Raw genomic sequence first — 57671 nt, 5'->3', positions numbered from 1 at the left:
TCTTTCATTGCTTTTAGTTTCAGGTTTCTTTTGTTGCATGTTTCAAGTTCCTCCTAACGTGAAACTTGAAACATGAAACTTTTTTTACAGGTTGTGAACTGCTTGTTTGAATTGCTTTCCACGATCTTCATAATTTTCGAATAAATCGAAACTTGCACAGGCCGGAGACAATAAAACAGCGTCACCTTTTTCTGTTAATCTTTGTGCTGTTTTTACTGCATCGTTCATGTTGTTTACTTCGACCATGATGTCAACAACAGCTCCAAAAGCATTAATAATTTTATGATTATCAACTCCTAAACAAATAATTGCTTTTACTTTTTCACGAACTAATGACATCAATTCGTTGTAATCGTTTCCTTTATCAACACCACCCACAATCCAAACTGTTGGTACATTCATACTGTCTAAAGCAAAGAAAGTAGCGTTTACATTTGTTGCTTTTGAATCGTTGATGTATTGTACATTCTGAATTTTTAATACTTTTTCTAAACGGTGTTCAACACCTTGAAAATTTGATAAACTTTCGCGAATTGTTGCATTTCTAATTTGCATCAATTTTGCTACAGAGCTTGCTGCCATTGCATTTTTCATATTATGTTTTCCTTCTAACGCAATGTATTCTGTTTCCATTGTAAACTCTTCTTGGTTGATCTTTATTTCCATTTTGTTGTTATTTATAGAAGCTCCTTCGTCAAAACTTTTTATTAGTGAAAAAGGAATTAATTTTGCTTTTGTTTTGTTGTTTTTTAACCATTCTGTACTTGCTTCATCATCTGCATCGTAAATCAAATAATCGCTTTCTGTCTGGTTCATTGTTATTCGAAACTTCGAATCGATATAATTTTGATACTTATATTCATATCGGTCTAAATGATCCGGACTTATATTTGTAATTATCGCAATATCTGGTCTGTATTCTATTATTCCGTCAAGCTGAAAACTACTTAATTCAAGAACGTATGCATCATATTTATTTTCGGCTACCTGCCAGGCAAAACTTTTTCCGATGTTTCCTCCCAACCCTACATTCAAACCTGCCGATTTTAGCAAGTGATGCGTTAACATTGTTGTGGTAGTTTTACCGTTACTTCCTGTAATTCCAATTGTAAGAGCTTCTGTAAACGGTTTAGCAAATTCAATTTCCGAAATCACTTTAATCCCCGCTGCGACAAGCTTTTTTACTATGGGAGATTTCTCAGGAATTCCCGGACTTTTCATGACGACATCGGCATTCAAAATCAGGCCTTCTGTATGTTGCTCTTCTTCCCAGGCAATCCCATTAATTATAAGAACTTCTTTATAGCTTTCTTTTATCTTTCCAAAATCAGAAACAAAAACATCGTATCCTTTTTTCTTTCCGAGAATAGCCGTTCCAACGCCACTTTCTCCTCCGCCTAAAACAACTAGTCTCATCTATCTTAATTTTAGGGTAACAATTGATAATATGGCTAACATGATGGCAACAATCCAGAATCGGGTTACGATTTTACTTTCATGATAGCCCTTTTTTTGATAATGATGATGTAATGGCGACATCAGAAAAATTCTTCGGCCTTCGCCAAAACGTTTTTTCGTATATTTAAAATATGCCACCTGAATAATTACTGAAGCACTTTCCGCAAGGAAAATTCCGCAGAACAATACAATCAAAATTTCTTTACGAACCGCAATTGCCAAAACTGCAATGATTCCACCAATGGTTAAACTTCCGGTATCCCCCATAAAAACAGAGGCGGGATAGGAATTATACCAGAGAAATCCGATCAAAGCTCCCACAAAGGCAGATATAAAAACCGTCATTTCTCCTGAATTGGGTATGTACATTATATTGAGGTAATTCGAAAAAATTATATTTCCTGAAACAAACGTAAATATTCCGAGTGCGAGGACGGATATTGCCGAGGTTCCTGCGGCGAGTCCATCAATTCCATCTGTTAAGTTAGCCCCGTTAGAAACTGCTGTGATGATAAAAATCACTACGGGAATAAAAATCAACCATGCCCATTTTTCATATCCATCTCCTAAAAACGATAAAACTTCTGCATAATCAAATTCATTATTTTTTACGAATGGAATTGTTGTTGCAGTTGATTTTTCTTCAATAGGTGCCGGTACAACCAGAGTTGTAGTCGTATTTGCTCTCAATAAATCGGTTCTTCCAGTATCGGTTCTGACGGTAACAGCAGGATTGAAATACAAAACCGTACCTACAATAAGTCCTAACCCAACTTGCCCAATAACTTTAAAAATTCCTTTAAGCCCTTGTTTATCTTTTTTGAATATTTTGATATAATCATCCACAAAACCAATTGTTCCCATCCAAAGTGTAGTTACAATAAGCAATACGATGTAAATATTTTGCAAACGAGCAAACAATAAAACTGGTAAAATAGTAGCAAAAATGATAATCAAGCCACCCATTGTTGGTGTTCCAGCTTTTTCATTTTGACCAGCCAGACCAAGCTCACGAACTGTTTCACCAACTTGCTGCTTACGCAAAAAATTGATAACCCGTTTTCCGTAAATTGTTGATAGAAGCAACGAAAGCATAAATGCCAACGCTGATCTAAAAGTAATGTACTGAAAAACTCCCGCTCCCGGCATGTCTAATGTTTTTCTCAAATATTCAAATAAATAGTATAGCATATTTCTTTGTTTTAAACTCCAATTTTGAAACTCCAAATTCCAATCTATCTGTGGTATTTTCGGATTTAAAAACTGATTATTATTTATTTAGCTGATCTAATATTTCTTTTACTGTTTCCATATCATCAAAATGATGACGAACTCCATTTATTTCCTGATAAGTCTCGTGTCCTTTTCCGGCAATTAATATAATATCATTAGGCTGAGCCAATTGACAAGCCGTTTTAATAGCTTGCTTTCTGTCTGTAATTCTCAGCATTTTTTTATAATTCTGTGGTTCAACACCTTTTTCCATTTCATCCAAAATTACTTCAGGATCTTCATTTCTTGGATTATCAGATGTTAAAATGGCTTTATCGCTTAAATCTGCAGCAATTTTTGCCATAATTGGCCTTTTGGTTTTATCTCTGTTTCCACCGCAGCCTACAACCGTAATCAATTGTTCGTTTTTAGTTCGAATGTCCGCAATCGTTTTTAAAACATTGTCTAATGCATCCGGCGTATGCGCATAATCTACAATTGCTGTAATATTTCCTTCTGAAATGATATACTGAAAACGTCCTGAAACGCTTTCTAAATCAGACAAAAGACGCAAAGCTTCTAAACTGTCCATTCCTAATTCCACCGCAGTTCCGTAAATAGCCAGGACATTATAAGCATTAAAAGTTCCGATAAGTTTTACCCAAACTTCGTTATCATTTACTTTCAATAATAAACCTGACAATTGGCTCTCTAAAATTTGAGCTTTAAAATCAGCATAAGTTTTTAGAGCGTAAGTTCTTTTTCTTGCAAACGTATTTTGAAGCATTACGGGTCCGTTTTTATCATCTATATTGGATAAAGCGAAAGCCGTTTTTGGCAATGAATCAAAAAATGATTTTTTTACATCTCTGTATTCTGCAAAAGTTGGATGATAATCTAAATGATCGTGCGAAAGATTCGTAAAAATCCCTCCAACAAAATGTAAAGCTTCTGTACGTTTTTGGTGAATTCCATGCGAACTCACCTCCATAAAACAATGTGTTACACCAGCTTCAATCATCTCATTTAAATAATGATTAATGGTTATAGAATCCGGAGTTGTATGTGTTGCATTATATTCTGTTTCATCAACCATGATTTTTACGGTTGATAATAAACCTACTTTAAAACCTGCTTTTTGAAACAACTGAAACAATAATGACGCAATTGTTGTTTTTCCGTTTGTACCGGTTACGCCAACTAATTTTAACTTTTCAGAAGGATTTCCAAAATAATTAGCCGCCATAAAAGCCAATGCCGTATTGGTATCTTTTACTTTTATATACGTGATTCCTTTTGCAGGATTGTCTGGTAAAGTATCGCAAATAATAGCAATTGCACCTAATTGAATTGCTTTTTCGATATAATCGTGACCATCAGAAAGTGATCCGCGAATGGCTATAAAAACATCATTGTCTTCAATTTTTCTTGAATCGAAATCAATTTTGTTTACAGCGATTTCTGTCGAACCTGTTACAGACTCAATAGCTACTTTATATAATATGTCTTTCAGTATTTTCACGATAATTCTAATACTATAGTTGTGTTTTTACTAATATTTTGTCCAGCTTGTAACGACTGTTTTTTTACTTTTCCTACTCCGTTTACTTTTACTTTCAAGCCTAAGTTTTCAAGTAAAGCAATAGCATCCATTCCTGGCATTCCTTTTAAATCCGGAATTCGATTTGATTTTTTATTGGCTTCAACGACATAATATTTATCATAACTAGAATCTTGTTTTGGAACTCTTGAATCCAGTTTTTTAATTTTATTGGTTGATGGAGCATCTGTAAATATCTTTTGGGCAATTCTTTTAAAAACCGGACCTGCAACATCGGCACCATAATAATTATTCTTAGATGTATTTGGTTTGTGAACCACTACAATACAAGAATATTTAGGATGATCAGCAGGGAAATATCCTACAAAAGAAGAAGCGTAATACAACGCTGATTTCCCTTCTTTCCCTCCATAATTCATCTGAGCTGTTCCTGTTTTTCCTGCCATCGAAAAATCTTTCGAATACAATTTTGATCCTGTTCCTTTTTTAACAACATTCTCTAATACTGCTTTCAGTTTTTTAATAGTTTCCTGTGAACAAACTCTTGGGTTCATTACTTCAACATCAAACTTTTTAATGGTCTTATTCCACTCTTTAATTTCTGACACAAATTGCGGCCTCACCATTACACCATTATTGGCAACTGAATTGTAAAATGCCAATGTCTGCATTGGTGTAACTGAAACTTCATATCCAAAAGCCATCCATGGAAGTGAAATTCCCGACCAATGTTTGTCTCCAGGTTTTGGTATATAAGGCCTTCCTTCTCCTTTAAAATGCAATCCTAATGGTTTATCTAATCCGTAACTTTTAATGTGATTTACAAATTTGGATGGATTACTTTTATAGTTGTCATAAACTGCCTGAACCATTACGGTATTTGACGAAAGTTCGAAACCACGTGCTAATGAAACTTTTCCGTAACCTCCATGGTGTGAATCATTGACGGAACGCCCGTAATATTTTACTTGTCCGCCGTGACTATCGTAAACCGTACTTGTATCTGCTACTTTATCTTCTAAAATTGCCATTAAATCGACCAATTTAAAAGTAGATCCAGGCTCATGAGATTCTGCAACAGCATAATTTGTGGTTTCATAATACGATCCGTCTTCTGCTCTTCCTAAATTCGAAATTGCTTTTACATGACCGGTTTCTGTTTCCATAACTACCACACAACCGTGATCGGCTTCGTAATCTTCCAATTGTTTCAACAAAGCGTGGTGTGCAATATCCTGAATAAAAACATCAATTGTAGAGATTACATCGTAACCATCGATAGGATCAACTTCGTTTAAATCACGAATTGGTTTCCACTGCCCTTTTGCAATTTTTTGTTTTAAAATTTTACCGTCTTTTCCGTTCAGGTAACTTTTAAAAGCCCATTCGATTCCTTTTCCAACCTCTACTCCTGTCGCGGGATCAATTCGGTCATAACCAATGGTTCTTTCAGCAATTTTTCCTATTGGATGTTTTCTAACTGTTTCCTGCTCAATGATAATTCCGCCTTTAAACGGACCTAAATTAAACAATGGAAATCCTTTTATTTTCACATATTCGGTATAACTCAAATTGCGTCCTATTAAATAGTAGCGATTTTTATTTTCTCTCGCTTTTCTTAATTCTTTTTCATAATAACCTCCCGGTCTATCCAAAACCGTTGCTAATGAATCTGATAACGCTTTTACATGCTTTTCAAAAGTTTCTGTTTTTGGCGCTTTTGCATCAAATCTAATTTCATAATTAGGAATTGATGTTGCCAGCAAACTTCCATCGGCAGAATAAATATTTCCTTTATTGGCCGGAATTACAAAATTCTTAATGGTACGCTGTTTTGCCAGTTTTCTATAGTAATCTCCTTCAACCCATTGAATATTAGTTAATTTAACAACAATAGCAATTGCCATCAAAAAGATGAAAACTGCTACGAGGTAAATTCTGTAGGATATATGTTTATCGTCTACTGCCATATTCTTTTAAAGAAATTTTTTTCTTCTTCTTTTTTAACTTCTATTTTTACAGGAGGAACCGTTGACGGAAAAATTTGCTTTTCCTGCATTTTATCCGATATCGTCGACTCCATTTTTAACTTCATTAATTCTGATCTTCTGTCTACAAATTCTGATCGTAATTCTTTTACTTCATTATTCAGTTTTGCAATTTCAAAAACCTTTTGCTCGTATCGTTGCGTATTGGCAATCATTATTATGGCAAGCAAAATGAGAAAAACAATAAACCGCCAGTTTTTTACCGCGTCATCGTTTAATAGAAATCTTGCTTTTAATATGCTAAATACTCCGCCTTTCATTTTTATACCTTAATTATATCTTTTCAGCAATTCTTAATTTTGCGCTTCTTGCTCTGTTATTAATTTTAATTTCAGCATCATCCGGAACAATCAATTTTCCAATGGTTTTAAAAGGAACTGAGAAGTTTCCAAAAAAATCACGCTCAGGCTCACCTTCAAACATTCCGTTTTTAATAAATCTTTTTACCAGTCTGTCTTCTAAGGAATGATAAGAGATTACTGAAAATCTTCCGCCCGGTTTTAAAATTTCTAACGATTGCTCGATAAATTCTTTTAAAACATCCATTTCCTGATTTACCTCAATTCTAATCGCCTGATAAATCTGCGCTAATATTTTATTTTTAACTCGTTCCGGTAAATATTTTGCCAGAACTTCTTTTAATTCATCTGTTGTTTTAATTGGTCTATGCTCTCTGGCTTCTACAATTGTTCTTGCCAAAACGGGTGCATTTTTCAACTCCCCATAATCAAAAAAAACACGACGTAAATCCTGTTCTTCATATTCGTTAACCACCCGATAAGCATTTAAATCACTTTTCTGATTCATCCGCATATCCAGATCGGCATCAAATCTGGTTGAGAAACCTCGCTCCGGAACATCAAACTGATGGGATGAAACTCCTAAATCTGCCAAAATTCCATCTACACTTTTTACTCCGTGAAAACGTAAAAATCTTTTTATAAATCTAAAGTTCTCATTAATTAAGGTAAACCTTTCATCCGGTAATGCATTTGCAAGCGCATCTTCATCCTGATCAAAAGCAAACAATTTTCCGTTTGGCCCCAATCGCTTCAAAATTTCTTTTGAATGACCTCCGCCACCAAATGTTACATCTACATATATTCCGTCTGGCTTAATATCTAAACCATCAACTGTAGGATGAAGTAAAACCGGATTATGATATTCCATTGTCGTCGTCATTAATATTTCCCATTACTTCTTCGGCTAAATCTGCAAAATCCATATCTTCGCCGCTTATTGATTTTTCATATAAATCCTTATCCCAAATCTCCACAATATTAACCGCAGATGAAAAAACCACATCTTTTGAAATACTTGAAAAAGCAACCAAATCCTTTGGGACCAATAATCTTCCTAATGCATCAATTTCTACCACTTTAACTCCTGCAGTAAATCTTCGAATAAAATCATTGTTTTTTTTTACAAAACGATTAAGCTTGTTGATTTTTTGCATCATCAAATTCCACTCGTCCATTGGATATAATTCTAAACACGGTTGAAAAACAGAGCGCTTCAAAACGAAACCGTCCTGAAGAGATGAAGCCAATTGCTTTTTTAAAGGTGCAGGCATCATTAGCCTTCCTTTAGCATCGACTTTACACTCGTATGTTCCTACAATTGTGTTCAAGAAAAATTCATTAACATGTTATACAGCAAAAATATAAAAAAAAATACCACATTTTACCACAATCTACCACTTTGTTAATAAGTTTAACCACTTTTACCACAACTCACTTAATTAATAGATAATCAATACGATAGATTATAATTATTGAATTGATAATTCTGTTTAACAATTGCAAAAAATACATAGACTTTCTCTTAAAAATTAGCCATAATATTAATTTTTTAACATTTGGCAATTATTCATTTTTAAACAATAAAACCTGATTTTTAACCACTTATAAATCCTACTGAAATTATCTAGTTAAAAAATGTCACCAAAAATTTATTTTTATTTATTAAACCCTATATTTGTCCAAATTGAAATTGGCATTAGATTAAATGGACAAAAACTACAAAAAAGAAGGCAAATACAGCTATTATGAAGCTGGAGAAGGAACTCCTATCGTAATTTTACACGGCTTAATGGGAGGTCTAAGTAACTTTGATGCTGTAGCAGAATATTTCCCAACAAAAGGATACAAAGTTGTTATCCCTGATTTGCCAATATATACCCAAAGTATTCTAAAAACGAACGTAAAAAGTTTTGCGAAATATGTAAAAGACTTTATCACTTTTAAAGGTTTTGATAAAGTAATTTTATTAGGTAATTCACTTGGAGGACATATTGCTCTTTACCATACAAAATTATATCCCGAAAAAGTTGCCGGCCTTGTAATTACTGGAAGTTCTGGTCTTTACGAAAGCGCAATGGGAGACAGTTATCCAAAAAGAGGTGATTATGAATACATCAGAAAGAAAGCTGAAGATGTTTTTTATGATCCAAAAATTGCTACTCCGGAATTGATAGATGAAGTTTATGCAACCGTAAATGACCGCATTAAATTAATCAAAACCTTAACGATTGCAAAGAGTGCTATTCGCCACAATATGGCCAAAGATTTACCAAAAATGACAGTGGAAACCTGTATTATTTGGGGTAAAAATGATGCCGTAACTCCACCAAATGTGGCCGAAGAATTTGATAAATTATTGCCTAATTCATCTTTATACTGGATAGACAAATGTGGACACGCTGCTATGATGGAACATCCTCAGGAATTTAATACGATTCTGGAAGAATGGCTCGTTAAAAAGAATTTATAGCACTTAACTTTCGATTTTAAGGAGGTTTTAAAAACAAAACACATGAAAATTACAACCGCCGAATTTATTATCAGTAATTCTGAAGTTGCAAAATGTCCACAGGATTTTTTGCCGGAATATGCTTTTATCGGAAGATCAAATGTTGGTAAATCATCGTTGATTAACATGATTACCAATCATAAAAATTTAGCAAAAACATCCGGAAGACCTGGAAAAACACAACTTATAAATCACTTTAAAATCAATAACAATTGGTTTTTGGTCGATTTACCAGGTTATGGTTATGCTAAAGTATCTAAGAAAACAAAATCTGTTTTTCAACAATTTATTACCGATTATTTTGAAACGAGAGAACAGCTTGTATGCGCTTTTGTTTTGATTGATATTCGCCACGAAGCTCAAAATATTGACATTGAATTTATGTCATATATGGGCGAAAGCGAAATTCCGTTTTGCATTATTTTTACTAAAGCAGACAAAATCAGTAAAGTAAAAATAGATTCGCATGTTGCAGCTTACAAAAAACAAATGTTTACTAATAACTGGGAAGAAATGCCTCGATATTTTGTAACCTCATCTACAGAATCCACTGGAAAAGAAGAACTTTTATCTTATATCGACGAAGTAAATCAGGAAGTTTTTAAGAACAATAGTCAGTTTTAAAATTCCAAATTTAGAAATTCCAAATTTAGAAATTCCAAATTCCAATAAAAAGTAAATAATACTCAATAAAAAAATCCCAAATTCCAATTGTAAACTTGGAATTTGGGATTTTTTTATTTGGAATTTCAATTCCTTGGGTTATTTTGTCAAACTTTGTGTAAAAAAACCTTTGTCAAAGTTTTAAACTTTGACAAAGGTCTCTCGCATGGTTTGGAATTTGGAATTTAAAATATTGGGATTTATTTAGTAAGTTCCAGTTTCTCTGCAAAATAATCACAGAAATCTTTCATTGTATCTGCCATCTTTTCGTCGTCTGTGGCACGTTTAAACGTATCTGACATTGCTACTAATGTTTGGTGAAAGAAAATTTTCATTTCATCAACCGGCATATCTTTTGTCCACAAATCAATACGCATTGTTTCTTTGGCTTTGCTATCCCAAATAGACAACATTATTGCTTTTGCTTCTTCAGCTTGTACGCCACCGTCTTGCGCGCTCCATGTTAATTTTTCAGGAACACGGTTTTCGTCTAATTCTATATTGAATTTAATTTCTGAGTTTATTGTATCTGACATTATTTCTTAGGTTTATATTTGGACTTTTCGAAAATTTCTTTAGCATTTGTTTTTAATAATTCCGGCAGCGTTACATTATTATTTTTCATGAACGAACGTACTACTTGCCAGCCAATCCAGGCACCAACTCTTCCGGGAGAATCATTATCTATTTCAAGATAAAATTTAGAAAATGGTGCAGGAGCAATAAATCGGGTATTTAATTTAGGATCTTCACTATACAGCATTTCATTTTCAATAAAATGACGCCACATGTATTCTTCATTTTCTTCACACCATTTTATTTGTTCTGGCGTATAACCCATTTTTTCTGCATCTGTATAGTCTGGTAAAAGTAAATCTTTGGCATACAATTGTTTTCCTTCAAAAATCATTTGAGAAAGCAAAGTTCTATCCGCAGAAGCCGGAATTTTTCTAAAAGAAAAACTAGAAACTACATCAGGCATAATTTGCCTTTCCTCAAAATTCTCTTTCAGGTAATTGGGAAATTCATAAAACTTATGGTTTTTTCCCAAATACAATTCTAAGGCTACAATAACCAGACTATCTGCGTAAATTGCTTTTGCATTATAATCCATTTCCCCAATTACCGTAATTACTTTTGGTATTTTAGTTTCAGGAAAATAATATTTTACGTGTTGGAAAAGCACATTGAATTCTTCACGAACATGTTCAAAATTGGAATATTTTTTTTCAACTTCTGTATAAACTTCTCTCCAGATTGGATCCTGCATTTTATTCAGCCACACATTATCATCATTCCCGGGAGGAAAAAAGAAAGGATATTGTTTTTTTACTTTGGCTAAATCCTGAGGTTTTGTTTCAAAAAATACTTTATCGAAACGTTCTACTTTTACATCAACCGGGATTTCCTCAACAGCTTTTTCTACTTTACTTTTTTGATCACAAGACAAAAAAAACAAGCACAGAACCACTACAAAGCGATATAATTTCATTTTATTTTAATTAGATTTGTGTTGCATGAATTTAAGCACAACATGCACTTAAAAATATTTGTGCAAATATACATTCCAGTATCTTAAACTTGACCTATTATGACTAAAAAAAGTACAATTCAAGCAGAAAAAGTAAATACGCATATTGTTGAGTGGTTAAAAAATTACGCTAGCAATGCAAAAGTAAATGGTTTTGTAATCGGAATTTCCGGTGGAGTTGACTCTGCTGTAACTTCTACTCTATGTGCCCAGACGGGTTTAAAAGTTCTATGTGTTGAAATGCCTATTCATCAGGCAGAAAGTCAGGTTTCGAGAGGAAGAGAACATATTGACCAATTGAAAAAGCGTTTTCCTAACGTTTCGGATGTAAAAACTGACTTAACATCAACTTTTGAAGCTTTTAAGGCTTCTGTGCCTTCTACAGAAGATTCAACAAAAGTTAATTTATCACTAGCCAACACACGTGCCCGTATCCGTATGACGTCATTATATTATTTAGCCGGAATTCACGGCTTATTGGTTGCAGGAACTGGGAACAAGGTAGAAGACTTTGGTGTTGGTTTTTATACTAAATATGGAGACGGTGGAGTCGATTTAAGTCCAATTGCTGACTTAATGAAATCGGATGTTTATGCTCTTGGAGAATTTTTAACAATTCCAAGCTCAATTTTAACAGCAGCGCCTACAGATGGTTTATTTGGTGATAACAGAACCGATGAGGATCAATTGGGAGCAAGTTATGACGAACTTGAATGGGCAATGGAAGCCTCGGAGTCAGGAAAGACGCCAGCTGACTTCACAGGGAGAGAAAAATCTGTCTTTGAAATTTATAAACGTTTAAACACCAGCAACAAGCATAAAATGGATGCCATACCTGTCTGTTTAATACCAAAAACGTTAAAATAAAACTTTTTAACATTTGTCTGCGATTAATTACAGAATTTATTTATTAATTTTACAGCTCCAAAAAACATGATAATAATTCTAAAAAGGTAAAATTATGATTAAAGTATGTCTTGCAGACAATCATCCTGTGACTCACTTTGGCGTGAAATCTTATTTCAAAGACCACGATCAAATTTCAATTGTTGCTAACGTAGGCAATTTTTCAATGGTTAGAGATATTCTTCAGACGAAGGAGATCGATATTCTAATTCTGGATTTAGAATTAGAAGGTCTTTCGAGCATCTTCGAAGTGAAATCTATCCTAAAAAATTTCCCGAAAACAAAAATTGTAATCTTCAGTGATCTCGCTGAACAAATGTATGCTCCAAACGCGATTAAAGCGGGAGTTTCCGGTTACGTGCACAAAACAGAAAAACTTGAAACTTTAGGTCTTTCTATTATTAAAGTACACGAAGGGAAAATTATTATCAACGAAACTGTACGTAAAAACATGGCGCTTATTGCTAAACAAAGCAAAAGCGAACGCTTGTACAGAAAACTTTCGAACCGCGAAATTGAGGTTTTGCGTTACTTAAGCGATGGTAAAAAGAATAATGAAATCTCTAAAATTTTAAACCTGAACGAAAAAACGATCAGTACTTACAAATTGAGATTATTAACTAAATTAAACGTGACTAATTTAGTTGACTTAGTAAATAAAGCTAAGACATTAGAAATTATTTAATGGTGTAAAATTACTCTTGCTGATATCTTCCAAATATCAGTTGAATAATCCAGAAACCGTAAACAAAAGCTCTGTACTATTAAGTACAGAGCTTTTTAAGTTTTTAGTGATAAGGAACTACAACCCTGCCTAATTTTCTTGAAAAATTATTCAGCAATTTAGAATAATCAACTACCATAGATAAAAGTTCTGAATTATCTTCTTGCGGATCTGACAATAAAGATTGTTTTAATTCCTGTATAATTTTTGAAACCAAATACCAGCGCATCGAGAAAATGGTGTCAGAAACATTTTGTTCTATTGTTACATTTTTATGTTTTGGAAAAATGTTTTGCCCTTCCCAATTGTGAATAGCCACTTTTTCATCTTCCATTAATATATTGGTCACTTCCTGAGCAAATTCCGGTGGTAAATGCATTAAATATTTATCTAAACTAAAACTTTCGTTTTGATTGTAAAAATCAATCAAACCGTTAAAAATACTTTGGAATAAAGAATTGGAAAGCTCAACCTCATCTTCCTGAAGGCTTAAATATACTTTTTCGTAAACCTTATATTTTCTTTTTTCGCTTACTTCCTTAATAACGCCTTCTTCATCGGCTTTTAAATAAACATCTTCAAAATCTTCTAGAACACTTCCGTAAAGCAATAATATTTCGATTATTTTGCGTTCAAAACCATATAGAATATCTACTTTTTCTGCCTGTTGCGGATATCCCGGTTCTCCCGGATAATCGTCCGGCGGGCCTGTTCTTGGATCATCCGGATCGCCGCCAGAATAACCGGTATTTGGATTTTGATTTCTAACTACTTCAAAGGGCTTTTGTTGCTGCTTTTGCTTTTTATCAGCATCAGCAATATCTTTTTGGATCAACTGTGCCAGCGTGCTTACTAAAACCTGCTCCGAAATATCCATAATTCGGGCACATTCCTGAAGATATACTTCTCGCTGAATACGGTCTGGTATTTTCGAAATACTCGTTACCATATCCCGAATCAAATCTGCTTTTTTGATTGGGTCGTTTTTGGCTTCGTTCATTAAAATCGAAGCTTTAAACTGTATAAAATCTTTGCTGTTTGCTTCTAAATAGGCTACTAAATCATCATGAGAATTTTTTCGTGCAAAACTATCCGGATCTTCCCCATCAGGAAAACCACAAACTCTTACGTTCATTCCTTCTTCCAGAATCAAATCGATTCCTCGAATAGACGCGCGCAAACCTGCAGCATCTCCATCAAAAAGCACAGTAATGTTTTTTGTTAAACGATTGACCAAACGAATCTGATCTGGCGTTAAAGCCGTTCCTGAAGAAGCCACAACATTCTCGATTCCAGCCTGATGAAACTGGATTACATCTGTATAACCTTCAACCAAATAGCAATTGTTGAGTTTTGCGATCGATTGTTTGGCCTGAAAAATTCCGTAAAGCACTCTACTTTTATGGTAAATATCACTTTCGGGAGAATTTAAATATTTAGCTGCTTTTTTATCATTGGTTAAAATACGTCCTCCAAATCCCAAAACCCGTCCGGACATACTTTCTATAGGAAACATTACACGACCCTTAAAACGGTCAAAAGGGCGATCTTCTCTGGCAATTGTCAAACCCGTGCTTTCCAGAAATTCCAGTTTGTATCCTTTACCCAAAGCTTCTTTGGTCAATGCATCCCAGGTTTCCGGTGAATATCCTAAACTAAATTTCTTGATGGTTTCGTTGGTGAAACCTCTTTCTTTAAAGTATGAAAGTCCAATTGCTTTTCCTTCTTCTGAATGTAAAAGTGTATTATGAAAATATTCTTTTGCAAATTCTGAAACCAAATACATACTTTCGCGAACATCCGTAATGGCTTTTTCAGCATCTGTCTGTTCAGTTTCTTCAATTTCAATATTGTATTTTCTGGCTAGGTATCGAATAGCTTCCGGATAGGTAAATTGTGAGTGTTCCATTAAAAATTTAACAGAGTTTCCGCCTTTTCCGGTACTAAAATCTTTCCAGATTCCTTTTGCAGGCGACACCATAAACGACGGAGAGCGCTCATCTGAGAACGGACTCAGACCTTTAAAATTACTTCCGGCGCGTTTTAAATTTACGAAATCACCAATAACCTCCTCTACACGAGCAGTTTCAAAAACAGTATCAATTGTATTTTGTGAGATCAAAACGTAAAATATTTTTAGAATTTAGAGCCTGTAAAAGTACACAAATCAATCTTGAAATTTTATCATTTTTTCATAAAAAAAGCACTTCTTTCAAAGTGCTTTTTTACTAACTAAACTCAACTCAATTTTTAATTTAAATCGAAACGCAATCCTAATGAAATATTTTTTTCGTCAACCAGATTATCCTGAAACAAAGGATTTAAATCATATTTTGCATACAAACTCAACGATTTGTAACCAATGTAAGAACTTAATCCATAAATAAAATTATTTACATTATAATCGCCTTTTATGGTCGTTTTATATTTTAAATCTTCTTCTTCAAATTTTAAAATTTGTTTCGATTTTACGTTAATTCCGGCATAACCTCCAATTCCGAAACGGAAACTTTTATGTGTTTTAAAATACGTTTTTCCATTACTTACTGTGGGTTTTGTAAAATCAAATTCTAAATGTACAGGCAATACTAAATACACATTTCTAAAGCGGGATTCATTGAGATGTATCGTATTGACCTCCAAATTAGTCTGATCTTGATTTACTACAAAACTGCGATTGTCTGTTGGACGAATATTATTATACATTAATGACAGTCCGTATTTTGCATGCAATAAATTATTGTTTTTCATTAATCTTGAATTATAAGTAAAACCCCATTCATAAAAATGCGAACCTATAAAACTGTAATTCGAATCCTGAAGTTTGCCGTCGACCATCATATTATTTAACCCCATTGCAAACACAAATTGCGAAGTGGTTCTTTTTTCGCCATGAATAGAATCTTTTACTTTTTTTCTTTCTTCCCAATTTCGGTCATTCCAGTGAATAACCAGCATGTGTTTTTTTGTTGAATCCTGCTCTTGGATTTTCCCATCTACTTTTTGCTGTACCAGGTCATTAAGTTCATTTTGAGCCAAAGTCACTTTTTCTTCGATTATTACGGCTCGGGCTTCGGCCAGTTCTTTCTTGCGTTTATCGGCTTGTTCCTGAGTTATTTTCCCTTCAGACAACTGAACATTTACAGCTTCAACTTCTTCTTTTAAAGCAGCTTTTTCTTCTTTTGTTATCTTTTCTATTTTATCGGCAATTTGCTTTGCTCTTGATTCAAAAGTTTCCTGTCCCAGCACTTTGCTGACAAATAAGAAAACTAAAATTACGAGGTAAACGGTAAAATTTTTCATGATTGATTTTTTAATTTGATTGTTGATTGATGATGATTAATTGTGAATTGTAAATACTTTTATTCCATCTCCATCGGGTTAAAACCCGACGTTACAATATGGATCGTTCCTCCGGAACTAAAAATCTATATTCTATTCTCTTTATTCTTTATTCTTTACTCCTCCTGATTTCTATTCGCCAATACCACTTTTACGGTTTGATAATTTTTATTGACTTTTGTAATTACTTTTTCTCTAAACGAAGTTTCTAATTCTCCATCGACCTGATTAAGTAAATCATTGGCGTTGATTTTTATTTTCGATTTTGGCTTAGCCGAATGTTCTGCAACCACAGTTTTTTCGGCTGTGTTTAGCAATTGATCGACATTTTCATTTTTAGAAGTTTCGACAACTGATGTTTGATTATTGATTGATTGTTTTTCCTGATTGTTTTTGATGATGACTGAACACTCCGCTATTTGATTTTTTTCATTTTTTATAAGTTGATATGATTTTTGTTCTGAAACGTTATGATTAATTTTCTTTTCTCTTTTATTTGAAGTTTGAATTGACATTTTCTCTGAAACCGCAATTTCTGTTTTATTAGAATCTATTACATTCAAAGTTGGTTGTACAGCCGAATCTTTCTTAGCATTATCTTCTGTAACTACATTTACTTTTGGAGTTTCAACAACATTTTTCTTCTGATTGAAAAAGAAAGTTCCAACTAATAAAAAACCAACAATACTTGCCGCGATATACAACCATTTATAGTTCTTTTTAGGCTGCTTTTCTTCTGCAATACTCAACATAGCGTCTAATCGATCCCAGGTTTTGTTACTTGGTTCAATCGTACGTTGGTTTAGTTTTTCACGGAAATCCTTTTCAAAATTATTCGGTTCCATTATCTAGTTTTTTTAATGTATTAATTTGTGTCTGCAGCATTTTTCTGGCGTGCGATAATTGCGATTTTGATGTTCCTTCATTTACACCTAACATCTTGGCAATCTCATTGTGTTTATAACCTTCAATTGCATATAAATTGAAAACCATTTTATAGCCGTCTGGCAAAGCATCAATTAAAAACTGAATTTGCTCTATCGAAAACTGACTGTCAATGGCGTTGAAACTTTCTTCGACATAAATTTCATCTTCGGTAAATTTTACCTTTTTCTGAACTCTTAAATACGATATGCATTCGTTAACCATAATTCGGCGAATCCAGCCTTCAAAACTTCCTTTATGTTCAAATTTATTCAGGTTGGTAAATACTTTCATGAAAGCGGTTATCATTACATCTTCTGCCAATTGAATGTCTTTTATATATTGCCGACAAACACTTAACATTTTTGGAGAAAACCGACCGTAAATTTGCTGTTGTGCTTGTCGATTATTCTCGACAGCCAACTTTATAATTTCAGTTTCTTCCTGATGTAAATGAATAATTTTCATTAATAAGCGTTCCGGTTTTGTTTTACTAACAGACTTCTATTAGCATAGACGAGTTTGGTTTTGAAATGGTTGCATGGGAAATAAAAAAAATCAAAAAATAAATTCCAAATTCCAAAATAAAAAACAAAAACAACTGATTTACAACAAAGTAAAACAATTATCTAATTTTCTAATTGACAAATTATCTAATTACTTCTTTCTCTCAATAACGTAATTCACCATCAGAATAAGGGCATCTTTAAACTCAGAATCGGGGTAATTCTCTAATAGTGAAAGTGCTTCCTGCTGGAATTCGATCATTTTATTTTCGGCGTAAGCCAAACCATTATTGTTTTTTACAAAAGCAATAACTTCTTTTACGCGTTTTTTGTCTTTATTGTGGTTTTTGATGGAGTTTATCAGCCACTTTTTTTCTTGCGGAGTACAAGTATTTAAAACATGAATTAAAGGCAAAGTCATTTTTTGCTCCTTAATATCGATTCCGGTTGGTTTACCTATGGCTTCTTCGCTGTAATCGAATAAGTCGTCTTTGATTTGAAATGCCATTCCGATAAGTTCACCGAATTTGCGCATATTCTCGACCTGAATATCATCTTCAATTACCGATTTTGCACCAAGAGCGCAACAAGCCGCAATAAGTGTAGCGGTTTTTTTTCGGATAATTTCATAATAAACCTCTTCGGTAATATCGAGTCTTCTGGCTTTTTCTATCTGAAGCAATTCTCCTTCGCTCATTTCGCGAACGGCGACAGAAATAATTCGGAGTAAATCGAAATCACCATTATCTATCGAAAGCAATAATCCTTTCGACAATAAATAATCACCAACCAAAACAGCAATTTTATTTTTCCAAAGTGCATTGATAGAGAAAAATCCGCGGCGGCGATTACTGTCATCAACCACATCATCGTGCACTAAAGTTGCGGTATGAATAAGCTCAATAACAGAAGCTCCTCGATACGTTCTTTCATTTACAATACCCCCGGAAACCATTTTTGATGTCAGAAAAACAAACATCGGACGCATTTGTTTTCCTTTTCGATTTACAATATAATACGTAATTCTATTCAGCAACGCAACCTTTGAGGTCATCGATTCATGGAACTTTTTTTCGAAAAGTTCCATTTCGTTAAAAATGGGCTGTTTTATTTGAGAAGTAATGTTCATTTCGACTCCAAATATACTATTTTAAATAAAAAAACGTTGACTATTTTATGTTAGTATATGAACAATTTATGTACTAATTAAAAAATTAACCAAAAAAACATCTAATTCCAATTCCCAATTTGAATTCATTAATTAAAAGTAAAACCTAAACTATTTATTATGAAAACAAAATTTTTATTAATTGGAACTTGTATCACTTTATCATTTTTTATTAGTTGTAATTCTGATGAAAGTGCAAACGACGGAACGAATGCTAAAATTTCAAATGATGAAATTGTTACCAATTCTAAAATTGATGCATCGATAGAGGATGTAACTAATATTGCTGAAGATCAATTTGATGCTCAGCAAAACAGCACTAATAAACCTAGCGGCACAATCAAAAACTTTTTACCAAGCTGCGCCACAATTACTACTGTTTTAACCAATAATACCTGGACAAGAACAGTTGATTTTGGTGTAGAAGGCTGTACGCTGAACAATGAAAATACTGTAAAAGGAAAAATGGTTGTTTCGTTCTCTAATGACTTTTCTGCTTCGACACAAACCATTAGTTATACTTTTGAAGGTTTTTACCACAATGGCAAAAAAATTCAGGGAAGCAAGAGCATTGTCCGAACTAAAAAAGCTACCGATTTGCTTGCAGAAGTGCATCCGGTTTTAACAGCAACAATTGATATGACTGTTACTTTTGATGATGGAGGCGTTTATACACGAAAAGGAACTTTGACAAAAGAAACTATTTCCGGTTATGATACCTGGTTTAATTGGGATGATAATAAATCTGTTGTAACAGGAAACGGAACCACGACTTTCCCGAATGGCGATACTTATTCGGCAGAAATTACAACTCCACTGGAATTTAATGCTGCGTGTAAAAAACCATTTGCCGTAAAAGGTGTTTTATCGTTAACTAAAAACGGCGCTAATGCGATTATTGATTATGGAAATGGAGATTGCAACACTTTGGTAACAGTTACTAAAGATGGTGTAACCGAAGAAATAGATTTGAAAAAATAATGCCTTTTTTGCCCAAACAAAAAGCATTAAGAACAAGAAACAATCCTGTTTTTAATGCTTTTTATTTAAAATTATCCGTTTACGGGATATTATCTTTTTTCCTGGATCATTATAATTCTGCTTCTTTGTTTGCCAATTGCCCACAAGCGGCATCAATATCTTTTCCGCGGCTGCGACGAACTTTTACTACTACTCCAATATTTTCTAAAGCTTTTATGTAAGCCATAATAGATTCTTCCGAAGCTTGTTGAAACTCTCCGTCGTCAATTGGATTGTATTCGATTAAATTAACTTTACAAGGCACATATTTGCAGAATTTAACCAAAGCATCAATCGAAGCTTTATCGTCGTTAATTCCTTTCCAAACTACGTATTCGTATGAAATTTTACTTTTTGTTTTTCTGTACCAATATTCAAGTGCTTCTCGCAAATCTTTTAAAGGAAAATTTTTGCTGAAAGGCATAATCTTCGCACGAATTTCATCAATTGCCGAATGCAGGGAAACTGCCAATTTGAACTTCACATCATCATCGGCCATCTTCTTAATCATTTTCGGAATTCCTGATGTCGAAAGCATAATACGCTTTGGCGACATTCCCAGACCTTCCGGCGACGTGATCATATCAATTGCTTTAATGACATTATTATAGTTCATTAAAGGCTCACCCATTCCCATAAAAACAATATTCGAAAGCGGATGATTGTGATACAAACGGCTTTCTTTATCAATCGCCATAATCTGATCGTAGATTTCTCCCGGTTCCAGATTTCGCATACGCTTTAATCTTGCCGTCGCACAAAAATTGCAGTCTAAACTACAGCCAACCTGACTTGAAACGCAAGCTGTTGTTCTGGTATCTGTTGGAATCAAAACAGATTCTACAACTAAACCATCATGCAGACGAACGGCATTTTTTACAGTTCCGTCACTGCTGCGCTGCATTGTATCAACCTTAATATGGTTAATTACGAAATTATCTTCGAGCATAGAACGTGTTGTTTTGGCAACATTCGTCATATCCTCAAAACTGTGTGCTCCTTTGCTCCACAACCATTCATAGACTTGATTTCCGCGAAAAGCTTTGTCATTATTTGCGACAAAAAAATCTCGTAATTGATCTTTTGATAAGGCTCTTATGTCTTTTTTCTCCAATTGCATGGTGCAAAGTTACTGTTTTTTTCTTAAAAAATTCTGACGCTATATTGTCGCTTATTACCTGCAAATACTTGTTTTTGTTTTTGGAATTACACTATTTTCTATTTTACAAATTATAATTATTTAATAAATTTCTAACTATGATTTTTATCATTCTCTGCTTTATGTATTCCCAATAATTTTGGTCTAAGAAATAATAGGAATTTTTAATCTTTAAAAATTCCATTGAAGTTTCCTTTATTCCAAAAACAAACTAATACCATATCAAAATGAAAGTAATTAAATCAATTTTATTGACAGTGATTTTTACAACAATGTCATTACAGGTAAATGCGCAAAAAAACTATACTATAGCAAGATCAACTTTTGAGGTTGCAGGAACTTCAAATGTACACGATTGGTCAATGAAATCTTCAGAAGGAAATGGAATTGCCAATTTAACAGTTATAGATTCTAAATTGGTTGATATAAACAACTTAACTATTACACTATTAGCAGAGAGTATAAAAAGCACTAAAACAAGCATGGATGATGTGGCTTACGAAACACTGGACACAAAAACATACAAAAACATTAAGTATGTTTTAAAATCTGCCACTAAAATAAACGAAACAACCTGGAATTTAACCGGAACATATACAATTTCAGGAATCAGTAAAGAGTTTAAAACTGTTGTAAACGTAACGTCTATAAATGGCAGCTTTATTTTGAAGGGATCAAACCAGATCACTTTTGCAGATTTTGGAATGTCAGCCCCAACAGCAGCACTTGGTGTGGTTAGAGCCGGAAAAGACCTAACTTTAATTTTCAATCTTACTTTTAGCGAACTAAGCATGAAAGGATCTTTAACACAAAATTGATTGCTATAATATAAAATAACAAAAACTCAAAAAGAGCTATTTGACAAAAATCAAATAGCTCTTTTTTTATACATCAATTTTAATAAAAATGAAAACGTTGTAGTTCTTAAATATGAATTTAATAAAATTTTAACAATGATTATTGTCATAAAAATCCCGGAATAACAGGAATAAATTTGAACAAGAAAATAAAACACGTGATTAAAATTGAATTCAAAAAATTATCTCACTTCACTAAATAATAGTAAAAATGAAATCAAACAAAATTAAATTATTCGCCTTTATCATTTCTTTTTTAGGAATGACAACATTTGCAATTGCTCAAAAAAATTATGCATTAGACGGTAAATCTGCATTTTCAGTTTCAGGCACTTCAACATTACATGACTGGGAGATGAAATCAAATTCAGGAACAGGAACAGGGAACTTTACAATAGCTAATTCAAAAGTTACTGATATCGAATCTTTATCAATAAATCTTTTAGCAGAAAGCGTTAAAAGCGAGAAAAAAAGCATGGATAAAGTGGCTTATAAAACACTGAAAACTGATACACAAAAAACTATAAAATATGTTCTTAAATCTGCCCAAAAAGTAAATGAAACAACTTGGGAACTAACAGGAACGTATACTATTGCAGGCGTGAGCAAAATCCTGAAAACTACTGTAAAAACAGCTATCACAAAAGATGTATTAAACATGCAGGGATCTAACAAAATTACTTTTACAGAATTTGGAATGAAATCTCCAACCGCAATGTTGGGAACCATCACAACCGGTGAAGATTTGACTGTAAAATTCAACTTAAACTTTAATTTATAACTGCCATGAAAAAGATTTATGTATTCATTATTGCATTAGTCAGTACGTTTGCCGTCAATGCACAAGTTAGTTTTGGACATATTCAGAATCAGATTCCACGAAACCAAAAAGGAATTAATCAATTTGATGTTAAAAAAGATACTGTTGCCTTTAATGGTTTAAGTGTAGATATGGGAGCTGCATTCGCGCTTCAGTTTCAGGCTTTGAATTCGTTTAATGATCAAAGAGGTTTGACTACAGCACCGGGTTACAGATTGAATAATCTGGAGAATAATTTTAATTTACCGAATGCTAATTTCACCATTGGAGCTCAGTTATATGATGGTGTTCGTGTGAATTTAGATGTTTATCTGGCTTCAAGACACCACAACGAAACCTGGGTAAAAGGAGGTTATTTGCAAATTGACAAACTGGACTTCATTAAAAAAGATTTCCTGGCTGATTTTATGCAATATACAACGATCAAAATTGGTCAAATGGAGAATAACTATGGTGATGCACATTTTAGAAGATCAGATAACGGAAATGCCTTCATGAATCCGTTTGTTGGAAACAACATTATGGATGCGTTCATCACAGAAATGGGAGCAGAAGTTTATTATAACAGATCTGGTTTTGTAAGCATGATTGGAGTCACCAATTCTAAACTAAATCAAAATGTTGCAGAGATTGTACCAACAACTCCAACGACTGCAAAACCAGATTCTAATACTACTATAAGCCCATCTATACTTGCGAAATTAGGCTGGGATAAACAAATCAACGAAGATTTGAGAATTAGACTTACAGGATCTTATTACCATACTGCAAATTCTAGTGGAAATTTATACGCTTCAGACAGAGCAGGAAGCCGTTTTTATGGTGTAATGAGTCATGCTGATTATAATATTATTGATCCCGCAACCGGAAATGTTGTTACAGCTGTAGCAAACAATTTTGATCCGACTGTCAATAAAGATACAGGAAGATTTAATCCCGGATACGGAAACTGGGCAACATCATACATGGTAAACCCGTTTATAAAATATAAAGGACTTGAATTTTTTGGAACTTTAGAATTTACTTCAGGAGGTGATTTTAAAGGTACCGACGATACTCGTAAAGTAAACCAATATGTTGGGGATTTAGTCTATCGTTTTGGTGAAGGAGAAAGATTTTATATAGGTGGAAAATATAATTTAGTTGATGGAAAATTGGCCAACGCAAATACTCAGAGTATTCAAATAAATAGATTTGAAGCGGCAGCGGGCTGGTTTATGACTAAAAATGTTTTGGCAAAATTAGAATATGTTGACCAAAACTATAAAAACTTCTCTCAATTTAACGGAGCAACTCCTAACGATCTTTTTGGCGGCAGTTTTAAAGGATTAATGTTCGAAGCAGTAATTTTATTCTAATGAAATGAAACGCCTGTTTTTAAATTTAATCTTGGGTTTAGTATTTTTTTCATTCTTAGGAAGTACTAAACCCACTTTTTTAGGTGATCCTCTTTTAATGATTAATAAAATCAAAATAGAAATTACAGGAGTCTCCACCGTTGGCAAATACAATTGTTCAAATACATTTTCTAAAACAGATACTGTTTATTTGAATTCTAAAAACAACAACTTCAATACCGAAATCAAAATGACAGATTTTGATTGTGGCAACAAAATAATGACTAAAGATTTACAGGGAACTGTAAAAGCAAAAAAATTCCCTAACAGTACCGTTTTTCTTTCCGACATTAAACCTTGCGGAAAAAATTACAAATGCAATCTCACTTTTTTAATCACTAATAAAACACTTAAATACAAAGATTTTATTCTCTATAATGCTGAAGATAAAATTCACGGATCTTTAAACTTAAATTTTTCTGATATAGAACTTGTACCGCCTGTAAAAATGGCCGGTTTAATAAAAGTGAAAGATGAAATTGTGATTAATTTTAGTTTATACAAAACACCTTAAACAATAAAGCAAAATTATTGATCACATTGAATTGTACTTTTTACTTCCTACTATTCTTTAAAACCGATTTCAAAGGAATTTTTAAAATCTAAGTTTCAAAAACAAAAAATTTGGCACGAGAATTGTCTTGCTCTTAGCAGAAAAATAATCTTACGAAGAGCGCTTAATTTTAAAATTTGTATTTTTATTTTTTCAGCTTTATAACCTTTATATTTTATCAACTTTTAAAAATGAATTAATCATGAAAAAACAAATTTTAAGCTTAGCTGTTATTGCTCTATTGGCATTTTCCGTACAATCTTGCGGAGATAAAGAATTAAAACCTAAGGAAGACAATCTGACTCTTGGAAACAAAGTTGATTCTTTAACTACAGATATTGAAGAAGTAAAAGACAGTGCCGTTATTAAAGCCGAAGATGCTGCTGCAAAAGCAAAAGCAGCTTCAGAAAACGCTGTTCAGGATGTGAAAGATGCAACTAAAAAAACAGCTAATGAAGTTGAAACTGCTGCAAAGAAAACTGCTGCAGACGTAAAGGAAGCATCTAAAAAAGCTGCAGATAAAGCAGAAGCTGCTGCAAAAGCTGCCAAAGACGGAACAGTAAAAACCGCTAAAGACGTTAATGAAGCATTGAAAAAATAATTTCCTTTGAAATCAAAATTAGAACCATTCGTTACGGCGAATGGTTTTTTTTATGAAAAAAAGTGAGCCGATATTTTTTGTATTTTTGTGTTTAAATAAGAACTACAACAAAAATGCATTTTATATCACAAGAACTAGAAGATTATATTGAACAACATTCTGAAAACGAACCGGAATTGTTAGCAAAACTAAATAAAGAAACCTACCAGAAAATACTTTTACCAAGAATGCTAAGCGGGCATTTTCAGGGTCGCGTTTTAAGTATGTTGTCTAAATTGATTCGTCCGGTAAATATTCTCGAAATAGGAACTTATACCGGCTATGCAGCTTTGTGTTTGTGCGAAGGAATGCAGGAAAACGGACAATTACATACTATCGATATTAAAGAAGAATTAGTCGATTTTCAGCGTAAATATTTTGATGCTTCGCCTTGGGGAAAACAAATTTTTCAGCATTTGGGTGAAGCTGTAGATATTATACCAACGCTTGATGTAAAATTTGATTTGGTTTTTATTGATGCCGATAAAGAAAATTACCTGAATTATTGGGAAATGATTGTTCCGAAAATGAATAAAGGCGGCATTATTTTATCTGATAATGTTTTATGGAGCGGAAAAATCCTCGAACCTGTTCACCCAAATGATGTGAGCACAAAAGTACTTTTAGAATACAATTTACTTTTAAAAAACGATCCAAGAGTGGAGACCGTTTTACTTCCAATTCGCGATGGGTTGACGGTGAGCCGTGTACTATAGTGGTATTTTTGTCATTTCGACGAAGGAGAAATCGCATTTGCTGCGTACATACAGTTCGTCGCTCTCTGGATGTGATTTCTCCTTCGTCGAAATGACAAATCTTTGTTGAATTTCTTCTTTTATCCCGGAAAATATTGCGGTTTCAACTTTCTATAAACCAAATAAAGCAACGATCCAAAAACTGCTCCAAAGAAATACCCCGTAAGAATGTCTCCCGGATAATGCAATCCTAAATAGATTCGGCTATAAGCGAAGATTAAAGGCCATAAAAACAATAATCCAAAATACTTGAAATGGCGTTTTAAAATCCAGAACAAAAAGGTAGCAACAGCCATTGTATTTGCAGCATGTCCTGAGAAAAAACTGTATGAATTACGAATCTGAACGGCACGAATAACACCTTTAAGATCAGGATTGTTACACGGACGCAAGCGCGCAAAAGTATGTTTAAAAAGATTTGTAGCCTGATCTGTAAAAGCGATCAAAACTGCAATAAAAAGCAATATATATAAAGTTTGCTTTACTCCTATTTTTTTGTAGATCAGAAAGAAAAGAAATAAAAAGAATGGTGTCCAATACAATTGATTGGTAATAATAAGCCAGAAGCCGTCAAATTTTTCAGAACCTAAACTATTAAGATATACCAATAAATTGATATCTAATTCTTTTATTTTTTCAAGCATTATTTTTGGCGTTTTACTGGTCCTGAGATTGTTTCTATGTCTTCTTTTACTTTGTCGATTTCTGTAGCAGTATCCCCCAATAAATTAGTAGATACACTTGTAGTATCGCCCAATAAATTAGTTTTTGCCTCGTTAATCTGCGCATTGATATTACCGGTGATATTCGTCAAAGTTTGAGAATCAAAACCATTGGCTTCTGCTCCTTTATGAATTTCACTTTTAATATCGTTGGTTGCGTTTTTTAACTGCGCCATTGCTTTACCCATAGTACGGGCAATTTCCGGCACTTTATCAGAACCAAAAAGCATTAGAACTATAAATAGTATGAAAACTAATTCTCCTCCTCCTATACCAAACATAACTTTTATTTTTGTGTGTCACAAAGATATTAAATTTTGTAGCTCGTGAACTTTAAAATTTCCTTAAAAAAAAGACTCTATTTTAGTTATCGTCTAGACATAGACAAAAAAACACGAATTTCACTAATTGTCACTAATTCGTTCGTGAAATTAATTTTACAAATTAAGTCAAACTTTGAATTTGTGAAAATCCGTGCAATTCGTGTTTAAAATTTCTTATAAAAAAAAGACTCTTTTCAGAGTCTTTAATTGTATGCTTAATCAAATTTTGATTTCTCTTCTACTTTTGGCCAGGAGTTGTTGGTTACATCAATATCTGCAGTCATCAATTTTGGATCTATCTGAATGCTTTTTATAGCTTTTTCTGTAGCGTAAACTTTTCTGGCAGTATCATTACTTTTTCTCCAGATTTGAGCCGGATACTGGAAGTTTTGTTTAGAACCGTCTTCATAAGTAATCTCAACAAGAATTGGCATAATCATTCCGCCTGGTTTGTTAAACTCAACTTCGTAGAAATATTTAGGCGATTTTAAACTTGCTTTTTCTTCTGCTGTAAAAGATTGGTCAACGTAATCAGATAATAATTTTACATCATCCACTTTCAATGCTTTTTTCTTCGAAGCATTTACCTCAGTGTTATCACCAGCTACTAAATATACAAACGGTCCTTTATCAAAACCAAAACGCCCTTTTCTAACTTTTACATCTTTAAGATCAGCTGTTGGAGTATCAGAAACATAATATTGTTTCACTTCTTTAATTCCGATATCTACAAAATCAGTAGAGTAAAACCATCCTCTAAAAAACCAGTCTAAATCTACTGCAGAAGCATCTTCCATCGTTCTAAAGAAGTCTTCCGGAGTTGGATGCTTGAATTTCCATCTGTTTGCGTATGTTTTAAAAGCATAATCAAACAATTCTTTACCCATAACTACTTCTCTTAAAATATTAAGACCTGTAGCTGGTTTTCCGTATGCGTTATTTCCAAATTGGTGAATAGTTTCTGAGTTAGACATAATTGGCTCTAAAAACTTTTGGTCTCCACTCATATAAGGAACAATATTTTTTGCAGGTCCGCGTCTTGAAGGGAAATTTGGATCTAATTCCTGTTCAGCCAAATATTCTAAAAATGAATTCAAACCTTCATCCATCCAAGTCCATTGACGCTCATCTGAATTTACAATCATTGGGAAGAAAGTGTGTCCAACTTCGTGAATTACAACACCAATCATTCCGTTTTTAACTTCTTTGCTGGTCACTCCGTTTTCGTCAGGACGACCAAAATTCCAGCAAATCATTGGGTATTCCATACCCTGATCCTCTGCAGAAACTGAAACTGCTTTTGGATAAGGATAATCAAAAGTATGAGAGGAATAGCTTTTTAAAGTATGCGCCACTGTCATTGTTGAAGTTTCTCCCCAAAGCGGATTTGCTTCTTTAGGATAAACAGACTCTGCCATAACGATTTTACCCCCCAATTGTACAGCCATTGCATCGTAAATAAACTTTCTTGACGAAGCAATACCAAAATCACGTACATTTTTAGCGCTAAATTTCCATGTTTTTTTCTTTTCAGAAAAACCTTTTTCAGCTGCTTCAGCTTCAGCTTGCGTAACAATTACAACTGGTTTATCAAATGATTTTTGAGCTTGTTCGTAACGTTTTACCTGTTCTGCAGTAAAAACTTCAGCTCTGTTTGTCAATTCTCCTGTTGCGTCAATAACGTGATCAGCAGGAACTGTAATGTTTACATCAAAATTTCCGAAAGGAAGAGCAAACTCCCCGCTTCCCCAAAACTGCATGTTTTGCCATCCTTCAACGTCGTTATAAACGGCCATCCTTGGATAAAACTGTGCAATTACATACAATTTGTTTCCATCTTTTTCAAACAATTCATAACCAGAACGCCCGCCTTCTTTTCTATAATTATTGATGTTGTACCACCATTTTATGGCTAATGAAATTTTTTCACCCGGTTTTAAAGGAGTTGCCAGATTAATACGCATCATCGTTTCGTTGATCGTATATGACATTGGATTTCCCTTAGCATCTTTTACCTGTTCGATGTTAAAACCGCGTTCCAAATCTTTTTTCAAGTATTTGCTTGAAAAACCATCAAGTGGCAAAACCTGATTTATTTTTTCGCTTTCAGCCAAAGTCGACTGCGTATTGGCTTTTGCCTGATTTTGATCTAACTGAATCCATAAATATTCTAAACTATCCGGAGAATTATTAGAATAGGTAATAACTTCAGATCCAGTTATTTTTGATTTCTTATCATCTAATTCGATATCAATTTTATAATCTGCCTGTTGCTGGTAGTATGCAGGACCCGGCGCTCCGGAAGCCGTACGAAACATATTAGGCGTTGCTAATAAGTCATACATCTGGCTGAACTTATTCGTATCGTATTTTCCTTGTTGTTTTGGAGCAACGACCGAAGTTGATTTTTCCTGAGCCATTAATAAAGCAGGAAAAATTAATAATAATGAAAGTTTTTTCATAAAAATGTAATAGGTAGTTTTGTCAGGGTGTGAAAATAATAATTATAATGGTAATTTTACCTATCCATTAATACTTTAACACTTCTTTCCTTGAAGATTCCGTAAAGAGAACACTCTTTTTAGTGCCAAAAGCTAAAATATGTGTAATATTCTGCTGTTCAGCATTCCAATCAACTAAAATTGTATTCGAAATCTCAATTGTTTTAAACTTGTCAATATCTTTTATTCTGGAGTAACAAACCAAAACATCGCCGGCTTCGACTTCTTTAGACAAAAAAGTAATTGCTTTTGACTGTCCGTTTATTTTTATTGTGAAATTTTCTGAAAGATATTTTTTCAAAAGATCTAAATCCTCCTGTGTTTCTTTCTCTGTTCCTACAAATGTTTTTTTATGGTATTTTTTTTCCATACCATTATTCAAATCATCAATAAAAATACGCGATGTAATTTGAACCATTTTTTTTTCGGCTACATAATTGACCTGATAAACGCCCATGTAAAACTTATGAAACGCAAAAGATGATAACGATATAAACAAGATTCCAATTAAGAAATAAACTAACTTTTTTTTCATTTCTGTTTCATTTCCGCTTTTTTGAACTCTTTATTTTTATTAATCATAAAGTCCATTAATTCAAACTTTTCTTCTGGTTTTAAATATTTCTTAGATTCTGCATCATTAGAACAATACATTAAAAACAAGTCAATTTCATCTTCTTTTAACCCCAGTGTTTTGGTAAAAAAGTCGGGAGTAAAATTACCTTTAGAATATTCAACAAATGCAATATCACTTATCACTTCTTCTTTTACATCTTCATCTTTACGAAACAGCTTTTTTACGTCTTTAAATATCCTAACAAAATCAGTTCCGTATTTAATAGTCTGATCAGAGTACATTGCCTTATTTTCAGGACTTGATAATTTATCATCTTCAAACTGCATATCAACAATTCCTTGCGACCCGCCTTGTAAAGATTTAACTTTTAATTCTTTATGAACCAAAACTTCTTTCAGCTCTATATTTACCAAATCCAGAGGCACCGTAAAAAGTACTTCTGCACAATCTTTCTCTGTCAACACCACTTTTTTAGATTGAAATGCAATTCCGGTAAAGAGCAAAGTGTCTTTAGGCCTTGCCATAATATCAAACAATCCGTTTAAACCAATAAAAGTTCTAACATTGGCATTTATATTCATTACATACCCACTTTCTATGGTAAGTGACTTATTGGTAACTTGTCCATGTAATGGTTTCCTTGAGTTTTGTCCAAGCGCAATTTGACAAAATAAGCACACAACGAGTATTCTTAGGCTATTTTTCATTTTCGAGAATTTTTAGATATTTTCCGGCTAATTCAGTTATTAAAAACATACTCATTGTTTTGTTTTTACTATTCAAAGATACGGCAAATTCAGAATCTTCTATGCAATATAATTGAAATCCTTTGATATCTTCTGCCGAAATTTTCAATCTTTCTGTATAATATTTCTCATCAAAAAGGTATTCTATTTTTCTAAAAAGCGCTTCTTTTTTCTCGACTTGCACTTCTTTTTTCAACATTGAAGTTCTCCCCGAAATTGCATTTAACAAAGCATCACCCGGAGTCGATGTTGCTGTGTACACTTTTCTTTCTGCAGGCGTATATTTTTTTTGTCCTGCCGGAATAATGCCCAGATTTTCGGCATTAATATTTGCATTTTCGTTTACAACGACTTCTTTCAATTCAATTTCTTTAGCAACCATTTTTATCTGAAGCAGATTAGATTTTAAATCTTCAATTGTAATCCTTCGTTTAAAGGGCTCCAAATTAACTGATGAAAAAACCAGCACATCACCTTCTTTAGCAACAATCGAAAACATTCCGCTTGCATCAGAAACCGCTGTAACCTGCGTTTCATTATTGATAATATTAACTCCTTCAACAGAAGTTGATTGTTCGAATATTTGTCCAAGAATTTCTTTGGCACCTGTAGTTTGTCCAAACGAAATTTGAGTTATCCAGAGAAAAAATATGAGTAAGGTTTTATTTGTTTTCAACAGCAAGTATTTCTTTATATTTTACAGCTAATTCTCCTAAAAGAAATTCTGTCGAAGTTTTATTTTTAGAATTTAAAATGGTCGTAAACTTATCGTTTTCAACAGCATAATATTCAAATCCTTTTACATATTCATTTGGAATTTTTAGTCGGTTTACAAAATGATCCAGACTAAACATCTTCTCTAAAAGTTTCATGAAAAATTCTTTTTTCTCAACCGCAACTTCTTTCTTTAGCATCGCTGTACGTCCTGATAAAAAATTTAATAACGGATCTGCAGAAATTGAACCTCCGGCAAGCGAACTTGTACTTGCAGTTGCATTTAATGCTGTAACAGTGTGTAATTTTCTTTCCGCCTCAGTATATGTTTTTTGTCCCGCAGGAATAATTCCTAATGCCACAGCATTTATATTATCATATCTTCTTATAATAACTTCCTGCAATTGATGCATTACAATATTAAGTTTTACTATAAAATTAAGTTCCGAAAAATTTTCAGGAGTAACTAAAACTCTCTTTTCTTTAAATTGAATAGAGGAAAAAACAAGTTCATCTCCTGCTTTCGCCAAAATCGAAAAAGCTCCTTCAGCATTTGTAGTTGTCATGACTTCTGTTTGCGCATTCACTACATAAACACCTTCCAAATCATTTGTATTAGAAACAATTTTTCCGCTTATTATAATGCGCTCTTCATTTTGAGTCCACGCAGTCTGACTCAAAACAACACATAAAACACATAAAACTTTGTTGATCAAAATGAAAAAATTAGAATTATTCTTAAAAGTGTAAAAATATCTTAATGTATTCCAAATTTAGTATTAACGGCTTGGTAAAAATATGTTAATTAAACTTTGAATTTTAAGCCTAAAAAAGTAGTTTTTAATATCTTTAACAGCATAATCTGAGATTAAAATTTTATGAAAAATATTATTATTGCCAGTACTTCTACTTTGCACGAAGGCAGTTATTTAGAGTATTTATTACCTACTTTGCAAATTCATTTTAAAAACTGCAAAAGCATTTTATTTATTCCATATGCGCGCCCTGGCGGAATTTCACATGACGAATATACAGCAAAAGCTGCTCAGGCATTTTCAAAAATTAACATAACTGTAAAGGGAATTCATGAATTTGAAAACGCAGAAGACGCCATAAAAAACGCAGAAGGAATATTTACCGGAGGCGGAAATACATTTTTACTCGTAACAAAATTATACTACCATAATGTGATGCAGATTCTCTCTGAAACTGTAAAAAACGGAACTCCATATTTAGGAACAAGCGCCGGAAGTAATATTTGCGGTTTATCTATGCAGACTACGAACGATATGCCAATTATTTACCCTCCAAGTTTCCAGACTTTAGGATTAATTCCCTTCAACTTAAACCCGCATTACTTAGATGCCGATTTACAATCGAAACATATGGGCGAAACGCGTGAAACCAGAATCAAAGAATTTCACGCCTTTAATTCAATTCCCGTTTTAGGATTAAGAGAAGGAAGCTGGCTTGAAGTAAATGGAGACAAAATTACTTTAAAAGGAAATTTAAAAGCGCGTTTGTTTCTGCAAAACCAAACTCCTCAGGAATTAGAAACAGAAAGCGATTTGAGCAATTTAAAATAAAGTTTTTTTTTACCATTAAGATATTAAGTTTATTAAGTTTTGAGCTTAATTTATCTTAATGGTAAAAAACAAAAAAGCCTTAAACTATATAGTTTAAGGCTTTTTGAAGAGCGAAAGACGAGGCTCGAACTCGCGACAACCAGCTTGGAAGGCTGGAGCTCTACCAACTGAGCTACTTTCGCATTAACAGGGTGCAAATATAAACAATTAAATCATTTTAAAAAATAAAAATCAAAAATTATTCAATTTTGATAAAAAAACCGAAATAGTGAAATTTCGGTTTTTTAGAGCGAAAGACGAGGCTCGAACTCGCGACAACCAGCTTGGAAGGCTGGAGCTCTACCAACTGAGCTACTTTCGCATTACTGGTGCAAATATAAAAAATAAGTTCAGTTCAAAACAAGCTTTTTTGCAAAAAAATTAATTAAAAAACAACGATTCCTTATAACCTATTTAAAACTAAAAAGTTATACTTTTATTATTTTTTACACATTATGACTATTATCAAAGAAATTCCATCAAAAGACACTTATATCGTTCGTCAACCAGTACTCAGAAAAGGAAAACCTATCGAAAGCTGCATCTTTGAAGGAGACGATTTAAATACTACACATCATTTTGGGTTATTCGAAAACGACGACTTAATAGGTATTATTTCATTATTCTCCCAAACCAACACTATATTTGCCAACAAAAATCAAGCTCAGATTCGAGGTATGGCTATTTTGGAAAATCATCAAAAAAAAGGATTTGGTGAAGCTCTCGTAAAACATTGCGAAGATTATTGCAAGACTCAAAACGTTGATTTAATTTGGTTTAATGCCAGAACAGCAGCAGTTGGGTTTTACAAAAAAATGAATTATCAAATAATTGGCGAGCCTTTTGATATAAAAGATGTCGGCGAACACTATTTAATGTTTAAAAAATTATAAAATGAATAAACTCTACTTTCTGATTGTAATATGTTTTTTTATTAGCTGCAAAAAAGATGAACCAAAAGTTATTCGTGTAAAAAAGACTCCCCCACCTGCAATTATACTTACTGACGAAAGAAAAGTCGTTGTCGATACTGCATTAATAAATGTTTTTAAAAGTGAAACACTGAAACAATTTTACATCGCTTCAGAAAATAAAAGCGTTTGGGGAAACCTTAAAAAAAGAACTTACGTTTTATCCCAATTAAAAAAAGCAGAAGAATTAGGTTTAAATCCCGAAGATTACAAAGCCACAACACTCGAAAAATATGAGAAAAGAATCAGTTCTTTAAATGATAAAGAATTGGCTACTTATGACATATTACTAACTTATAATTTTGAATTATACTTAACTCATTTATATAAAGGAAAACTCGATCCTAAAAAATTATATACTGATTGGGATTTGGAAGAAAAAACGTTTGATCCAAATAATACTCTTATTAAAGCTTTCAATAAAAACAAATTAGACAGCATTGTAGATAATATCCAACCAAAACATCAAACCTATAAAGAGCTTTTAAAAGCACTTGAAATCATCAATACTTATCCGGAAGAAGAAGCTACAGACACTATAAGATCTGCGGATAAAATAACACTGAATGACACTAACAATGCTTTAATAGACATTAAAAAGAAACTTTTATTCTGGAAAGATCTGACCGGAAAAGACAGTCTGACTAATAAATACGATAAAAAAACATTTGAAGCTGTAAAAAGATTTCAGGAAAGGCACGGTTTAGCCGCCGACGGCGTTATTGGAGCAGGAACCCTGAGCGCTTTAAACTTTACTAAAGAAGGAAGAAAACAACAAATAATTGCCAATCTCGAAAGATGGAGATGGTATAATAATGATTTTGCAGAAAATTATTTCATTATTAATATTCCTAATTACAGTTTGAATGTTATTGAAAATCAAGACACCACTTTGATTCGAAATGTTGTTGTGGGAACAAGTAAAAGAAAAACACCTATTATTACATCAAAGCTAAAAACGGTTGTTTTTAACCCGACATGGACAGTTCCTCCCACTATCCTAAAAGAAGACATTATCCCTGAGATGAAAAAGAACAGGAACTATTTAGCCAAAAAAAGAATCACCATATTTGATTCAGCCGGGCGCGAAGTTGATCCTAAGGCATGGAATGAGGACAAACCTAATAGTTACCGTTATGTACAAAGTCCAGGCTATAACAACTCTTTGGGATTAATGAAAATTTTATTTCCAAATCACCATAGCGTTTATTTACATGATACCAATCATCGTAATTATTTTGGAAGAAACAATCGTTCTTTAAGTTCAGGATGTGTGCGTATTGAAAATCCATTAGAATTGGCAGAACATATTTTGAATGATACAATTGCGACAAACTGGCCAAAAGAAAAAATCGATTCTATTATTGAAACCAAGAAGACAATAAACATCAGAATCACAAAAAAATACGCTTTATACCAATGGTATTGGACAGCATGGAGCAAAAAAAATCAGCTCATTTTCAGAGCTGATATTTATAATCTTGATTCGGATTTGTATAGTAAACTAAGAAATTAGTTTTTCTTCCATTGTAAAACTTCTTGAAGGATGGTAGATATACAAACACGATTTATCTTTTATTGTTTGGATGATTTCATTTGTTAATTCAAATGGAATCGCCGGACAACCCTGACTTCTGCCTAATCTTTTGTTATTTCTGATAAAAGATTCAGAAACATAATCGGCTCCGTGCATAACAACCGCTCTTTCACGGGCATTATCGTTTACACCTTTTTCTAACCCGTCTAATTTTAATGAAGCACCATGTTTTCCCTGGTAAATTTCGCCAGTTGCATAAAACCCTAAACTGCTTTTAAAAGATGAGTTTGAGTTTGAAAATGCCGAAGCAAATTCTTCTCCTGTATTTCTTCCGTGTGCAACCAAAGAATGAAATAAGATTTTATTTGAATCTAAATCAATTACCCAAAGGCGTTTGATGTTTGATGACAAACTAAAATCAATCAGCGTTAAAATATCTTTTTTGATAATTCCTTTTTCTTTCAATAAGTAAAAGCCTTTTAATGCTTCAGAAAAAGTTTTAAGTTCTGGTAACTCAAAATGGTTAGAATTTAATGTATTATAAACATTTTCAATTTTAGCATCTACAGACAGTTTTTCAACTTTTGCAATGCTTCTGGCAGTTACTTCTTTTAATTCTGGAGTGTTTTTTGTGTCTTTTCCAAAAGACAATAGCAAAAACACCAACAAGGGATAAATTTTGTAAATCATTGAAATTCTTTAGGTTAATAATAAATTTGGGTTCAGCAAAAGTATAAAAAAAATATAGCGCACAAAATAAATCACTGTAAATCAGGCCTGTTTTGTTTAAAATTTAACAGATAGAAAAGAAAATTTTAGCATATCGACGGAAAAAACCCACTTTTACTGATTATTTTTATGTTTAAATATGTAGCCATAAACCTACTTTAATTAAAAAGATATAATTATTGAATATTAAAGTGTAACATTTAACATAAACAACTGTCTATTTATAAGGGCAATCATTATTCGTTATTTTATTCAAAAATGAAAGAAATATTTTTTTTAAGTTTTTTACTATCAACATCCTTTGTTTTTAGCCAAAAGAAAACTTTACAGGCACAGCCAATTTCTCAATCTATTGTGGTTGATGGAAAATTAGATGAAGCCGCATGGGAAAATACTCCTTTAGCTACAGATTTTGTTATGTTTGAACCCGATAATGGTAAACCTATTCCTAACACTAAAAGATCTGAAATCAAAGTTTTATATAATAATGACGCCCTTTATATTGGTGCAATGCTATATGATGACGAGCCAGATAAGATTTTAAAAGAAATCTCTCAACGTGATAATTTTGGAACTGCAGATATTTTTGGTGTTTTCATCAATGGTTTTAACGACGGTCAGCAAAATTTTGAGTTTTTTGTTTCTGCCTCTGATGTCCAAGGCGATTGTATTATGACAGATGCAAATGGCGAAGATTTTACCTGGGATGCGGTCTGGATTAGCAAAGCCAGATTAAGCGATAAAGGCTGGATTGTTGAAATTAAAATTCCGTATGCAGCTTTGCGTTTTTCTGCAGAAAATAAACAAACGTGGGGAATTAATTTTTTCAGGGAAATAAAAAGAGAACGTAAAAAATATACGTGGAATTTAATTGATACCAAAATTGGCACTTTTACACAGCAAAACGGTAACCTGGAAGGAATTGAAAACATCAAACCTCCTACCCGATTGTTTTTTATGCCTTACGCTTCTTATTATTTAAATGCCGGAGAGGGACAAAAAACCTACGGAACAATGAAAGGCGGAATGGATATTAAATATGGTATAAACGATGCTTTTACACTCGATGCCATTTTAATTCCCGATTTTGGTCAAACAAAATACGATGATCAGATTTTGAATTTAGGTCCGTTTGAGCAGCAATTTAACGAAAACAGGGCTTTTTTTACCGAAGGAACTGATTTGTTCAACAAAGGAAATATGTTTTATTCGAGAAGAATTGGAGGAGCACCGTCAATTGATCCGGATTTAAATGATGATGAAAAAATCATCGAAAATGTTCAGAACGTAAATCTTATTAATGCGCTAAAAGTTTCGGGAAGAACTAAAAATGGTTTGGGAATCGGGATTTTAAACGCAGTTACCGAAAAAACATTTGCTGTCATACAAGATACAATTTCCGGCGCAACCAGACGTGAAGTTGTGGAACCTTTGACAAATTATAATGTTTTGGTTTTAGATCAGCGCTTTCGCAAAAATTCATCAGTAACCTTAATCAATACAAATGTTTCCAGAAATACACATTACAGAGACGCCAACGTAACCGGTCTGGCGTGGGATTTAAATACAAAAGCGAATACCTATAATTTATCCGGAAATGTAAAATACAGTTTAATTAATGCCGAAGAAGATAAAAAAGGAATTTATTCAACTATTGGCTTTGCCGAAACAAGCGGAAATTATCGTTACAGTTTTGGTTCTGATTTTGTTTCTAAAGATTTCGATCCGAATGATTTGGGAATTAATTTCTATACTAATTATTACAACTTTTACGGAAATGCAAATTACAGAATTCTAAACCCGACAAAGCTTTTTAATAGTTTCAAGATTAACCTGAATTTGTATTCAGAATTTAATAAAGAATCTGGAAAAGTACAAGATAACAGCATCAATGCAAATGTGAACCTTACAACAGTAAAAAATAATTATTACGGAACAGGAATTACGTTTTACCCATTAGAATCATACGATTATTATGAGCCAAGGGCAGACAATAGATATGTCGCGCTTCCACAGAGAATAGAATGGTGGGGCAGTATTTCGACCAATTACAATTATAAGTTTGCTTTAGATTTAAATCCTACTTTATTACTTTTTAATCAATCAGGGCGACTCAATTATGGCATTGACATTGGCCCAAGATATCGTTTTAACGATAAACTATTGTTGACATACACTTTTAGCTATTTAAGAAAAGACAATAACAAAGGGTATATCGACAGTGTTGATGAAGATGATAATGAAAGCACACCCGAAACTATTGTTTTTGCAAATAGAAATGTAATTACTTACGCTAACACTTTAGGCGGAAAATATGCAATAAACAGTGCAATGACGCTTAATTTAGCCGTTCGCCAATATTGGTCGTATGCCGAAAACAAAGATATTCTTGAACTGGAACAAGACGGGACTTTATCTCCACATCCGCAATATACCGAAAACAAAAATTCGAGTTTTTATTCCTGGAATGCTGATCTTTCTTATTCCTGGTGGTTTGCTCCAGGTAGTCAGGTTTCGGTTTTATACCGAAACAGCGCAGCAAATTTTGAACGTACAATTGACAAAGAATTCAAATCGAATGTTGCCGACTTATTAACCAATACGGCATTAAAACATGTTTTTTCTGTAAGCGTAAAATACTTTATTGACTATAATGCAATCAAAAATAAAATTAGAAAGCGAGCGTAGTCTGAATTAATTTTAAAAAATAAAGACTTATATAATTAATTTAATATTTTTCACAACAATTCATTTTATTAAACATAAATTATGACATTGCTTTCTTGCTCATTTTATAAATGGTTTATCTTTGTAAAAAACTAAAAATGATGAACAAAAAAGTAATACTTATGATTTTAGACGGTTGGGGAAAATCTCCTGACCCTAAAGTATCTGCAATAGACAATGCAAACGTTCCTTTTATAAACAGTCTTTACCGAAATTACCCAAGTGCACAACTTAGAACTGATGGTTTAAACGTAGGTTTACCAGAAGGCCAAATGGGAAACAGTGAAGTAGGTCACATGAATCTTGGTGCCGGAAGAATCGTATATCAGGATTTAGCCAAAATAAATCTGGCAGTAGCACACAAAACGCTTGCAAAAGAGCAAGTATTGGTTGATGCTTTTAAATATGCCAAAGAAAACAATAAAAAAGTTCACTTTTTAGGATTAGTTTCTGATGGAGGTGTTCACTCTCATACTTCACATTTACGCGGATTAATTGACGCTTCTCAGGAATATGGTTTAGATAATGTTTTTATCCATGCTTTTACAGATGGTCGTGATGTTGACCCAAAATCGGGAGCTAAATACATTCATGATTTAGAAGAATATATTAAAGAAACTCCTGTAAAAATTGCTTCAATCATTGGTCGCTATTATGCAATGGATCGTGATAAACGCTGGGAAAGAGTTAAACTTGCTTACGATTTATTGGTAAATGCAAAAGGAACTCATTCTCAAAATGCAGTTGCCAGCGTTCTTGACAGTTATGCAAATCACGTTACCGATGAGTTTATCGAACCAATTGTTATGGTTGATGAGAAAGAAAATCCATTGGCTACAATTATCGAAGGCGATGTTGTTATTTTCTTCAATTTTAGAACAGACAGAGGTCGTGAGCTTACAGAAGCGCTTTCTCAACAAGATTTTCACGAGCAAAACATGCACAAAATAAACTTGTACTATGTTACGCTTACCAACTACGACGAAACATACCAAAATGTAAAAGTTGTTTACAATAAAGATAATATTACTGAAACTCTTGGTGAGGTTTTAGAAAAAGCTGGTAAAAAGCAAATTCGTATTGCCGAAACCGAGAAATATCCACACGTAACTTTCTTCTTTTCGGGCGGAAGAGAAACTCCGTTTGAAGGAGAAAGCAGAATTTTAAGAAACTCTCCAAAAGTAGCAACTTACGATTTACAGCCAGAAATGAGTGCTTTTGAATTGAAAGATGCGCTTATTCCTGAATTAAATAAAGGCGAAGTTGATTTTGTTTGTTTAAATTTTGCAAACGGTGATATGGTAGGCCATACCGGAATCATGAGTGCTGCAATTCTTGCTTGTGAAGCTGTTGATGCCTGCGTAAAAGGTGTTATCGAAGCAGCTCTTGCAAACGATTATACTACAATTGTAATTGCAGATCATGGAAATTGCGAAACTATGATTAATCCTGACGGAAGCCCAAATACGGCGCACACAACAAACCCGGTGCCGATTATTTTGGTTGACAAACAATTAAAGAACATAAACGATGGTGTTTTAGGTGACATCGCTCCTACTATTTTAGAATTAATGGGCGTTCAGCAACCAGCAGCAATGACTTGTCATTCGTTGTTGTAGAAAACATCTTAGGTTAAATTTTTAAACCATATAAGTTATATAAGTTCATTTAAAAAACTTACTATACTTATATGGTTTTATTTTTCCAAAAAAAACAAATCACGCTGATTTATATTTACTTATATAACTTATATGGTTTAAAAAGCATCACACTATAAAAAAGTGATAAATCTGTTCTACGCCATAAATCACAAGTCCGATCATTCCTCCTACCAGCGTTCCGTTGATTCTGATGTATTGAAGATCTTTACCGATTTCCAGTTCTAATTTTTCAGAAACTTCCTTTCCGTCCCAGCTTTTTACAGTAGAGGAAATTAAATCGCCTATCACTTTTTTATTATTTAAAAGCACTGATAATAAATCAATTTTGATAAAATTATTGATTTTGTCGATCATTATTGGATCATCTTTTATTCCGGTTCCGAAACCCTGAATTAAATTTGAGATACTATTTTTGATGGAAGATTGATCCCCTTTTTCCAAATCAGTAGTAATAGACAGTTTTATTTCATCCCAAATTCCGTTTACATAATCCTGAACTTCTTTTTTGCCGGCAAAACCAAGAATTAGGTTATTGATTTTCACTCGCATTTCTTCTGAATTTTTTACCTGATCCAGGAAATTATAAACATACTCATCTATTTTAATTCTCACGGCGCTGTCGGGATTTTTGGCTTCATCTAAAAATTCGGCCAAACCATTAAAAATTCCTTCTGAAATGCTTTTATCGGCTAAGCCAAAACTCAAAAATGGCGTTGATTCTTTTACTTTTTTGCGAATCAAATCTTTATTATTTGCCAATTCGGTGCTCATAACTTCCATCAAATTGGTTAGCAATTGATCTTTAACGTTTCCCTTTTGTAAAGGTTCTAACGCCAAAGCGACCCAATCTCCAAAATTAATTCCTTCCAATTTTTCCTTAAACTGAACCTGAATTAATCGTTTTACATCTTCATCTTTTATAGTTTTTAAAACACCCGGAATAATATTTACAACAACCAAATTAGCAATTTTATTGGCATTTTCTCCTTGTGAAAGCCAATCTGAAGCTTTTGTCGCAAAATTGAATTCTTCTAATTTAATTTCCAGTTTTTCCCGATTCAGGAATTCCTCCGAAACAAAACTGCCCAGATTTTCCCCAATTTCATTTTTCTTTGTTGGAATAATCGCTGTATGCCAAATCGGGATTCCCATCGGATGACGAAATAAAGCCACAACTGCAAACCAATCTGCGATTCCACCCACCATTGCTGCTTCGCTAAACGCCTGCAGTATCGGAATCTTAAAATAAATAGCAATTATAAATAAAAGGACCGCAAAACCTAAAAGTGCCAAAGCGTTTCCTTTCATTTTTCGTAAAGCTTTTTCTTTGGATATATTTTCCTGGACTATCGGAGTTTTCATGATTTAAACGTTTTTACTACTAATTTACGTTTTTTCTGTCAAATATTAAGTTGAAAAGAACAAGAGATTAAAATTGGAAGTTTGCCACTCCCGATAGCTATCGGGATCACTAATTAGCGCTAATTATATTGGTTTTAAAAATTCTACTAAATTGTTATTCGTGGAAATTCGTGAATTCGTGGCGAAAAAAACCAATTCGAGGCAAAAAATTTTAGCCAAAAATTTATATTAAAATTGTACTTTTGCGAACTGAAAATCTGAAAAATATGATTATCCAAAAAAGTAGAGAGGAAATTGAATTAATGCGCGAAAGTGCTTTGATCGTATCTAAAACATTAGGAATGATTGCTTCTGAAATTAAAGAAGGAGTCACCACATTATATCTTGACAAGTTAGCCGAAGAATTTATTCGTGATCATGGTGCGGTTCCTAGTTTTCTGGGATTGTATGATTTTCCGAATTCGCTTTGCATGAGTCCGAATGCACAGGTTGTACACGGAATTCCGAACAATACACCTTTGAAAAATGGTGATGTTATATCTGTAGATTGTGGTGCATTCAAAAACGGTTATCACGGTGATCACGCTTACAGTTTTGAAATTGGAGAAGTTGCTCCGGAAGTTAAAAAACTTTTGAAAATCACTAAGGAATCTCTATATGTTGGGATTCGTGAATTTAAAGCAGGAAATCGCGTTGAAGATGTTGGAAATGCAATTCAAAAATATACTGAAGCTCACGGTTACGGTGTTGTTCGTGAATTAGTTGGGCACGGCGTTGGACAGAAAATGCACGAAGAACCGGAAATGCCAAATTACGGAAAACGCGGCCGCGGAAAACTTTTCGTTGAAGGAATGGTCGTTGCTATTGAGCCAATGATTAATATGGGAACAAGAAACATCAAACAACTTAAAGACGGCTGGACTATATTAACGGCTGATGGAAAACCAAGTGCGCATTTCGAACACGACGTTGCCTTAATTGACGGAAAACCAGAATTATTATCGACTTTTCAATACATCTATAAAGCTTTAGGAATTGAGAGTAATGAAGAAGATGAATTTAGACAAGTGCCGCTTATATTATAACACGAATTTCACAAATTTGCACGAATTAATATATTGCTGAAAATTTCACTGATTAATGATGATGAATGAGTTATATTTAAAAGAAGAGTCCTATAAAATTATTGGGATTTGTATGGAAGTCCATAAAATTTTAGGAAAAGGACATAGTGAAAAAGTGTATGGTGATGCATTAGAATATGAATTTCAAAGAAATGAAATCCCTTACAACAGAGAATTAAAATATAATATCGCTTATAAGGATATAATACTGTCGAGTTATTACTTTGCAGATTTTGTGATTTTCAATGAAATCATTTTAGAATTAAAAGCAATTGCAGCACTGTCAACAAGCGAAATTAAACAAACATTAAATTATCTGGCTGCATCAAAAAACAAACTAGGTTTACTAGTAAATTTTGGAGAGGATAGCCTTAAATATAAAAGAATAATACTTTAACCCAAATCAAGGTTCGTGAAATTTCACCACAAACATTAATCCGTGTTAATTTGTGAAATTCGTGTTCAAATCTATTAAACTGTGAAAAAACTTTTTAAACTAATACTTAATACAATCCCACGCCCATTATTAATTCGTTTGAGTTATGTGGCCCGTCCGATTTTGGCTTTATCACTAAAAGGAGATAAATTTACTGACCCAATTGATGGGAAAAGTTTTAAATCGTTTTTACCTTATGGATACGGAAAACAACGTAACAATGTGCTTTCGCCAAGTACGCTTTCATTAGAAAGACACCGTTTGCTTTGGTTGTATTTAAACGATCAGACTGATTTTTTTACAGCACCAAAAAAAGTATTGCACTTTGCTCCGGAACAAGCTTTTTATAAATTATTCCGCAAGCAAAAAAATCTTGATTACACCACAACCGATTTGTTTTCGCCTTTGGCAGATGTAAAAGCAGATATCTGCAATTTACCTTTTAAAGACAACGAATACGATGTGATTTTGTGTAATCACGTTTTAGAACATATTCCGGATGATACAAAAGCGATGCAGGAATTATTTCGTGTATTAAAACCAGGCGGAATGGCTGTTTTACAGATTCCTCAGGATTTATCGAGAGAAAAAACTTTTGCAGACGATACGATTACAGATCAAAAAGAACGCGCTAAAATATTTGGACAATACGATCACGTTCGTATTTACGGAAGAGATTATTTCGACAAATTAAGAAGCATCGGTTTTATCGTAATCGAAGAAGATTATACGAATAAAATTGCCCCAGAATTGGTAGAAAAATATTGTTTGGCAAAAGGAGAAATTATTCCTCTTTGTTTCAAACAGGAAATTAAACAGTAGATTTTTCACCACATAATTGATTTATAGTTCATTTAAAAAGTTTTCAAAATAGCAATATTTGAAAACTTTTTAAATTTTAGCTCAAACCCTAATACAACCCAACCCTAATTTTGAAACCTTCAAAATCATTTCAATTTTGTTTTGACGTCAGTTTTGACAAAAACCTGAACACTTATCTTCCAACTTCTTATGTCGTTGAAGATACGAATGACATTAAATATTTAGACAAAAAAGCAACTTCCGGAATTCTTAAAAGCTTCGGAATTATATTTGATGATTTAGATTCTAATTCAAAAAAAATACTGACAGCTTGCGAATCATTAAAACCTGAGTTTATTTTCAAAAAGTTTAGCGCAAAAATCAAGTCGGCAAAAACAATTGCTGATTTACAGAAAGACTCTAAAATTGAATTTGCGATTCGCCAGCATTTGCAACTAAATCTGGATTGCTTTTATACTTTAATTGTAAAAGAGCAATTTCCGCTGTCAATCAATATGAGCGCTGAAAAAGATTTTTTTCGTTCAAGAGTCAATATTGACCCCCGTTCTTTCGAGCCTCAAATTCAATTTGACAAACACGACGCCGGCATTACTTATAGTTTATCTTTAAAAGAAAACGAAACTACCTTTTTACCCATGAATAGTAGCGTAGATGTTCTTTTAGACGAGCCGGGCTGGTTAATTATAGATAAGAAATTAGGACAGTTAAAAGATCTCAATTCTAAAAAACTTTCGCCTTTTTTAACCAAAAAATCAATCGAAATACCATCAAAATTAGTTGACAATTACTTTAAGAATTTCATTCCAGAAATTGCTAAAAAAATTGATATTCAGGCAACCGGTTTTGAAATTGAACTTCGTGATACCATTATTTCATGCACGATTCAGCCTGTTTACGATTTCTTCAAAAACTGTTATTATCTCAATTTATTTTTTGATTATAATGGTTATTCATTTGATTCAGGCAAAACGAAGAAAACACATTCGTTTGTTGATTTCAGCATTATAAATGAACCTAAAATAATTCAGTTTAAACGAAGTGCTGATGAGATTTTATATACAAATAAATTAGTTGAAATTGGTTTAACAAAAATCAAAAACGAATTATTGGGATTGAATTCTGAAACAGAAATTAGCGATCCTTACACCAATATTCAATTTATTATTGATCGTAAAGAAGAGCTTGAAAATCTAGGATTTACAATCCAGAATTTAAAACTCGAAAGCAAAGAAATCATTACAGGAAACCATACAGTTTCAGCTTCAAAAGAAACAACCGGAGATTGGTTTGACATTAAAATAATCATTACAGTTGGAACTTATACGATTAACTTCAGTGAAATAATTCCTAATATAAAAAGTAAAGAAAGACTCTTTTTATTGCTTGATGGAAACTATTTTTTGATTCCCTTAGAATGGTTCAGTAAATATAGTTCGCTTGCAAAGCTGGCAAAAACAGAAGACGGAAGTCTTCTGTTGCGTAAAAGTAATTTTACCGCTTTGGATGCGATACCGGAAATCAAAAATGATGCAGAACCAATTTACGAAGCTGAATATGTTGCTTCTGATTTGCTAAAAGCCACTTTAAGACCTTATCAAATTGATGGTGTAAAATGGCTTTTGGGTCATTTTAACTCGAATTTGGGCGCTTGTCTGGCTGATGATATGGGACTTGGTAAAACTTTACAAACCTTGGCTGTTCTCGTGGCCGTACAGGAACAATTAGGTTTTACAACAAAAACCACGAATTTTGATTTATTTCAAAATGAAACCACTATACAAAGAGAACCACTAAAAACCCTGATTGTTTTACCTTCTTCATTGGTTTTTAACTGGTACAATGAAGCAGCAAAATTTACGCCGCACTTTTCAAAAATGCAATATGTGGGTAATGACAGGAAATTATTAGCAAGCAGATTAGATTCTTGTGATTTAATTTTTACGAGTTACAGCATTGTGCATCGCGATATTTCAATTTTAGAAAAATATAATTTTCGCTATTTAATTTTAGACGAAAGTCAATACATTAAAAACAAGAATTCTAAAATTTTTAAAGCGATTAATAAAATAAAGACGTATAATAAAATTGCATTGAGTGGTACTCCAATCGAAAATTCGCTTGACGATTTATGGTCGCAAATGGAGTTTATAAACCCTGAAATTTTGGGTACTTATAATTTTTTTGCTGAAAATTTTAAAATTCCGATTGAGAAAAAGCAAGACGAAAACAGTTTATCTGAATTAAAAAACCTGATTCAGCCTTACATATTAAGAAGAACCAAAGAACAGGTTTTAAAAGACTTACCCGAATTAACAGAGCAAATTTATTACTGTGACATGGATCCCGAACAGGAAAAATTATACGAGCAGGAAAAATCTAAAGCCCGTAATTTTTTATTAAAAACAGACGGATCAAGTCCAGACAAAATTAGCATTATCAATACGTTAATGAAGTTAAGACAGTTGAGTAATCATCCCAAAATGGTTGATCAGGAATCTGAAATTGATTCCGGAAAATATATTGCGGTTACTAATTATCTCGAAACTTTAGTAAAAGAGAAACAAAAAACGATCATTTTTAGTTCGTTTGTTACTAATTTGAATTTTTACACGACTTGGTGTAAAGAAAATAAAATAACATTCTGTGAAATTACAGGTGAAACTCCGGCAAGTAAAAGAGAACAGCAAGTAAAACTTTTTCAGGAAAAAGACGAACCTCTATTGTTTTTTATTTCGCTTAAAGCGGGCGGCGTTGGTTTAAATATTACCAAAGCTTCTTATGTTTTATTTCTTGATCCGTGGTGGAATCCTTTTGCTGAAAAACAAGGAGTTGGGCGGGCACACCGAATTGGACAATTAAATAAGGTGAATGTTATTCGCTTCATTTCAAAAAATACGGTAGAAGAAAAAATAATCAAATTGCAGGAAAACAAAAAGCTGTTATCGGATTCCCTTTTAGAAGAAAGTTTTGTTAACGATGAAATCGAAGTTAATCTGGATTACATTTTGGGTTCTTAATAAATTGTTTTTAAAACCAATAAAACGTACTATTTTTCGTTATATAAATTGTTATATTTACAATCTTACAACGCAATAAGATGTCAAAATTTTTGTTTCAGAACTTTCTTTTGTTTTTCATTTTTACTTTCGCGACAGCGCAGGAAGTACAAACAGAAGTAATTCCTCCTTATAATATAAAAACAGTTTCGTTTGTTCAAAACGGAAATAATGTTGTGCCAATATTTGAATTAGGCTCCACGTTTGAATTGCAATTTGATGATTTATTTGGCAACGAAGCCAATTATTATTTTGATATTACGCATTGCGATTACAACTGGAAACCAACCGATATTCCTAAAACAGATTTTATTCGTGGTTTTGATAATCAAAGAATTACAGATTATGTAAATTCTTTTAACACGCTTCAGGTTTATTCACATTACCGGCTTGCTTTTCCCAATCAGTTTACAACCCAATTACGACTTTCAGGGAATTATATCTTAAAAATTCTGAACGAAGATAAGGAAGTGGTTTTCTCGAGAAAATTTATTTTATATGAAGAGCATTCGACCGTTGCTGCACAGGTAAAAAGAAGCCGAAACCTCAGCAATATAAACTATATGCAAAATCTTGAATTTACGATACTTTCTAATGATATTGCTTTTCAAACGCCTTTGCAAAATGTGAGAGTGGTTTTGCTGCAAAATGGGGATTTTAACACAGCAATTAAAAACATTCCTCCTCAATATACAATTGGTAATCAATTGGTTTATAAATATGGACAGGAAACTTTGTTTTGGGGCGGAAATGAATTTTTATATTTTGAAAATAAAGACATTCGGGCCGCTAATAATAATGTAGGGAAAGTAGGATCTAATAATGATATTTATAACTCTTATTTATATACCAATGCAGCAAGGGGTAACCAAATTTATACTAATTATGAAGATGTAAACGGTAATTTTGTTGTTAAGAATATAAACGGTTCTAACAACGAAATTGAAGCCGATTATGCCTGGGTTTATTTTACACTTTCTGCACCAACATTCAGATCAAATAATAAGGACATTTATGTTACCGGAATGTTTAATAATTACAGCTTATCGGCAGAAAATAAAATGGATTACAACCAGGATAAGGGTGTTTTTGAAAAAGCAATTATGATCAAACAGGGTTTTACCAATTTTCAATATAAAATCGCCGATAAAAAAGGCATTGTTGATTACGAAAATGCTATTGATGGCAACTTCTATCAAACCGAAAATGAATACACAATATTGGTATATTATAAGCAAAGTTCTGATCGATATGAAAGAGTTATCGGAAAGGGGAATGCTAACTCTATCAATATCACCAATTAAAACATTGTTAAAGGATTTCGGGTAAACGAATTTTTTTCGTAAGTTTGCCACTATAACACTCACATATATACGACGTTAGTATGGTTTCTCAGATTACAAGAGGCATAAAAATATCTGTTTTAACTAGTTTTGAAGGTACTTACTTCAAGAACTACAAGATTCATTTTGCCTTTAGTTATGTAATTACAATCGAAAATCATAGTAAAGATTCGGTTCAGTTAACTTCTCGTCACTGGGAAATTTTTGACTCTCTTAACGATCTAGAAGTTGTTGATGGTGAAGGTGTTATCGGAAAAAAACCAGTTTTAAAACCTGGTGAAAATCACACTTACAGCTCTGGTTGTTTGCTTTCATCTCCATACGGAGCCATGAAAGGTCACTTTAATATGATCAATTTTACCACAACAAAAACATTCAAAGTAATTGTTCCTACTTTTAGAATGTGCGCTCCTTTTGCATTAAATTAATTTATTGCGACTTCTATTATCCCTTCTTTTGTAATCGCATAAACTTTGTCTTTTTCTGTTGGAATTAGATATGAATTTCCTGTAAATTCTCCAAAAGCCGGAAAAATCAACTGATTTGGTTTGTGAAAAAAGCAAGATAAACTTAAAAATTGTCGTCCTAATCCTCGTAATTGTATTCCGGGATGAATGTGTCCGCAAAAATTAAAAAAATCTTCTTTTTCTGTTGGATGATGGGTTAATAGAAAATTTCCTATTTCTAATTCATTAAAAATTTCAATATTTAGATCTGAATAGTTTTGTTTAGAAATGATATCGTGATTTCCTTCCACCAAAATTATTTTCTGCGAATGTTCTTTGGTCCATTGCACAAAAAGATTCCATTCATTATTGATTTTACTATGAAACAAATCGCCCAAAAAAACGATTGTTGTGGGATTAAATAATTCTAAAACCGTTTTTAATCGGGCAAAATTTTCAAAAATGGCATTATTTGGAATTCCAATTCCGTGTTTTCTAAAATGCGCCACTTTTCCTAAATGCACATCTGAGATTAAAAGTATTTTTTCTTTTTCCCAAAAAACAGCACCAGATTGATGCAGAATAAAATCCTGATTGTTTATTATTATGTTCATGCACGTTGTTGTAATTATTTTTAACACATAGCTATTTGAAAAACGAGTTTTCTTAAATAATATTTCTTAGTTAAGTAGAATCTATATTTCAATGTGTTAAATAGATTTTTGAATCAGCCCAAAAAGTGTGATTCAAGAGGTTTTATCCAAAAATCAGTCCAAAATTATTTCATGTAACTGGCTGTCATTTTTTTAATTCTTTCTGCCAATGTTTCACTTGATAATTTTTCCCGAAGTCGATCTGTAATAATTGGAAAACTAAAAGGTGTTGGCTTTTTACATTGTTTCCAGACAATGGTTTGCCTGTTAATTCGTTCTAAAGCCTGAATCAAACGTCCTTCTTCCAATTGATGTTCGAATGTTTCAATATACGCTTGCTGAAGCAATAAATTGTCGGGTTCATAATCTCTGAAAACTTCAAAAAGCAATTGCGAACCACTTTGCAAATGTTTGGTTTTAACTGGTTTTCCGGGCATTCCGGTAAATACCAAACCGGCAATTACAGAAATATCCCTAAATTTTCGTCGCGCCATTTCTGTCGAATTCAAACTTTTTTGCAAATCGTGATGTACGTATTCTGTTGAAAATAAATTATTATCAAAAACACTTTCCATATCAATTTCCTGATCAGAAAGTAATTCAAATCCATAATCATTATAAGCTAACGAAAAAGTAATTGGAGAGAGTAGACTAATTCGATACGAAATAATACTGGCCAAGGCTTCGTGTACAAATCGGCCTTCAAAAGGATAAAAAACGGCATGAAATCCTTCACGGGTTTTAAACGTTTCTATTAAAAACTCATTAGTATCCGGAACGATGCTTTCTTTTCTTTGTCTTGCAAAAAGAGGCTGCAACGCAATTAGTTCCGGCGTCAACTTATCAGTATTTGCTGCATATAATTCTTCTCTCAATAATTCACTCATTTGTACCGATAAAGCCATACGGCCGCCCATCCAGCTTACTACTCTTGAAGCTTTTTTAGGATCTGCTTTTCGAACCAAAACCTGCATATTTTTTACGCGGAATAATTCAAGCCTTTTTCCAGCAAACGTAAACACATCTCCAGGCTGTAGTTTTGATGCAAACCATTCCTCGATAGAACCTATATAACCACCGCTTAAAAACTTAACATTCAGCGATGCATCGCCTACAATAGTTCCAATCTGCATTCTGTGATGCATGGCAATCATTCGGCTGTGGATTTTAAAGCGTCCGTCTTCTTCGATTTCAACTTTTTTGAATTCGTCATACGCTTGTAAACTCTGGCTTCCGTTGGTGATAAAATTCAGAATCCAATTCCAGTTTTCTTTTGTCATGTTTTGATAACAAAAGGTATTTTTGACTTCTTCAAAAATTTCATCGGGATAAAATCCATCAGAAACTGCCAGCGAATTTAAGTATTGCACCAAAACATCCCAACTGTTCAAGTATGGAATCCGATCTTCGACGATTGTTCTCGCAGCTGCTTTTTTTAATGCCGATGCTTCAATTAATTCTATGGCGTGCGTAGCAAGAAAATAAATCACGCTTTCTTTTCCAGGCTGATGTCCGCTTCGTCCGGCTCGCTGCAGAAAACGCGCGACTCCTTTTGGCCCGCCAACCTGAATAATGGTTTCAACAGGTGCAAAATCAACACCCAAATCCAGACTTGATGTACAAACTACTACTTTTAAGTCTTCATTTCGAATCGCATTTTCAACCCACAATCTTGTTTCTCTACTTATGCTTCCGTGGTGCATAGCCATATCTCCGGCGAATTCAGGATATTTTTCTAATATCGCCTGAAACCACATTTCGCAGGCAGAACGTACATTAGTAAAAATCAAAGTGGTTTTGCTTCTCCTGATTATTTTGGCCACCTCATCAATCAAATGCAAACCCATATGACCGCGCCACGGGTAACTGTCCATTTTTTCAGGCAGAATCGAAAGCACTTTTATTTTCTTGTTGATATTGGCCTTTATCAAAACTGAATTTTGATAGGCTTCAGAATTTACTCCTAATAAAACTTGCTGTGCTAATTCAAGATTTCCAATTGTGGCTGAGATTCCCCAGATTCGCATTTTGGGCGCCACTATTTTTAATCTTGACAAAGCCAATTCCATTTGAACACCGCGTTTCGTGCCTAATAATTCATGCCATTCATCTACAACAATAGCGGAACAATTGGCAAAAGTTTTCGCAAATTCTTTTGATGCAAGAAGCAATTGTAAACTTTCAGGCGTTGTTATCAGCAAATCCGGCATTTTTTTACTTTGTTTTGCTCTTTCGCTTTGAGAAGTATCGCCGGAACGAATTCCAACCGTTAAGGGCAACTCTAAATCTTCGACAATTCGTTCTGCTGCTTGTTTTATTTCTACCGAAAGTGCCCGCAAAGGTGTAATCCAAATAGCTTTTAATCCCGGTTTATGTTTTGTTTTATAATTTGGGTTTTTCTTCATATAATCAAGAACTATCGGAAACCATAAAGCATAGGTTTTTCCGCTTCCGGTTGGTGCGTTTAATAAACCGTTTTTGCCTTGTAAAAAAGCCGTCCAGGTTTGAGTTTGAAACGGAAAAGCTTTCCAACCCTGATCCTGAAACCATTTTTCTGCAATTGCATATAGTTCTTCTCTGTTCATTTTTTTTTATACGGTTCAAAGTTGCAAAGGCTCAGAGGGACATAGTTTCCCTTTGAACCTTTTACGAAATCATACTTTTTAGATCTTCAATCGAATTTGCTTCGTCAATTTTTTTATCGTGTCGCCATCTCAGAATTCTTGGAAATCGGGTTGCAACACCGCTTTTATGTCTTTTTGAAAGTGCAATTCCTTCAAAACCAATTTCAAAAACCAATTGTGGCGTAACGCTTCGAACCGGACCAAAACGTTCTAAGGTATTTTTCTTTATAAAATCGTCTACTTTTCTAAATTCAGCATCGGTTAAACCGGAATAGGCTTTTGCAAATGTTACCAGTTCTTTTTCGCCTTTATCATTGGTTTGCCAGAGCGCAAAAGTATAATCAGTAAAAAGATTCGAACGTCGACCGTGACCTCGCATGGCGTAGGTTAAAACGGCATCGATTACCAAAGGCTCAATTTTCCATTTCCACCAATCGCCTTTTTTTCTTCCAACCTGATAAGTTGAATCGTTGCGTTTTATCATCAAACCTTCGCTCTTCATTTCGCGGGCACGCATTCTTTCATTTGTCACATCTTCCCAGGAATGGAACAAAACCCGTTCTGACAATTGAAAAGAAGTTGTTTTATCTTTAATCGAATTATATAATTGCTCTAATAATAATCTTCTTTCGGCATAAGGCAAATTCCGAATATCCTTACCTTCCCATTCCAGAATGTCATAGGCTTTTAAAATTACGGGGACTTTTTCGAGTAAACTTGCTGAAATGGTTTTACGTCCTATTCGGGTTTGCAAATCATTAAAAGTTCCGATTTCGCCTTCTGGGAAAGCTAAAATTTCGGCATCAATTACGGTTCCATCCGGAATTATACCAACGAAAGATTTAAACTCAGGGTATTTATCCGTAACTAGCTCCTCGCCTCTTGACCAAACATAAATTTCGCCTTCGCGGATGATGGTTTGAGACCTGATTCCGTCCCATTTATGCTCTATAGACCAATCTTCGGGATTTCCCAAATTCTCAACTTCGCCTTCAATCGGATATGCTAGATAAAACGGATAGGGTTTTGATAAATAATCGCTGTTTTGTTCGTCCAAAATCAATTCCTGAAAAGTAATTGTATTCGGATCCCAATTTCCCATTAATTTATACGCCAAAGCATCTTCATCAACATCTTCTGCTTTAGAAAGTGCCCTTGTCATCAATTTTTGGCTTACGCCGATTCTAAAACTTCCGGTAATTAATTTGGTAAAAACAAAGCGTTCGTAATAATTCAGCGCAAGCCAGTTTTGCTGTAAATATTCTTTTTTCTCCGGATCTGTTTTCTTTTTTAAAGCGATGATTTCCTGAAGATATTCAGTTAAACTTTTATCAGAATGTTCTTTTGTAGTGGGAATAATCAAAGCAATCGTTTCGGCCAAATCTCCCACAATATGGTAACTTTCTTCAAAAAGCCATAACGGGATATTGGCCAGTTCATTTGCCCAATTTCGCAATAAAGTGGTATTGACAGGTCTCGGCGGACGACGGTGTGAAAGAATCGCAATCGTCCACACTTTATCTTCCGGCGATGCATTTTTAAAATACATTGTCAGGGCATCGACTTTTACATTCGTTTTGTTCGAACTGTCAAGGACTTTTATGAGTTGAGCGAAATTTTTCATTCTCGAATTTCTTTTTCGGTTTCAATTTCTTTTTCCATTTCTGCCGTTTCACCTTCGTATTGCGTTTTCTCGGTTCTGGCATCGTAACCCAGTTCTCGTAAATATTTGGAGAAAATATCGGTATAACCGTGTGTACAGATTACCTTTTCTGCCCCTGTTGCTTTTATGCTATCCAAAAGAGAATACCAATCGCAGTGATCACTTAAAACAAAACCTTTATCAATCGCGCGTCGACGTCTGGCTCCGCGAAAAGCCATCCAGCCACTTGCAGAACCTGTAACGAATGGTGTCATTTTCCTGATCCACGTACTTCCGTGTGCGCTTGGAGGTGCAAGGACAATGTTTCCTAATAAATCTTCTTTCTTAGTTTCATAAGTCACCAGTTTTGTTGGTGGAAGATCAATTAAAGGGCGTACCACATTGGTCATATTTTCAATGGCGCCATGTGTGTAAATTGTTCCGAGATCTGTATCTAAGTATTTTAAAAGTCGTTGTGCTTTTCCTAAAGAATATCCGAACAAAATCGAAGTTTTTCCTTCTGCTTTATTTTCTGCCCACCAATTATTGATTTCTGTAATCACTTCGGCTTGCGGTGTCCAGTTAAAAGCGGGTAATCCAAAAGTACATTCGGTTATAAAAGTGTGGCATTTCACCACTTCATACGGAACCGAGATCCCGTCGTCTTCAACTTTGTAATCGCCTGTAAAAACCCAAACTTCGCCTTTATATTCTACTCTAATTTGAGCGCTCCCAATAATATGTCCGGCGGGATGAAAAGAAAATTTCACATTGTTGATTACAAAAGTTTCATTCCAATCTTTTCCTGTAACATTTATTTCGCCCAAACGATGGCGAATTATAGGAATATTAGTGTGATGTGTAATATAATTTTGATGCCCCCAGCGCGCATGATCAGAATGTCCGTGTGTAATAATGGCGTTTTTCACCGGTCGCCACGGGTCGAGATAAACATCGGCCTGCTGGCAATAAATTCCATTATCATTAAAAGCTAAAAGGGGAATTTTCATTTCGTTACTATTTAAATATTTGAAAAAATATTTGGCGTATTTGTATCAAATTTAATTATTAAACTGCTGATGCTCTTTACAATTTAGCCCGATTTGTTTATTTAATTACAACTTTTAATATTGTGTTATGATATAATCAAAATATCCTTTGTACTTTTGTGAAAATTTAAATAATTCGTAATTTTAAATACTTACAACCCATGTTAAAAGGATTCTTTCATGTACCAAAAGCGGTAAACGAACCGGTAAAAGGTTACGCACCGAACTCACCAGAAAAAGCAGCTGTTCAGGCAGCATACACTTCAATGTGGAACTCTAAAATCGATGTTCCATTATACATTGGTAGTGAAGAAATCAAAACCGGAAATACAAAAACCATTTCAGCACCTCACGATCACAAACATATCGTAGGAACGTATCATTTAGCTGAAAAACAACATATCGAAAAAGCAATTGCTAATGCGCTTGAATCAAGAAAAGCATGGGCAAATATGGCATGGGAACAACGTGCTGCTATTTTCTTAAAAGCTGCTGAACTTATTGCAGGTCCATACAGAGCTCGTATTAACGCTGCTACTATGATTGGACAATCTAAAAACATTCATCAGGCAGAAATTGATGCTTCTTGCGAATTGATCGACTTTTTACGTTACAACGTAGAATTTATGACTCAAATATACAACGATCAGCCAAAATCTGATTCTACAGTTTGGAACCGTTTAGAATACAGACCTCTTGAAGGTTTTGTTTACGCGATTACTCCATTCAACTTTACTGCTATTGCTGCAAATCTTCCTGCAAGTGCTGCTATGATGGGTAACGTTGTTATTTGGAAACCAAGTGACAGCCAGGTATTTTCTGCAAAAGTTATTATTGATGTTTTCAAAGAAGCTGGTGTTCCTGATGGCGTTATCAACGTTGTTTTTGGAGATGCCTTAATGATTACTGATACTGTTTTGGCTAGCCGTGATTTCGCCGGAGTTCACTTTACAGGATCTACTCATGTATTTAAAGATATCTGGGCAAAAATTGGTGCCAATATTAACAACTATAAAACATATCCAAGAATCGTTGGTGAAACTGGTGGTAAAGATTTTATCATTGCGCACCCAAGTGCTAACGTAAAACAAGTTGCAACTGGAATTACTCGTGGAGCATTTGAATTTCAGGGTCAAAAATGTTCTGCAGCTTCAAGAGCTTATATTCCGCAAAGTTTATGGCCAGCTGTAAAAGAACAATTAATTGCTGATGCCAAATCTATGAAAATGGGTTCTCCGGAAGATTTCGGAAACTTTATTACAGCAGTTATTCACGAAGGTTCTTTTGATAAATTGGCGAGTTATATCGATCAGGCTAAAAAAGATGCTGATGCTGAAATCATCATTGGAGGAAACTACGATAAATCTGTAGGATACTTTATTGAGCCAACCGTTATTGTAACTACAAATCCAAAATATACTACAATGGAAACCGAATTATTCGGACCAGTTATTACTATATATGTTTACGAAGATGCAAAATGGGAAGAAACTTTAGAATTAGTTGATACTACTTCTGAATATGCTTTAACAGGAGCTGTATTTAGCCAGGATCGTTATGCTATTGAAGTAGCAACTACGAAATTGCAAAATGCTGCAGGTAACTTCTACATTAATGATAAACCAACCGGAGCAGTTGTAGGAATGCAGCCTTTTGGTGGAGCAAGAGCTTCCGGAACTAACGATAAAGCTGGTTCTGCATTGAACTTATTACGTTGGGCTTCTCCTAGAACTATTAAAGAAACTTTTGTAACTCCTGAAGATTACAGATACCCATTTTTAGGATAATACATTAGATCATCTAATTTATATAACCCACAGTTGTCTTTTGATAATTGTGGGTTTCTTTTTTAAACAACTCACTTTTAAACAATTGTAAAATTTGTAGTACTTTTCTTATGTTGTTAGAAATCAGTCACTTACCTTCTAAAAAATCCTAATTTATCATTCAAAAAACTTATAGTATCAGGTTAAAAATAAGCTAACATATAATTTTGTCAAAGTTTTAAATCACAAAGAAACAAATAGAAGAAACAGTTTTACTGATATAAAACATGACACTAATTCTAAATTAAAAAGCTTATGAAAAATTTAAAAAATGTTCCTGAAATCATTGTAAAATCAAAATGTATTGGTCACCCAATTAATTTTAAATGGACAAAAAAGAAAATAGATGCGATTTTAGATCCTTTGGAAGGAAATGAAGAACTAGAAATTGCATTAACCC

General features: G+C 33.5%; 53 protein-coding genes and 2 tRNA genes (2 of these 55 cut by a window edge). 24 read left to right on the top strand and 31 right to left on the bottom strand.

What is annotated here, in order from left to right; genetic code table 11:
• From BUE22_RS17625 to BUE22_RS17590, 8 genes are all read right to left on the bottom strand, one after another.
• Nucleotides 1-8: the start of an FtsW/RodA/SpoVE family cell cycle protein gene (locus BUE22_RS17625; RefSeq protein ID WP_073397079.1), read on the bottom strand. The gene continues 1324 nt to the left of window position 1, outside the view; the window shows 8 of its 1332 coding nt (coding positions 1-8); the start codon lies at nucleotides 6-8; its stop codon lies beyond the left edge, outside the window.
• A 76-nt stretch (nucleotides 9-84) separates the two neighbouring features.
• Nucleotides 85-1416, bottom strand: a complete 1332-nt coding sequence (gene murD, locus BUE22_RS17620) for a UDP-N-acetylmuramoyl-L-alanine--D-glutamate ligase (RefSeq protein WP_073397077.1) — start codon at nucleotides 1414-1416, stop codon at nucleotides 85-87.
• On the bottom strand, nucleotides 1417-2649 hold the full coding sequence (mraY, locus tag BUE22_RS17615; protein WP_073397075.1) for a phospho-N-acetylmuramoyl-pentapeptide-transferase: 1233 nt from the start codon (nucleotides 2647-2649) through the stop codon (nucleotides 1417-1419).
• Nucleotides 2650-2728: 79 nt separating this feature from the next.
• Nucleotides 2729-4192: a UDP-N-acetylmuramoyl-L-alanyl-D-glutamate--2,6-diaminopimelate ligase gene (locus BUE22_RS17610; protein ID WP_073397073.1), complete on the bottom strand. Its 1464-nt coding sequence runs from the start codon at nucleotides 4190-4192 to the stop codon at nucleotides 2729-2731.
• Nucleotides 4189-6201: a penicillin-binding protein gene (locus BUE22_RS17605; protein ID WP_073397072.1), complete on the bottom strand. Its 2013-nt coding sequence runs from the start codon at nucleotides 6199-6201 to the stop codon at nucleotides 4189-4191. The genes BUE22_RS17610 and BUE22_RS17605 overlap by 4 nt, the downstream gene beginning before the upstream one ends.
• Nucleotides 6192-6539 carry an FtsL-like putative cell division protein gene (locus BUE22_RS17600; RefSeq protein ID WP_042563792.1) on the bottom strand — a complete coding sequence of 116 codons (348 nt, stop codon included), beginning with the start codon at nucleotides 6537-6539 and terminating at the stop codon, nucleotides 6192-6194. The genes BUE22_RS17605 and BUE22_RS17600 overlap by 10 nt, the downstream gene beginning before the upstream one ends.
• 13 nt (nucleotides 6540-6552) lie before the next feature.
• Complete coding sequence (gene rsmH / locus BUE22_RS17595; RefSeq protein ID WP_207384882.1) at nucleotides 6553-7461, bottom strand: 16S rRNA (cytosine(1402)-N(4))-methyltransferase RsmH; 909 nt, start codon at nucleotides 7459-7461, stop codon at nucleotides 6553-6555.
• Nucleotides 7436-7909 (bottom strand): division/cell wall cluster transcriptional repressor MraZ, encoded by a 474-nt coding sequence (locus tag BUE22_RS17590; RefSeq protein WP_042563791.1) that lies wholly within the window; start codon nucleotides 7907-7909, stop codon nucleotides 7436-7438. Before BUE22_RS17590 ends, rsmH begins: the two co-directional genes overlap by 26 nt.
• Before the next feature lie 377 nt (nucleotides 7910-8286).
• Between BUE22_RS17590 and BUE22_RS17585 the strand changes: the two genes are divergently transcribed.
• Complete coding sequence (locus BUE22_RS17585; RefSeq protein ID WP_073397070.1) at nucleotides 8287-9051, top strand: alpha/beta fold hydrolase; 765 nt, start codon at nucleotides 8287-8289, stop codon at nucleotides 9049-9051.
• A gap of 42 nt (nucleotides 9052-9093) precedes the next feature.
• Nucleotides 9094-9714 (top strand): ribosome biogenesis GTP-binding protein YihA/YsxC, encoded by a 621-nt coding sequence (gene yihA, locus BUE22_RS17580; RefSeq protein ID WP_073397068.1) that lies wholly within the window; start codon nucleotides 9094-9096, stop codon nucleotides 9712-9714.
• Between the two features lie 239 nt (nucleotides 9715-9953).
• Here yihA and gldC read toward each other — a convergent pair whose 3' ends face one another.
• Nucleotides 9954-10289 (bottom strand): gliding motility protein GldC, encoded by a 336-nt coding sequence (gldC, locus tag BUE22_RS17575; RefSeq protein WP_042563788.1) that lies wholly within the window; start codon nucleotides 10287-10289, stop codon nucleotides 9954-9956.
• A complete protein-coding gene (gene gldB, locus BUE22_RS17570; RefSeq protein ID WP_073397066.1) occupies nucleotides 10289-11245 on the bottom strand; it encodes a gliding motility lipoprotein GldB in 957 nt (318 codons plus the stop codon). Before gldB ends, gldC begins: the two co-directional genes overlap by 1 nt.
• A gap of 99 nt (nucleotides 11246-11344) precedes the next feature.
• On the opposite strand from gldB, the gene nadE reads away from it, so the two are divergent.
• Both nadE and BUE22_RS17560 read left to right on the top strand, forming a co-directional pair.
• Nucleotides 11345-12151 carry an NAD(+) synthase gene (gene nadE / locus BUE22_RS17565; RefSeq protein ID WP_073397064.1) on the top strand — a complete coding sequence of 269 codons (807 nt, stop codon included), beginning with the start codon at nucleotides 11345-11347 and terminating at the stop codon, nucleotides 12149-12151.
• Between the two features lie 94 nt (nucleotides 12152-12245).
• A complete protein-coding gene (locus tag BUE22_RS17560) occupies nucleotides 12246-12875 on the top strand; it encodes a response regulator transcription factor (RefSeq protein ID WP_026730588.1) in 630 nt (209 codons plus the stop codon).
• Nucleotides 12876-12978: 103 nt separating this feature from the next.
• Here the strand turns inward: BUE22_RS17560 and dnaG are convergent, their stop codons facing one another.
• The 5 genes from dnaG to BUE22_RS17535 form a co-directional block, all read right to left on the bottom strand.
• Nucleotides 12979-15036 (bottom strand): DNA primase, encoded by a 2058-nt coding sequence (gene dnaG / locus BUE22_RS17555; RefSeq protein WP_073397062.1) that lies wholly within the window; start codon nucleotides 15034-15036, stop codon nucleotides 12979-12981.
• Between the two features lie 128 nt (nucleotides 15037-15164).
• On the bottom strand, nucleotides 15165-16217 hold the full coding sequence (locus BUE22_RS17550) for a hypothetical protein (protein ID WP_073397060.1): 1053 nt from the start codon (nucleotides 16215-16217) through the stop codon (nucleotides 15165-15167).
• A gap of 155 nt (nucleotides 16218-16372) precedes the next feature.
• A complete protein-coding gene (locus BUE22_RS17545) occupies nucleotides 16373-17101 on the bottom strand; it encodes a hypothetical protein (RefSeq protein WP_073397059.1) in 729 nt (242 codons plus the stop codon).
• Nucleotides 17088-17648 (bottom strand): RNA polymerase sigma factor, encoded by a 561-nt coding sequence (locus tag BUE22_RS17540; RefSeq protein ID WP_073397057.1) that lies wholly within the window; start codon nucleotides 17646-17648, stop codon nucleotides 17088-17090. The genes BUE22_RS17545 and BUE22_RS17540 overlap by 14 nt, the downstream gene beginning before the upstream one ends.
• A 189-nt stretch (nucleotides 17649-17837) precedes the next feature.
• Nucleotides 17838-18815 carry a polyprenyl synthetase family protein gene (locus tag BUE22_RS17535; RefSeq protein WP_042563781.1) on the bottom strand — a complete coding sequence of 326 codons (978 nt, stop codon included), beginning with the start codon at nucleotides 18813-18815 and terminating at the stop codon, nucleotides 17838-17840.
• Nucleotides 18816-18974: 159 nt separating this feature from the next.
• On the opposite strand from BUE22_RS17535, the gene BUE22_RS17530 reads away from it, so the two are divergent.
• Nucleotides 18975-19835, top strand: a complete 861-nt coding sequence (locus BUE22_RS17530) for a hypothetical protein (RefSeq protein ID WP_073397055.1) — start codon at nucleotides 18975-18977, stop codon at nucleotides 19833-19835.
• A gap of 109 nt (nucleotides 19836-19944) precedes the next feature.
• Here the strand turns inward: BUE22_RS17530 and rlmN are convergent, their stop codons facing one another.
• Nucleotides 19945-20994, bottom strand: a complete 1050-nt coding sequence (rlmN, locus tag BUE22_RS17525) for a dual-specificity RNA methyltransferase RlmN (protein ID WP_073397053.1) — start codon at nucleotides 20992-20994, stop codon at nucleotides 19945-19947.
• 266 nt (nucleotides 20995-21260) lie between these two features.
• On the opposite strand from rlmN, the gene BUE22_RS17520 reads away from it, so the two are divergent.
• The 6 genes from BUE22_RS17520 to BUE22_RS17495 all read left to right on the top strand — a co-directional run bounded on the left by BUE22_RS17520 (nucleotide 21261) and on the right by BUE22_RS17495 (nucleotide 26016).
• Complete coding sequence (locus tag BUE22_RS17520; RefSeq protein ID WP_073397051.1) at nucleotides 21261-21851, top strand: YceI family protein; 591 nt, start codon at nucleotides 21261-21263, stop codon at nucleotides 21849-21851.
• Between the two features lie 250 nt (nucleotides 21852-22101).
• A complete protein-coding gene (locus BUE22_RS17515) occupies nucleotides 22102-22671 on the top strand; it encodes a YceI family protein (RefSeq protein WP_243396790.1) in 570 nt (189 codons plus the stop codon).
• 5 nt (nucleotides 22672-22676) lie between these two features.
• Nucleotides 22677-24068, top strand: a complete 1392-nt coding sequence (locus BUE22_RS17510; RefSeq protein WP_073397048.1) for a hypothetical protein — start codon at nucleotides 22677-22679, stop codon at nucleotides 24066-24068.
• A 31-nt stretch (nucleotides 24069-24099) separates the two neighbouring features.
• On the top strand, nucleotides 24100-24621 hold the full coding sequence (locus BUE22_RS17505) for a hypothetical protein (protein ID WP_243396789.1): 522 nt from the start codon (nucleotides 24100-24102) through the stop codon (nucleotides 24619-24621).
• Nucleotides 24622-24862: 241 nt separating this feature from the next.
• Nucleotides 24863-25261 (top strand): hypothetical protein, encoded by a 399-nt coding sequence (locus tag BUE22_RS17500; protein WP_042563774.1) that lies wholly within the window; start codon nucleotides 24863-24865, stop codon nucleotides 25259-25261.
• Nucleotides 25262-25374: 113 nt separating this feature from the next.
• Complete coding sequence (locus tag BUE22_RS17495) at nucleotides 25375-26016, top strand: O-methyltransferase (protein WP_073397045.1); 642 nt, start codon at nucleotides 25375-25377, stop codon at nucleotides 26014-26016.
• A 119-nt stretch (nucleotides 26017-26135) separates the two neighbouring features.
• Here BUE22_RS17495 and BUE22_RS17490 read toward each other — a convergent pair whose 3' ends face one another.
• From BUE22_RS17490 to BUE22_RS17460, 7 genes are all read right to left on the bottom strand, one after another.
• Nucleotides 26136-26699, bottom strand: a complete 564-nt coding sequence (locus BUE22_RS17490; RefSeq protein WP_073397043.1) for a phosphatase PAP2 family protein — start codon at nucleotides 26697-26699, stop codon at nucleotides 26136-26138.
• Nucleotides 26699-27058, bottom strand: coding sequence for a twin-arginine translocase TatA/TatE family subunit (locus BUE22_RS17485; protein ID WP_073397041.1), 360 nt, complete (start codon nucleotides 27056-27058; stop codon nucleotides 26699-26701). The genes BUE22_RS17490 and BUE22_RS17485 overlap by 1 nt, the downstream gene beginning before the upstream one ends.
• Nucleotides 27059-27315: 257 nt before the next feature.
• Nucleotides 27316-29562, bottom strand: coding sequence for a M1 family metallopeptidase (locus BUE22_RS17480; protein ID WP_073397039.1), 2247 nt, complete (start codon nucleotides 29560-29562; stop codon nucleotides 27316-27318).
• A gap of 67 nt (nucleotides 29563-29629) precedes the next feature.
• Nucleotides 29630-30136, bottom strand: a complete 507-nt coding sequence (locus tag BUE22_RS17475) for a DUF6702 family protein (protein ID WP_073397037.1) — start codon at nucleotides 30134-30136, stop codon at nucleotides 29630-29632.
• Nucleotides 30133-30885 carry a BamP family beta-barrel-assembly machinery protein gene (locus BUE22_RS17470; protein WP_073397035.1) on the bottom strand — a complete coding sequence of 251 codons (753 nt, stop codon included), beginning with the start codon at nucleotides 30883-30885 and terminating at the stop codon, nucleotides 30133-30135. Before BUE22_RS17470 ends, BUE22_RS17475 begins: the two co-directional genes overlap by 4 nt.
• The gene (locus tag BUE22_RS17465; protein WP_073397033.1) at nucleotides 30875-31600 is read right to left on the bottom strand and encodes a carboxypeptidase-like regulatory domain-containing protein; all 726 of its coding nucleotides are present in this window, start codon (nucleotides 31598-31600) and stop codon (nucleotides 30875-30877) included. Before BUE22_RS17465 ends, BUE22_RS17470 begins: the two co-directional genes overlap by 11 nt.
• Nucleotides 31587-32354 (bottom strand): carboxypeptidase-like regulatory domain-containing protein, encoded by a 768-nt coding sequence (locus BUE22_RS17460; protein WP_073397031.1) that lies wholly within the window; start codon nucleotides 32352-32354, stop codon nucleotides 31587-31589. Before BUE22_RS17460 ends, BUE22_RS17465 begins: the two co-directional genes overlap by 14 nt.
• Before the next feature lie 162 nt (nucleotides 32355-32516).
• On the opposite strand from BUE22_RS17460, the gene pepE reads away from it, so the two are divergent.
• Nucleotides 32517-33224, top strand: a complete 708-nt coding sequence (gene pepE, locus BUE22_RS17455) for a dipeptidase PepE (protein ID WP_073397029.1) — start codon at nucleotides 32517-32519, stop codon at nucleotides 33222-33224.
• 109 nt (nucleotides 33225-33333) lie between these two features.
• Here pepE and BUE22_RS17450 read toward each other — a convergent pair.
• Both BUE22_RS17450 and BUE22_RS17445 read right to left on the bottom strand, forming a co-directional pair.
• Nucleotides 33334-33406, bottom strand: a tRNA-Gly gene (locus tag BUE22_RS17450).
• A gap of 106 nt (nucleotides 33407-33512) precedes the next feature.
• Nucleotides 33513-33585, bottom strand: a tRNA-Gly gene (locus BUE22_RS17445).
• A gap of 133 nt (nucleotides 33586-33718) precedes the next feature.
• Between BUE22_RS17445 and BUE22_RS17440 the strand changes: the two genes are divergently transcribed.
• Together BUE22_RS17440 and BUE22_RS17435 are read left to right on the top strand one after the other, a co-directional pair.
• Complete coding sequence (locus BUE22_RS17440) at nucleotides 33719-34156, top strand: GNAT family N-acetyltransferase (RefSeq protein WP_073397027.1); 438 nt, start codon at nucleotides 33719-33721, stop codon at nucleotides 34154-34156.
• Nucleotide 34157: 1 nt separating this feature from the next.
• The gene (locus BUE22_RS17435) at nucleotides 34158-35750 is read left to right on the top strand and encodes a L,D-transpeptidase family protein (RefSeq protein ID WP_073397025.1); all 1593 of its coding nucleotides are present in this window, start codon (nucleotides 34158-34160) and stop codon (nucleotides 35748-35750) included.
• On the opposite strand, the gene BUE22_RS17430 is transcribed toward BUE22_RS17435, so the two are convergent.
• The gene (locus BUE22_RS17430; protein ID WP_042563763.1) at nucleotides 35739-36461 is read right to left on the bottom strand and encodes a murein L,D-transpeptidase catalytic domain family protein; all 723 of its coding nucleotides are present in this window, start codon (nucleotides 36459-36461) and stop codon (nucleotides 35739-35741) included. The genes BUE22_RS17435 and BUE22_RS17430 overlap by 12 nt on opposite strands.
• 297 nt (nucleotides 36462-36758) lie before the next feature.
• Between BUE22_RS17430 and BUE22_RS17425 the strand changes: the two genes are divergently transcribed.
• Together BUE22_RS17425 and gpmI are read left to right on the top strand one after the other, a co-directional pair.
• On the top strand, nucleotides 36759-39188 hold the full coding sequence (locus BUE22_RS17425) for a DUF5916 domain-containing protein (protein ID WP_073397023.1): 2430 nt from the start codon (nucleotides 36759-36761) through the stop codon (nucleotides 39186-39188).
• Between the two features lie 140 nt (nucleotides 39189-39328).
• On the top strand, nucleotides 39329-40846 hold the full coding sequence (gene gpmI, locus BUE22_RS17420; RefSeq protein WP_042563761.1) for a 2,3-bisphosphoglycerate-independent phosphoglycerate mutase: 1518 nt from the start codon (nucleotides 39329-39331) through the stop codon (nucleotides 40844-40846).
• Nucleotides 40847-40993: 147 nt separating this feature from the next.
• Here the strand turns inward: gpmI and BUE22_RS17415 are convergent, their stop codons facing one another.
• Nucleotides 40994-42250, bottom strand: coding sequence for a DUF445 domain-containing protein (locus BUE22_RS17415; protein ID WP_073397021.1), 1257 nt, complete (start codon nucleotides 42248-42250; stop codon nucleotides 40994-40996).
• Between the two features lie 266 nt (nucleotides 42251-42516).
• Between BUE22_RS17415 and map the strand changes: the two genes are divergently transcribed.
• The 6 genes from map to apaG all read left to right on the top strand — a co-directional run bounded on the left by map (nucleotide 42517) and on the right by apaG (nucleotide 49459).
• Entirely contained in the window at nucleotides 42517-43335 is an 819-nt protein-coding gene (gene map, locus BUE22_RS17410; protein WP_073397019.1) for a type I methionyl aminopeptidase, read from the top strand.
• Between the two features lie 61 nt (nucleotides 43336-43396).
• Nucleotides 43397-43771 (top strand): GxxExxY protein, encoded by a 375-nt coding sequence (locus BUE22_RS17405; RefSeq protein ID WP_073397351.1) that lies wholly within the window; start codon nucleotides 43397-43399, stop codon nucleotides 43769-43771.
• A gap of 81 nt (nucleotides 43772-43852) precedes the next feature.
• Entirely contained in the window at nucleotides 43853-44632 is a 780-nt protein-coding gene (locus BUE22_RS17400; protein WP_073397017.1) for a class I SAM-dependent methyltransferase, read from the top strand.
• Between the two features lie 110 nt (nucleotides 44633-44742).
• Nucleotides 44743-47649, top strand: a complete 2907-nt coding sequence (locus BUE22_RS17395) for a DEAD/DEAH box helicase (RefSeq protein WP_073397015.1) — start codon at nucleotides 44743-44745, stop codon at nucleotides 47647-47649.
• Nucleotides 47650-47729: 80 nt separating this feature from the next.
• Nucleotides 47730-48992 (top strand): type IX secretion system plug protein, encoded by a 1263-nt coding sequence (locus BUE22_RS17390; protein WP_073397012.1) that lies wholly within the window; start codon nucleotides 47730-47732, stop codon nucleotides 48990-48992.
• A gap of 80 nt (nucleotides 48993-49072) precedes the next feature.
• The gene (gene apaG / locus BUE22_RS17385; protein WP_042563756.1) at nucleotides 49073-49459 is read left to right on the top strand and encodes a Co2+/Mg2+ efflux protein ApaG; all 387 of its coding nucleotides are present in this window, start codon (nucleotides 49073-49075) and stop codon (nucleotides 49457-49459) included.
• Here the strand turns inward: apaG and pdeM are convergent.
• From pdeM to BUE22_RS17365, 4 genes are all read right to left on the bottom strand, one after another.
• Complete coding sequence (gene pdeM / locus BUE22_RS17380; protein ID WP_073397009.1) at nucleotides 49456-50091, bottom strand: ligase-associated DNA damage response endonuclease PdeM; 636 nt, start codon at nucleotides 50089-50091, stop codon at nucleotides 49456-49458. The two genes, apaG and pdeM, sit on opposite strands and share 4 nt — an antisense overlap.
• A 164-nt stretch (nucleotides 50092-50255) precedes the next feature.
• A complete protein-coding gene (locus BUE22_RS17375; protein ID WP_073397006.1) occupies nucleotides 50256-52715 on the bottom strand; it encodes a ligase-associated DNA damage response DEXH box helicase in 2460 nt (819 codons plus the stop codon).
• Nucleotides 52716-52776: 61 nt separating this feature from the next.
• Complete coding sequence (locus tag BUE22_RS17370) at nucleotides 52777-54378, bottom strand: ATP-dependent DNA ligase (RefSeq protein ID WP_073397003.1); 1602 nt, start codon at nucleotides 54376-54378, stop codon at nucleotides 52777-52779.
• Nucleotides 54375-55406, bottom strand: coding sequence for a ligase-associated DNA damage response exonuclease (locus tag BUE22_RS17365; protein WP_073397000.1), 1032 nt, complete (start codon nucleotides 55404-55406; stop codon nucleotides 54375-54377). Before BUE22_RS17365 ends, BUE22_RS17370 begins: the two co-directional genes overlap by 4 nt.
• Before the next feature lie 200 nt (nucleotides 55407-55606).
• On the opposite strand from BUE22_RS17365, the gene pruA reads away from it, so the two are divergent.
• Together pruA and BUE22_RS17355 are read left to right on the top strand one after the other, a co-directional pair.
• Nucleotides 55607-57232 (top strand): L-glutamate gamma-semialdehyde dehydrogenase, encoded by a 1626-nt coding sequence (gene pruA, locus BUE22_RS17360; RefSeq protein ID WP_042563751.1) that lies wholly within the window; start codon nucleotides 55607-55609, stop codon nucleotides 57230-57232.
• 294 nt (nucleotides 57233-57526) lie between these two features.
• On the top strand, nucleotides 57527-57671 hold the 5' end (the start) of the coding sequence (locus tag BUE22_RS17355) for a hypothetical protein (protein ID WP_073396997.1). The gene runs 587 nt beyond the window's last position; the window shows 145 of its 732 coding nt (coding positions 1-145); the start codon lies at nucleotides 57527-57529; its stop codon lies off the right edge, out of view.

Source organism: Flavobacterium pectinovorum, assembly GCF_900142715.1.
Classification (GTDB): Bacteria; Bacteroidota; Bacteroidia; order Flavobacteriales; family Flavobacteriaceae; genus Flavobacterium; species Flavobacterium pectinovorum.
The sequence above is the reverse complement of the archived record's forward strand: the minus strand, read 5'-3'. Positions and strand labels throughout refer to the sequence as shown.

Bases quoted from the DNA above. Each gene is read 5' to 3' on its own strand.
- murD (WP_073397077.1), bottom strand. From the start codon at position 1,416: ATGAGACTAGTTGTTTTAGGCGGAGGAGAAAGTGGCGTTGGAACGGCT.
- mraY (WP_073397075.1), bottom strand. From the start codon at position 2,649: ATGCTATACTATTTATTTGAATATTTGAGAAAAACATTAGACATGCCG.
- BUE22_RS17605 (WP_073397072.1), bottom strand. From the start codon at position 6,201: ATGGCAGTAGACGATAAACATATATCCTACAGAATTTACCTCGTAGCA.
- BUE22_RS17600 (WP_042563792.1), bottom strand. From the start codon at position 6,539: ATGAAAGGCGGAGTATTTAGCATATTAAAAGCAAGATTTCTATTAAAC.
- rsmH (WP_207384882.1), bottom strand. From the start codon at position 7,461: ATGACGACGACAATGGAATATCATAATCCGGTTTTACTTCATCCTACA.
- BUE22_RS17585 (WP_073397070.1), top strand. From the start codon at position 8,287: ATGGACAAAAACTACAAAAAAGAAGGCAAATACAGCTATTATGAAGCT.
- yihA (WP_073397068.1), top strand. From the start codon at position 9,094: ATGAAAATTACAACCGCCGAATTTATTATCAGTAATTCTGAAGTTGCA.
- gldC (WP_042563788.1), bottom strand. From the start codon at position 10,289: ATGTCAGATACAATAAACTCAGAAATTAAATTCAATATAGAATTAGAC.
- gldB (WP_073397066.1), bottom strand. From the start codon at position 11,245: ATGAAATTATATCGCTTTGTAGTGGTTCTGTGCTTGTTTTTTTTGTCT.
- nadE (WP_073397064.1), top strand. From the start codon at position 11,345: ATGACTAAAAAAAGTACAATTCAAGCAGAAAAAGTAAATACGCATATT.
- BUE22_RS17560 (WP_026730588.1), top strand. From the start codon at position 12,246: ATGATTAAAGTATGTCTTGCAGACAATCATCCTGTGACTCACTTTGGC.
- BUE22_RS17550 (WP_073397060.1), bottom strand. From the start codon at position 16,217: ATGAAAAATTTTACCGTTTACCTCGTAATTTTAGTTTTCTTATTTGTC.
- BUE22_RS17545 (WP_073397059.1), bottom strand. From the start codon at position 17,101: ATGGAACCGAATAATTTTGAAAAGGATTTCCGTGAAAAACTAAACCAA.
- BUE22_RS17540 (WP_073397057.1), bottom strand. From the start codon at position 17,648: ATGAAAATTATTCATTTACATCAGGAAGAAACTGAAATTATAAAGTTG.
- BUE22_RS17535 (WP_042563781.1), bottom strand. From the start codon at position 18,815: ATGAACATTACTTCTCAAATAAAACAGCCCATTTTTAACGAAATGGAA.
- BUE22_RS17530 (WP_073397055.1), top strand. From the start codon at position 18,975: ATGAAAACAAAATTTTTATTAATTGGAACTTGTATCACTTTATCATTT.
- rlmN (WP_073397053.1), bottom strand. From the start codon at position 20,994: ATGCAATTGGAGAAAAAAGACATAAGAGCCTTATCAAAAGATCAATTA.
- BUE22_RS17520 (WP_073397051.1), top strand. From the start codon at position 21,261: ATGAAAGTAATTAAATCAATTTTATTGACAGTGATTTTTACAACAATG.
- BUE22_RS17515 (WP_243396790.1), top strand. From the start codon at position 22,102: ATGAAATCAAACAAAATTAAATTATTCGCCTTTATCATTTCTTTTTTA.
- BUE22_RS17510 (WP_073397048.1), top strand. From the start codon at position 22,677: ATGAAAAAGATTTATGTATTCATTATTGCATTAGTCAGTACGTTTGCC.
- BUE22_RS17500 (WP_042563774.1), top strand. From the start codon at position 24,863: ATGAAAAAACAAATTTTAAGCTTAGCTGTTATTGCTCTATTGGCATTT.
- BUE22_RS17495 (WP_073397045.1), top strand. From the start codon at position 25,375: ATGCATTTTATATCACAAGAACTAGAAGATTATATTGAACAACATTCT.
- BUE22_RS17490 (WP_073397043.1), bottom strand. From the start codon at position 26,699: ATGCTTGAAAAAATAAAAGAATTAGATATCAATTTATTGGTATATCTT.
- BUE22_RS17485 (WP_073397041.1), bottom strand. From the start codon at position 27,058: ATGTTTGGTATAGGAGGAGGAGAATTAGTTTTCATACTATTTATAGTT.
- BUE22_RS17480 (WP_073397039.1), bottom strand. From the start codon at position 29,562: ATGAAAAAACTTTCATTATTATTAATTTTTCCTGCTTTATTAATGGCT.
- BUE22_RS17475 (WP_073397037.1), bottom strand. From the start codon at position 30,136: ATGAAAAAAAAGTTAGTTTATTTCTTAATTGGAATCTTGTTTATATCG.
- BUE22_RS17470 (WP_073397035.1), bottom strand. From the start codon at position 30,885: ATGAAAAATAGCCTAAGAATACTCGTTGTGTGCTTATTTTGTCAAATT.
- pepE (WP_073397029.1), top strand. From the start codon at position 32,517: ATGAAAAATATTATTATTGCCAGTACTTCTACTTTGCACGAAGGCAGT.
- BUE22_RS17440 (WP_073397027.1), top strand. From the start codon at position 33,719: ATGACTATTATCAAAGAAATTCCATCAAAAGACACTTATATCGTTCGT.
- BUE22_RS17435 (WP_073397025.1), top strand. From the start codon at position 34,158: ATGAATAAACTCTACTTTCTGATTGTAATATGTTTTTTTATTAGCTGC.
- BUE22_RS17430 (WP_042563763.1), bottom strand. From the start codon at position 36,461: ATGATTTACAAAATTTATCCCTTGTTGGTGTTTTTGCTATTGTCTTTT.
- BUE22_RS17425 (WP_073397023.1), top strand. From the start codon at position 36,759: ATGAAAGAAATATTTTTTTTAAGTTTTTTACTATCAACATCCTTTGTT.
- gpmI (WP_042563761.1), top strand. From the start codon at position 39,329: ATGAACAAAAAAGTAATACTTATGATTTTAGACGGTTGGGGAAAATCT.
- BUE22_RS17415 (WP_073397021.1), bottom strand. From the start codon at position 42,250: ATGAAAACTCCGATAGTCCAGGAAAATATATCCAAAGAAAAAGCTTTA.
- map (WP_073397019.1), top strand. From the start codon at position 42,517: ATGATTATCCAAAAAAGTAGAGAGGAAATTGAATTAATGCGCGAAAGT.
- BUE22_RS17405 (WP_073397351.1), top strand. From the start codon at position 43,397: ATGAATGAGTTATATTTAAAAGAAGAGTCCTATAAAATTATTGGGATT.
- BUE22_RS17390 (WP_073397012.1), top strand. From the start codon at position 47,730: ATGTCAAAATTTTTGTTTCAGAACTTTCTTTTGTTTTTCATTTTTACT.
- apaG (WP_042563756.1), top strand. From the start codon at position 49,073: ATGGTTTCTCAGATTACAAGAGGCATAAAAATATCTGTTTTAACTAGT.
- pdeM (WP_073397009.1), bottom strand. From the start codon at position 50,091: ATGAACATAATAATAAACAATCAGGATTTTATTCTGCATCAATCTGGT.
- BUE22_RS17375 (WP_073397006.1), bottom strand. From the start codon at position 52,715: ATGAACAGAGAAGAACTATATGCAATTGCAGAAAAATGGTTTCAGGAT.
- BUE22_RS17370 (WP_073397003.1), bottom strand. From the start codon at position 54,378: ATGAAAAATTTCGCTCAACTCATAAAAGTCCTTGACAGTTCGAACAAA.
- BUE22_RS17365 (WP_073397000.1), bottom strand. From the start codon at position 55,406: ATGAAAATTCCCCTTTTAGCTTTTAATGATAATGGAATTTATTGCCAG.
- pruA (WP_042563751.1), top strand. From the start codon at position 55,607: ATGTTAAAAGGATTCTTTCATGTACCAAAAGCGGTAAACGAACCGGTA.